Genomic DNA, 56680 nt, shown 5'->3' on the forward strand with positions numbered 1-56680 from the left:
GTCCCAACTAAGTAGCGCTAAGTGTCGTTATGAGGGCTCAAAACGACACTTGGCGCTACCCAGTTGGGTGGGGGCTAGGTGGTAACGGAGGTCTTGCGGGGGCTGTTGGGGGTGGTGGTTCCGTAATCAGCGGTTTTGAAGTGCGACGGCGCGAACGGGCTCACGCGCACCACGTCACCGATGACTATGACTGCCGGGTTGGCCACACCGGCGGCTTCCGCCTGGTCCGCAATGGAACCGAGGGTGCCGATGGTGACGCGCTGGTTGGGCAGGTAACCGTTCTCAACGATACCAACCGGGGTGTCCGCCGGCATGCCGGCTTTGCCCAGGGCGGACGCTGATTCGCGCAGCTGGCCCACACCCATCAGCAGCACCACGGTGTGGTCGGGTCGGGCGGGAACCTCGGAGAGTTCCTCGTGGCCGGTCACCACGCTGAAGCCCTTGGCGAGGCCGCGGTGCGTCACGGGGATGCCGGCTGCGGCGGGGACGGAGATCGCGGACGTGACGCCGGAAACCACTTCAACGTCGACGCTGTGCTGGCGGCAGTATTCGGCTTCCTCGCCGCCGCGGCCCAGGACGTAGGGGTCCCCGCCTTTGAGCCGGACCACGCGGTGGCCCTTCAAGGCTTCCTCCACAAGGATCCGGTTGATCTCGGACTGGGGCACTGGGTGGTGGCCGGGGGTCTTGCCAACCTCGATGACGTGGACGTCCGGTGCCAGTTCGTTAAGCAGTTCGCGGGGGCCCAGGCGGTCTGCCACCACAACGTCGGCCTGGCCGAGGAGCCGGCGGCCGCGGACTGTGATGAGGCCGGTGTCACCTGGACCGCCGCCCACCAGGGCAACGGAACCATTACGGGCGGCCCGGCGGCGGCGCAGCGGAAGGTCGCCGGTTTCCAGCGCAGTGGCCACGGCGTCGCGCACGGCCATGGCGCGGCGCGGGTCTCCCCCGGCGTTCACGGCGATCTTGACGTCGTCCACTTCTGCGACGGCGGGGGTCCAGGCGGCTGAGGCTTCGTGGTCGGAGGCGTTGACGCACCAGATGCGCTGCGCCTCGGCGTCGGCGGAAACCTGGGCGTCCACGGCGGAATCACCGGTGGCGGTCTGGACGAACCAGACGCCGTCGACATCGGAGGAAGAGTAGGTGCGCGCCTCCCAGGTGAGGAGGCCGGCGCCGGCCAGTTCCTGGAGTGCGGCGGAGGCAACCGGAGCCACGACGGTGACCCGGGCACCGGCGTCGAGCAGCCCCTTGGCGCGGCGTGCAGCAACGGGGCCGCCGCCCACCACCAGCACGGGGCGGCCAAGGAGGCGCAGTGCTGTGGGGTAGATATCCTGAATTGCCATGAATCAACGGTAGGGCCGCGTCACAATCGCCCACAAAGGCCGAGCAACACCAGTTCACGTAAGGTAACGCTGCGTCACATAGTGGTTCGCCGCCGTCGTCGGCCGTCCTGGGGCACATTGGCGGCAATTCCGGCGGGCGCAGGCTTGATCCGCGGCGTGTCCGTGTCAAAGTGCCCCGGTTCGGCCGCTGGAGGCCGTGAAGTCGCCAAGAAACAGCAAAGCCCGACGGCGGGAGTCGCCGTCGGGCTTTGCTGGAGGCTTGGAACGGGGCTGGCTTAGCGGGTGCTGCCGGAGAGGAGGCCGCGGCTGCGCAGGAGCCTTTTTTCGATCGGTGCGAACACCAGCAGCTCGATCAGGATGCCAACGGCGAGGATCAGCAGGATTGCGGCCATCACCACCGACATGTCGGACAGCTGCCGGCCCTGGTCCAGGAGCGAGCCCAGGCCAAAGCCGATGGTGCCGCCCACGGCGATGATTTCCGCGGCCATCAGTGAGCGCCACGAGAACGCCCAGCCCTGCTTGAGGCCGCTCAGGTATCCCGGAAGCGCGGCGGGAAGGATGATCTGCAGCGCCATCTGGAGCCGGGACGCACCCAGGACGGTACCCACGCGGCGGTACTGCGGCGGGATCTGGTCCACGCCCGAAATGAGCCCGTTGATGATGGACGGGATGGCGCCCATAAAGATCACGAAGTACACGGTGGCGTCGGTCAGCCCGAACCAGATGATGGCTGCCGGCACCCAGGCCACCGAAGGCAGCACCTGCAGGCCGGAAATCAGCGGCCCGAAAGCCCTGCGGAGCGGAGCCACCTGGGCCAGCAGCAGGCCCACGGGGGTGGCAATGACAACGCTGATCACAAACCCGATGATGCCGCGCTGCATGGAAGTCCAGACGGATTCCTGGAGCTTGCCCTCGTTCCAGAGCACGCCCATCTGGGTCACCACGTCCAGCGGACCCGGCACCAGGTCGCGGCGCTTCACCCCGAGCGAGACGTAGAACTGCCAGATGAGCACCAGGACCACCAGCGCGGCGATGGGCAGGAGTACCCGGCTCCAGTCCACCCGGTGTTTACGGTCGGCGTCGGACTGCAGGGAGTCCAGCCCGGACTCAAGTTCCCGCAGGTCCTCGTGGCCGGTGGAAGTCCGCGTCAAAGCAGCATGCACGTGGGGGGTTTCGACAGGCTCAACCAACGGATCAGACACGGAGTTACTTGGCATGGCGGCGAATCTCCTCACGCAGCCGGGCGGTGATGACCCCGGTCAGCTGGCCGGCAAGCCCGGCATCGGTTCGGTGTTCCTCCGTGACGGCCCATTCCTGGACAACGCGGCCGGGGCGGGAGGACAGCAGCAGCACGCGCTGGCCCAGCCGGACGGCTTCGCGGACGTTGTGGGTCACGAAGACGATGGTGCGGCCAGTTTCCTTCCAGATGCGTTCAAGTTCGTCGTGCAGCAGGTCGCGGGTGATCGCGTCCAGAGCAGCGAACGGCTCGTCCATCAGCAGCAGCTGCCGGTCCTGCGCCAGGGAACGGGCCAGGGACACGCGCTGCCGCATGCCGCCGGAGAGCTCATGCGGGCGCTTGTCCCCTGCGGTGCCAAGGTGCACCAGCTCCAGGAGCTCCTGCGCCTTCGCCTTGCGCTCCGCTTTGCCCATGCCGCGCAGCTTGAGCGCCAGTTCGATGTTCTCCCGGGCTGTGAGCCAGGGGAACAGCGCGGCGTCCTGGAACATAAATGCGGCACCGTCGCTGGGCACTTCGAGGGCGCCCGACGTCGGCGCCTCGAGTCCGGCGATGATGTTCAGCAGGGTGGATTTGCCGCAGCCGGAGGCACCGAGGAGGGCGACGAACTCGCCCTGGCCGATGTTGGCGTTGACGTCGTCCAGCACCGGGGCGCCATCGCCGAAGCGCTTGCCCAGGTTTTCCAGTACGACTGGCATGGTGCCGTCCTTAGGTAGGTGGTGTGGATCAGTTCTGGCCGAGGCCGGCGGCGGAAATCTTGGCGGTGCTGCCTGTGGCGGCAGCGACCTCGTTCAGGGGGCGGAGGTCGAAGAGTCCGCTGAGGTCCGCCTGCTTGGTGGTGCCGGCCTCCACGCCGTCCTGCAGCAGCCGGGGGTAGCTTCCGGCCAGCGGGTCCAGGGTGAAGGTGATGTTGGCCAAGGACCGCGCAAGGACGTCATCCGCCAGTGCCGCGCCTGCTGATTCCTGCAGGGCCGAGTTGATGACGGCGGCCTTCTGCGCCGCAGGCGCTTCGTTCAGCCACGCAACCGACTTCGCATGACCAGCGAGGAGCGCCTTGACGGTGTCCGGATGGTCGGCCGCGAATTTCTGGTTCACGATCAGGACCGTGGTGGGGAATTCGCCGGGCTTGCCGGTGCCTGTGCCGTCCCACAGGTCCTTTTCGTCCACCAGCACCTTCGCTCCGGCCTGGAGCACCAGGCGGGACGCCCAAGGCTCAGGCAACCAGGCGCCGTCGAGCTTTCCGTCCTGGAAAAGCTTCAGGGTTTGCGCGTTTTCGGTGGGGTTGATGGCGACGTCGCCGCTGCCGTCCACGTTCGTTTTGTATCCCTGGTCCGCGAGCCAGGCGCGCAGGGCGACATCCTGCGTGCCGCCCAGTTGTGGGGAAGCCAAAGTCTTGCCTCTGAGGTCCGCAGCCGAACTAATCTCCGGTTTGACCACCAGTTGGGCGCCACCGGCAGCAGCCCCGGCAATGATCCTGACGGACTCCCCCTTGCTCTTGACGAAGGAGTTGATGGCCGGGTTGGGGCCGATGTAGGCGGCATCGATGGCGCCGGCATTGAGCGCTTCAATGGCCGCAGGACCGGCGTTGAACGTCTCGGTGCTGAGCGTGGTACCGCCCAGGGCTTCGGCCAGGAAACCCTGCTTGATGCCGACCAGTGCGGGAGCGTGCGTGACGTTGCCGAAGTACCCCAGCTTCAGTTCTGCGGCCGGAGCGGGTTCAACTGCCTGGGCCTCGCTATTGCGGGAAACGGTGGACCCCACCACGGCGCCGAGGGCGATCAGCAGTACCAGCCCGATGGCGAGGGCAGCCTCGATGGCACGCTTGCGCTGGGGAACAGCGCTTTCGCCTGCCACGATGCGGGTCATCCCGGGCTTGGAACTAGTCATTGTTTCACCATAGGGAGTGACCCAAACCCGTTCAACGAAGCGGAAACGGGGGGTCACGAAGGTTCATCTAGCGTCATATTCCACCGCACCACTTGGGGCCTGCGCTGCTGCCTGGCCGCAGATTCGAGTACTCGCTACTCGTGCTTCGCGGCGCCCTGCCACGTAGCGTCCATAAAAGTCCTGCTGGGGAGGCTCATAAGCGAATTGACTTATAGGGGCAGGTCATGGGTAACGAGCTGTGCAGGCATGAGTGTTACGTGGTTGGGCCCGCTGCCGGGACTGGCCTCGAGGCGTTGCTGTGACCGAGGGCGACGCCTATGCCCCGCTCCTGGACCCCTCAGTGCTGGAGAGGCTGCGCGATGAACTTGAGGACGATGAGGGCGTCTGGAAGGTGTTCGTGCAGAACTTTATCGAGCAGCTGCCCGAACGGAATGAGAAGCTGCGGCAGGCGTTGACCACCGGTGACGTCACCGGCGCCATGGATGCCGTGCTCAGTCTCAAAACCTCCAGTCAGATGGTGGGCGCGGAACGGCTGGCGGGCCTGGTTATGGACCTCGAGCAGGCCCTGCGCCATGACATTCTTGGCAGCGATCCGGCCGTGGCGCTGCCCCAACTGGCCGCCGCCCATCTCCGGCGCATCAAGCAGTGCAGCCGGCAGACCACCTACCTCCTCCAGGCCACGCTGAAGCGGAAGCCGGATGGGGGCTGAGCGGCTTCAGTTGCCTTTGACATTGATCAGTTGCCGCAGCTTGTGCCGGACCTTGACCAGGTCTGCGGCGTCCTGCATCACCTGGTCGATGGGTTTGTAGGCGGCCGGAATCTCGTCGATGAAGGCTTCCGAAGCCCGGAACTCGATCCCGCGCATGGCCTTCTTCAGCTCGTCCAGGCTGAAGGTCCTGCGCGCTGCGTTGCGTGAGTACTCCCGGCCGGCCCCGTGCGGTGAGGAGTTCAGGGAGGCGGGGTTGCCCAGGCCTTCCACCACATACGACGCCGTCCCCATGGATCCGGGAATCAGTCCGGGATCGCCGGGGCCGGCTTGGATCGCGCCTTTCCGGGACACCCACACGGACCTGCCGTAGTGGGTTTCCTGCTGGGTGAAGTTGTGGTGGCAGTTGATCCGTTCGCGTTCCTGCACCCGGCCGCCCACCCAGTGGCCGAACCGGGCGCTGAGGCGGTCCATCATCTCCTCCCGGTTCAGGAGCGCGAAGTGCTGGGCCCAGCGCAGCTCTGCCATGTAGCGGTCGAACTGCGGTGTGCCCTCGTCCAGGTAGGCGAGGTCCGGGTGGGGTAAGCGGATCTGGTGTTTCCGCGACACATGCTGGGCGACGCCGATGTGATGCTGGGCGATCTTGTTGCCGATGCCGCGTGAACCGGAATGCAGGAACAGCCAGACGGCGTCAGCCTCATCGGCGCAGACTTCGATGAAGTGGTTGCCCGAGCCCAGGGACCCGAGCTGCAGCTCCCATTTGGCTGCATACTGCGCGGGGTTGAACCCGGATTTGGCAGCGAGCTGCTTCAGTTCGGCGATCCGCGGCTCGGCGCTGGGCAGCACGGTCCTGTTGTTGTGCCCCGCGGAGAGCGGAATGACGCGTTCGATGTCTTCACGGAGCTTCTTGCGGTCCTTCGGGAGGTCCGCCAGCGAGTACTGGGTCCGGACGGCAATCATGCCGCAGCCTATGTCCACGCCTACGGCCGCTGGGATGATCGCGTGCAGCGTGGGAATCACCGAGCCCACGGTGGCACCCTTGCCCAGGTGGGCATCGGGCATGAGTGCCAGATGGGGATAAATGAAGGGCAGCTCGGCCGTCATCACGGCCTGCTCCCGGGTCTGGTCATCCAGGATTGATGCCCAGTTGAGCAGCTTGCTGTTGATGGTTTCCATGTGCCGCCTCCCACTGCCGGATGAGGACTAACGTGAGTCTTAGGCTACCGCCCGGCCCCCCAGACCGCCCTGAACCGGTTCCCCCGGAAGGAGAGGCAAAACCGCGGCTTGTTCGCAAAACCTGGCCTTGACGGCGGGGTTTCGCGAACAAGCCGCGGTTTAGTGTCGGAACTTAGATGCTGTAGCGCTCGTCCTCGTGGTCGCCCGGGTGGTCCTTGACCAGGCCGGCAGCCAGCGTATTGCCGTCCAGCGGGTCGATCACCAGGAACGCGCCGGTGCGGCGGTGGTGCAGGTAGTTCTCGAGCGGCAGCGGCGCGGCGAGCCGGAGCTGCGCGTGACCGATGTCGTTCAGCTCCAGGGTGGACGCCGGCTCCAGCTTGAAGGTGGACAGGTCCAGCTTGCCGTTGACATTGCGGACCAGGGCCTGCACGGTGCGGGTTCCGTGTTTTACCAGCACTTTCTGTCCTTCCCGGAGCGGCTTCGGGGACAGCCAGCACAGCGACGCGTACAAATCCGCCGACGCTTCACGGACGGTGCCGGCAGCGGCGATGGTGTCGCCGCGGGCCACGTCGAACTCCTCAGCAAGGCGGATGGCCACTGACTGCGGCGCGGCGGCTTCCTCCAGGGAAGCCCCGGCGAAGTCGATGCCCACGACCGTAGTGGTGCGCGGCGACTGGCCCGGGGTCAGCACGGACACCTGGTCCCCCACCTTGACCGAACCTTCGGTGATCTGGCCGGCGTACGCGCGGTAGTCGCGGTAGGCCTCAACGTCCAGCCCGGCGGCAACGGCATCAGGAGCCAGTGCACCTTGCGGCCGGATGACCAGCTGCACCGGGAAGCGGAAGCTCTCCAGGTGGCTTTCGAGTTCGTCGGCGGCCGGAAGGGTCTCGAGCACTTCGAGCAGCGCCGGGCCCGTGTACCAGGGGGTGCGTTCCGAGCCCTCCACCACGTTGTCGCCGTCGAGCGCGGAAACCGGAACCACCAGCAGGTCCGCAATACCGTCCGAGCCGAGGCCCAGCTCGCGGCCCACCTGCTGCACGTCGGCTTCGATCTCGCGGAACACGGACTCGCTGAAGTCCACCAGGTCGATCTTGTTGACCGCCACAATCACGTGGGCCACGCGCAGCAGCTGCAGCACGGACAGGTGCCGGCGGGTCTGCTCCAGCACACCCTTGCGGGCGTCAATGAGTACGACGACGGCATCCGCCGTGGACGCGCCGGTCACCGTGTTCTTGGTGTACTGAACGTGCCCGGGGCAGTCGGCCAGGATGAAGCTGCGCCGGTCCGTGGCGAAGTAGCGGTAGGCGACGTCGATGGTGATGCCCTGTTCGCGCTCGGCGCGCAGGCCATCCGTCAGCAGGGCGAGGTCGATGCCGCCCTTCTCGCCGCCGAAGCCGCGGTCCGCTGAGGTGCGGGCAACGGCGTCGAGCGTGTCAGCCAGAATGGCCTTGGAATCGTGAAGGAGGCGGCCCACCAAAGTGGACTTGCCGTCGTCGACCGATCCTGCGGTGGCGAACCGGAAAAGTGTGGTGGGCAGGCCTTCGTTGATTGAGCCTGTCGAAATCTCGGAAATCGTGCTCATTAGAAATAGCCGTCCTTCTTGCGGTCTTCCATGGCGGCCTCGGAGATGCGGTCATCTGCCCGGGTGGCGCCACGTTCGGTGAGGGTGGAGGCAGCAACTTCGACCACGACGTCGGACACGGTGTAAGCGTCGGACTCTACGGCTCCGGTGCAGGACATGTCCCCCACGGTGCGGTAGCGGACGGTCTTGGTGATGACGTCCTCGTGCGGCAGCGGCTGGGACACCTCGCCCACCGCCCGCCACATGCCGTCGCGGGCGAAGACCTCGCGCTCGTGAGCGTAGTACAGGCCGGGCAGCTCGATGTTCTCGCGCTCGATGTAGCGCCAGATGTCCAGCTCGGTCCAGTTGCTGATGGGGAAGGCACGGACGTGCTGGCCCACGGTGTGGCGGCCGTTGTACAGGTTCCACAGCTCGGGGCGCTGGTTGCGCGGATCCCACTGGCCGAACTCGTCGCGCAGGCTCAGGATGCGCTCCTTGGCGCGGGCCTTGTCCTCGTCGCGGCGGCCGCCGCCGAAGACGGCGTCGAACTTGTTGGACTGGATGGCGTCCAGCAGCGGGACGGTCTGCAGCGGGTTGCGGGTGCCGTCGGCACGCTCGGCGAGCTCGCCGCGGTCGATGAACTCCTGCACGGAGCCCACCACGAGCTTCAGTCCCAGCCGCTCCACAGTGCGGTCGCGGAAGTCGATGACCTCGGGGAAGTTGTGGCCGGTGTCCACGTGCAGCACGGGGAACGGGACCTTGCCGGGCCAGAACGCCTTGGTGGCCAGATGCAGCATCACCACGGAGTCCTTGCCGCCGGAGAACAGCAGGGCCGGCTTCTCGAACTCGGCAACAACCTCGCGGATGATGTGGATGGCCTCGGACTCGAGGGTGTCCAGGCTGGAGAGGCGCGTGGATACGGCAGCTTCAGTCACCTGGGTGGTCTCCTCGGATAGGTAAGTGCTCATACGTGTAGTCCGCATTCTGTCTTGTCGGTACCTGCCCAGCGGCCGGCGCGGGGGTCGTCGCCGGGCGCCACCTTCCGGGTGCAGGGCTGGCAGCCAATCGAGGGGTACCCCTGGGAAAGCAGCGGGTTGACGGGCAGGAGGTTGTCGTCCGAGTACTGGACCAGCTGGTCGAACGTCCACGCGGCCACCGGGTTGACCTTGACCAGGCCGTTGGCCTCGTCCCAGGTGACCAGCGGGGTGTTGGTCCGGGTGGGGGCCTCGTCCCGGCGAACGCCGGTGAACCAGACTTCGTAGCCGGACAGGGTGCGGCGCAGCGGGGCCACCTTGCGGAGGGCGCAGCACTGGGCGGCGTCGCGGGCGAAGAGGTCCTTGCCCAGGAGCCGGTCCTGCTGCTCCACGGTGTTCTCCGGGAGCACGTCCACCACGTTGACGCGGAGGTTTGCGGCCACCTCGTCACGCGTGGCGTAGGTTTCCGGGAAGTGGTAGCCGGTCTCCAGGAACAGGACGTCGACGCCGGGCAGCTGGTCCGCGACCAACGCCGGCAGGACGGCGTCGGCCATGGAGCAGGCGACGGCCACTGCGGGCAGGTCAAAGTTGCGCTCCACCCAGGCGATCACGTCACGGGCCGGGGCATCCCAGCCGAGCTCGGCGGCGCCGGCTTCGGCCAAGGCCCTCAGTTCGTCCTTGCTGCGGAGCTTGGGGGTTTCGGCAGCCTTGGTTTCGGCGAGCGCAACCACCGTCGCTTCTGCCTCGGCAGGTGCAACTACCGGGTCCAGTCCGAGTGCATGTTTGCTCATTACTGGAGTGCCTCCTCGTCTGCTGCGTGCGCCCACTCGGCGAAGGTCTGGCCTTCGGCGCGCTGGGCCACGAAGGTGCGGACTACGCGCTCCACGTAGTCGGGCAGGTCGTCAACGTACACCTTGAGGCCGCGGACGGTGCGTCCCAGCCCGGCCTCCTCGCGGTCGTTGGAAGCCAACCCGCCGCCCAGGTGGACCTGGAAACCCGGGGAGGGGTCGCCGTCGGGCGTGGGAAGCATCATGCCCTTGAGGCCGATGTCCGCCGTCTGGATGCGGGCGCAGGAGTTGGGGCAGCCGTTGATGTGCAGGGACAGCGCGTGCGGCAGCTCGCCGGACCCGGCGAGGTCGGCCAGGCGGCGTTCGAGCTCGGCCACGGCGGTGGCGGCCGTGTGCTTGGTCTCCACGATGGCCAGCTTGCAGTACTCGATACCGGTGCAGGCGATGGTCCCGCGGCGGAACACGGACGGGCGGGCGGACAGGCCCAGTGCGTCCAGCTCGGCCACGAGGGGCTCCACCTGGTCCTTCTCGACGTCCAGGACCACGAGCTTCTGGTGCGGGGTAGTGCGCAGCCGGTACGAGCCGCGGGCCTCCAGGGTGTCCGCCAGCTTCACCAATCCGGAGCCGGACAGGCGGCCGGCCAGCGGGGTGGCGCCGATGAAGAACTTGCCGTCCTTCTGCTCGTGCACGCCGATGTGGTCGCCGGGGGTGGTGGGCTTGGGCGCGGCCGGACCGTCGGCCAGCTTGTAGCCCAGGTATTCGTCCTCGAGGATCTGGCGGAACTTCTCCGGACCCCAGTCGGCCATCAGGAACTTCAGGCGTGCCTTGGTGCGCATGCGGCGGTAGCCGTAGTCACGGAAGATGCTGGTGACGCCGAGCCACACATCCGCGGCCTGCTCAGGCTTGACGAATGCACCCAGGCGCTTGCCGAGCATCGGGTTGGTGGACAGCGCGCCGCCGGCCCAGAGATCGTAGCCAATGCCGAGCTCAGGGTGGCGCACGCCTACGAGGGCGAAGTCGTTAATCTCGTGGACCACGTCCTGGCTGGGGTGGCCGGTAATTGCGGTTTTGTACTTGCGGGGCAGGTTGGACAGCAGCGGGTTGCCGATGAACCGCTCGCCCAGCTCCTCAATCAGCGGGGTGGGATCGATGATCTCGTCCTTGGCGATGCCGGCCACGGGCGAGCCCAGGATGACACGCGGGACGTCGCCGCAGGCTTCGGTGGTGGACAGGCCAACACCTTCCAGGCGGGTCCAGATCTCGGGGATGTCCTCCACGCGGATCCAGTGCAGCTGGATGTTCTGGCGGTCCGTGAGGTCGGCCGAGTCACGGGCGAAGTCCACGGAGATCTGGCCGATGACGCGCAGCTGCTCGGTGGTGAGCGCACCGCCGTCGATCCTCACCCGGAGCATAAAGTACTTGTCCTCGAGCTCGTGCGGCTCAAGGGTTGCGGTCTTGCCGCCGTCGATCCCGGGCTTGCGCTGGGTGTAGAGGCCCCACCAGCGGAACCGGCCGTGCAGGTCCTGGCCGGGGATGGCGTCGAAGCCCTCTTTGGAGTAGATGGTCTCGATACGCTCGCGCACGTTAAGGCCATCGTCTTCCTGTTTCCAGGTTTCGTTGGCGTTCAGGGGCGTTTTGCCGTCCACTTTCCACTGCCCGTGCGGTTTCGCGGCGGGTCGGGACGGGCGGGCCGGGCGCTTCGGGGCGGCGGTGTCCGCGGACGCTCCGGCTAGAGCTGTATCAGTCATGCATCGACTGTAGGTCCCGTCCGAAGAGCGTCACAAAGGCCCGGAAACGTTGAGTCACCTAGGGAAATATTTCGTCACGAAACGCCGGACGGCCTTGAAGAAGCCACCCTCCTGTGCATCTGAAGGTGCTGCTTCAGGGGCATTGGCCGGTGCTGTGGAGGGCACTTCGGAGGGTGCCGCCGCGGCAGCTTCCCGGGCCTTCGCGACGGCGGCGTCGTAACGTTCCAGCGCGATCTCCGCCAGCACGGGTGACGGCAGCAGGGGTTCGGTGACGACGTCGGCCCCGGCCTTTGCGAGCTGGTCATGGAAGAAGCCCGGCGCCAGGAGGTAGGAGGCAATCACCACGCGCCCGCCGACGTCGACAGCCCCTGCGGACTCCCCCGCGCCGGCACCTCCCTCCAGTTCCTCGCGAAGCATTGCGACGGCGTCGGGCACGGACGGCTTGGCGGAGGCACCATAGGCGGCCACCATCCGGTTGGACCGCAGCTCCTGAAGCTGGCCCAGCAGTTCCTCCACGCTCACGGCAGCCTTGGGGTTGGACGAACCGGCGGCGGCGAGGACAATCACGTCGTTATCCGTAACGCCCGCTTCACGCAGCCGCTGGTCCAGGAGGGCGGCGAGGCGCGGATCCGGCCCCAGCGGAGCGGCCGCGGCGCTCCCCGGCCGGCTCTTGACCGCCCGCGCGATATCCACCTTCACGTGGTAGCCCACGCTGAGCAACAATGGCACCACGACGGCGGACTCCCCCGCCGGCAGGCCAGCCACCACGTCCACCAGATCGGGCTGCTGAACATCCACGTAGGCTTCCCGGACGTCGAGTCCCGGGCGGAGCGCTGCAATGGCATCGCGCAGGGCGTTGACCTCCGCGGCGCCTTGTGTGTTGGACGTCCCATGGGCGCAGGCGATCATAATGGGGCTGTTCATAGGGGCTAGCGTAACGTTGGAGCCGCCCTGTCCGCCCTCTTTGTAACCGCCGGGACGCTCCATGACATTCGCCTTTGACAACGCGCCCGTGTGGCTGGATCTGCTGGGCGTCTTCTTCTTCGCCGTCTCGGGTTCGCTGCTCGCGGCGCGCAAGCAGATCGACATTGTGGGATCCCTGTTGCTGGCTTCCCTGGTGGGCCTTGGCGGCGGCGTGATCCGCGACATCATCCTGGGCGTGGTCCCGGCAGCCTTCACCAACCCCGCCTACCTGGTGCCGCCGCTGCTGGCCACGGTCCTGGTGTATTTCCTGTTCTCCAGCGTCCAGCGCTACACGTCACTGCTCACCCTGTTCGACGCCGGCGGGCTCGCTTTGTTCTGTATGACGGGAACCCTCAAGGCGCTGGCCACCGGCCTCAATCCGGTGGCATCGGTGCTCCTGGGAGTGACGTCGGCGGTGGGCGGGGGCCTGCTGCGGGACGTGGTTGCCAACGAGGTTCCGGAGCTTTTTAATCCCAAGGACATCTACGCGCTGCCGGCCTTCCTGGGAGCTGCCATGACCTCTGTCCTCTGGGTCCTGGGCGTGTTCAATGTTTCGACTGCAGCCGTGATCGCGGCCCTGGTGTTCACGTTCCGGGTCCTGGCCTGGCGGCGGTCCTGGCAGGCCCCGCTCGCCGTTCGCGGGTGGCACCGGGCAGGGGCCGGCAGCGGCGAATCACAGGGCCGCGATTAGCTAGGATATGAGCATGACTGACATGTTCCTCGAGAAATTCCGTGCGCTGGTTCCGAAGTATCTCGAGGATGAATGGCAGGAAGAGGACGGCCTGTCCCCCGAGGAGCTGGACAAGGCCCTCGCCGACCACCAATTCCAGATTCCCCTGGTCCTGCGCGAGTTCTACCTGGCCATCGGCGGCTGCGAGGACCTGATGGAGGCATACCACTACTTCTGGGATCCGGACGAGCTCGAAGTTGATGACGAGGGCTTCCTGATGTTCCTCGAGGATGAGGAAGAGGAATACACCTGGGGCTTCCGGGTAGGCGACCTCGGCGTCCCGGACCCCATCGTGTACCGGCGCAACAACGCCCGGGGTCAGTGGAAGTCTGAAGAGGGCACGTTCTCGGAGTTCGTGTTCGACATGTTCGAGTGGGCCTTCGAGGACGACGAAGACTAGGTTCCGCTTTAGGTCATCCGGTGGCGGTCCTGGGGCACTTTGACACGGACACGCCGGGCGTTGAGGCCAGTTCAAGTGTTGTTCGGCCCAAAGAGCCCCACGACGGCGGCGGTCACCTTCCGCCGAAGGCTCCCTGCCGGCTAAGCTCCAGCACCGCCAACACCTGGGCCACCATTCGCTCGGGATAGTGGACTACGTCCGCGTAGCCGAATCTAAGGCAGAGACGTCCGCCAACCACTGTGGCGTTGTTACGTACGCGGTCCTTTTTGACGTGTTTTGCCTCCAGGTGGGTGGCCCCGTCGGTTTCCAGCACCAGGCAATCCTCAATCAGGAAGTCCACCTCGCCCACGCCCTGGAGCTCCACGTGCCGGCGAACATACAGGCCGGCCCTCCGGAAGTGGTAGTTGGCCAATACCTCAAGAACCGAATCGGCCCGGGGAATCACGTAATCCAGGACTGAACGGGCACGTGCGTTGCGATTTCCGGGAAGTTTGCGCCGCAGGAAATCCACTGCCACATCTCCGCGCTGCGCAGCACATTGAACCATGACCAAGGCTTCCAGGGCGGGAAGGCAATGCAGAGCATGGATGAGGACGTCCGCCAGGCCCGCCACCGGCAGCCAGGGGTGGACAGGATGAAGGATCCGGCCGTGGGTCAGGGTGCCCGGCACTGTCTTCTTGTGTCCAGGGCTCAAGTGGACCATTCCGGCCTTCTCCAAGGTCCACAGCTGATAAGCAGGGGCAGCGGACAGGCAGGTCACGAGCGCATTGTGCTGCAGGGCCAAACCGAGAACGCCGTCTTCCGTTGGCAGGCCGTAGACACCTCGCCGGACCCGGACGACCTGGCCTGCTGCGAGGGCCTGGTCCACACGCGTTCTCGCGAATCCGGCACTGTGGAGTGCAGCAGTTCGGGCAACGCCTCCGCGATGGCGGAGAAAGGCTTCGATATCCATGGAATCAAATTCGCTCGAACCCCGCGGCAGGCGACAGTTCCAGGCAGGGCCATGTGGACAACTTGCCGTCGCAGGGCACTTCGACACGGACTCGCCGCGGCTTCAGCCCTGACAGCAGGGAGCGGACGTCAATGCGCCCCAACACGGCGGGAAAGCCGGGGCTGAAAATTCTTTGACACAGGCAGTAACAAGGGGCTTGCGTCTTATGACAAATCTGTCATAGACTATTCATGGATCCGCTAAACGCCTCCGGCGGGTCTGATGCGAACGGAGAGATAGCCTCGGTTCACGGCAACATATGACTCGTATTGTTGCTGTGGACCGGGGCTATCCCGTTTAAGCGGGCGCAGCAAAAACAGATTCACGGCAGCAAAGAAGAAGCCCGGCGCCGTCCACGGAGCCGGGCTTCCACAGAAGCAGAACTAGCTGGCGCGGTCCACCACAGCCACAGCGAAGTTGGACAGGGATTCCTTGACCACGCCGTCGGGCAGCGGAGCCAGGGCCGCAATGGCCTCATTGGCCCACTGCCGCGCCACAATCCAGGACTCGGCCGTAACCGGGTGCTCGCGCAGACCCGCCACCGCCTCGGCGAGGGCTTCGTCGGAGGTGAGGTCGCCGTCAATCAGTTTCAGGAGTTCGACGGCGGATTGGTCGCCATCCGCGGCCGCCTTCCGGAGGAGCAGCACCGGAAGGGTGGGGACGCCTTCGCGAAGGTCAGTTCCCGGGGACTTGCCGGACTTGACCTTAATACCGGTCACGTCGATCACGTCGTCGGCAAGCTGGAAGGCCACGCCCACCTTCTCGCCGTACTCCACCAGCACGGATTCGTAGGCGGGATCTGCCTCGGCGAAGATGGCACCGAGCTGCCCGGAAGCAGCAACCAGGGAACCGGTCTTGTCTGCGATGACCGAGAGGTAGTGCTCCACCGGGTCCTCGTCCGGACGCGGCCCCACGGTCTCGTGAAGCTGGCCCAGGCAGAGCCGCTCGAAGGTGCGGGCCTGGATGCCCAGGGCACGGGAGCCGAGCTCGGACACCAGGATCGAAGCACGCGCGAAGATGAGGTCGCCGGTGAGGACAGCCACGGAGTTGCCCCAGACCTCGTGGGCCGTCGGAGCGCCGCGGCGGAACGGAGCCGAGTCCATCACGTCGTCGTGGTAGAGCGTGGCGAGGTGGGTCAGTTCAACCACGACGGCGGCCTGCACCACGGCGGGAAGCGAGGCGTCACCGAGGTGTGCACAAAGCAGCGTCAGCAGCGGCCGGATGCGCTTGCCGCCGGCCTCCACCAGGTGGCGCGACGTTGCGTCAGCCAGCGGATCGGAGTTGGCAATGGCCTCGCGGAGCTTCTTCTCCACCCGGGCCAGGTTGTTGGTGATGGCCGGCCCAAGCTCGGCATCCCCGGCGATGGCAGCGAACCCCGCGGGCAACTGCAGGCCGGTGGCGATGGCGGTGGTGTTCAGGCTGGGTTCGGAGTCCGGCAGGCCGTGTCCGGCGTGCGTCCAGCTGTGGTCTGCGGGGTTGGTCACGGGTTAACCCTAACTTTTTGTTGCGGATACCGCTGGTTCGAAGCCGACGGGGTGGCGGATGTATTCGATGTGGCCGGAACCAGCGACTCCAGGACCCGGATCACCCGGTCCTCGAAGCCCTTTGCGGACGGGTCCGTGAGGTTGGCCAGGAGCCGGACCACGAACCGCATCAGCACCGGGATGGGCATGCCGGTCCGCAGCGCCAGCTTCATGACCGCCGGCTTGCCGATCAGCGCGGCGAACGCCCGGCCCAGCGTGAAGTGCGACCCCCATTGCCCGCGCACGTAGTCCGCGTACCGCGAGAGGTGTGCGTCGGCGTCGTACGTTCCGGCCGAGGAGGAACTGCGCGAGGAGGCGTCGATGATGAACTCCGCGGCGAAGCGGGCGGATTCCATGGCGTAGGAGATGCCCTCGCCGTTGAACGGGGAGACCATGCCGCCGGCGTCGCCCAGGAGCAGCAGGCCGGGTGAGTAGTGCGGGGTGCGGTTGAAGCCCATGGGCAGTGCGGCGCCGCGGATGTCGCCCACCTGGTTCTCCGGGGTGAAGCCCCATTCGGCGGGCATCCCTGCGGTCCATTCGCGCAGGACCTGCTTGTAGTCGAGCTTGCCGAATTCCTTGGACGAGTTCAGGATGCCCAGGCCCACGTTGGAAGTTCCGTCTCCCACGCCGAACACCCAGCCGTAGCCCGGCAGCAGCTTGCCGTCGCGGCCGGGGAGCTCCAGCCAGCCTTCCATCCAGTCGTCGTCAGTGCGGGGGCTGGTGAAGTAGGTGCGGACGGCCACGCCGAGGGGGCGGTCGTCGCGTTTCTGGATGCCAAGGGACACGGCCGTGCGGGTGGAGTTGCCGTCAGCGGCGAGGACGACGTCGGCACTGAACTCGTGCGTCTCCCCCGTCTTGCGTCCGGACTCGTCCAGGATGGCGGCGCGGACGCCGGTGACCCGGCCGTCGTCGTTGCGGATGGCGTCGGTGACACTGTGCCGCTCCAGGATGGTGGCGCCGGCAGCCTGGGCGTGCCGCGCCAGTTCCTCGTCAAAGCCCAGGCGTGTGCGGATCAGTCCGTACTGCGGGAAGTCGGACACCTCGGGCCATGGGAGTTCGATGGTGCGGCCGCCCGCGATCAGGCGCAGTCCCTTATTGCGGCGCCAGCCCTCGTTTTCCGGGTGGGCGAGGCCGAGCTTCTGGATTTCGCGGACGGCCCGGGGGGTCAGGCCGTCGCCGCAAACCTTCTCGCGTGGAAAGCTCGTCTTTTCCAGAACCGTGACCTCGAGGCCGGCCTTGGCAAGGTAGTACGCGGCAGTGGATCCGGCCGGACCCGCGCCGACAATCAGTACCTTCACAGGTCAGCGCGTGATGTTGCGGCGCAGCTTGGCCACCGGGCCCTTGTGCGCGGCGATAGCGGCGGCGCCGCCGTCCGGCGACGAATCAGCAGGCTTGAAGGCGCGGTGGACCGCCACGATGCCGCCCGTGAGGTTGCGGTAGGTGACGTTGTCCCAGCCGGCGTCCTGCAGCCAGGCCGCGAGGTGGTCCTGGTCCGGCCAGGCGCGGATGGATTCGGCGAGATACACGTAGGCGTCCGGGTTGGAGGCGACCTTTACGGCGATGGCCGGCAGGGCGCGCATCAGGTATTCGGTGTACATGGTGCGCCAGAGCGGCACCACGGGCTGCGAGAACTCGGCGATGACCAGCCGGCCGCCGGGCTTGGTCACGCGCAGCATCTCCTGCAGGGCCTTCTTTGGCTCGTTAACGTTGCGCAGTCCGAAGGAGATGGTGGAGGCGTCGAACGTGTTGTCCGCGAACGGCAGGTTGGTGGCGTCACCGGCGATGAAGTCGATGTCCGGGCGGCGGCGCTTGCCTACCTTGAGCATTCCGAGGGAAAAGTCGCACGCCACTACATCTATGCCTGCGTCGGCATATGGCTCGCTGGAGGTGCCGGTGCCGGCCGCCAGGTCCAGGACCCGCTGCCCCTTGGACACTTCCATGGCTTCCACCACAACCTTGCGCCAGCGGCGGGTCTGCCCCATGGACAGAACATCGTTGACGACGTCGTACTTCGGTGCGACGTCGTCAAACATCGTGGCTACTTCGTCCGGACGCTTATCCAAGGATGCTCGGTTCACCATGACATTGTCTCAAATGTTCAGGCGGGTCCGGACCAAGCCTGATTCCGCCGCACCGGGGCCTGGCCTGCGGCGCTACTGGGGAAGGTTCAGCGGCGCCTGCTGCCCGGCTGCTTCCTTGTAACCGGCCCCGGCAGCAAAAAGGAGTACCGTGGTGCAATCATGACGAGCACGTTCCGCACCTTGACAGTCCCCCTCGATGGCCAACAATTCGCCGGGGGGCTGCCGTCGTTTTTGGTCCGGGACGATGTCCTGTGCTGGACCCGGCGGGAGGCAGGGCTGGTGGGGTTCGGCGAGATCGCGCGCTTCACCGCCACGGGCCCTGAGCGCTTCCTTGAGGCGGATATCTGGTGGCGCCACCTGGTCCTCGAAGCCGAGATCGCCGACTCAGTAGAGCTCCCGGGCACAGGTCCGGTCGCCTTCGGTTCCTTCGCTTTTTCCAAGACCTCGGCCCACGAGTCCCGGCTGATTGTGCCCGAGATTGTGGTGGGCGTCCGCGACGGCCAGGCGTGGCTCACCCAGTTAACGTTCGACGACGGCCCGCTCACCCCAGAGGGCGCCCTCACCGCCCTGGACCGCTGGCTCGGCAGCAGCTCCACTGCCGAAACCACGACGGCGGCAGCGGACTCAGGCGGGGACGGCACCCCCGGCAAGGTGCCCGGCAAGGCGGGCGGCGCCGTCGTACGTCCCCTGCCGCTGGCCGCCGGGGCAACGCTGCACACGGGCTCGCTGAGCGAGGAGGACTGGAAGGCCGCCGTCGCCGCTGGCGTGGCCGAGATCCGGACCGGGGCGCTGGAGAAGCTGGTGCTCGCGCGCGACATCGTGGCCACGGTGCCTACCGGTGTGAACGCTGCGAAGGTGCTGCGGGAGCTTGCCGGGCGGTACCGCGAGTGCTGGACGTACGGCGTGGACGGACTGGTGGGCGCGACACCGGAGATGCTGATCCAGGTGGAAGGGCGGACCGCCCAGGCGCGCGTGCTCGCCGGAACCCTGGACCGCCGCGATGCCCATGGCGAGGACGGACTTCCCCTGGACTACGCCACGCGGGTGCTGGCAGGTTCAGAGAAGCAGCGGCACGAACACGAGATCGCCATCCAGTCGCTGACCACCCAGCTGGCGCCGTTCTCCGAAGCCATGAACGCCCACGACGAGCCGTTCATCCTGGAGCTGCCCAATGTGTGGCACCTGGCCTCGGACGTAAAAGCCGAACTGGCTGAGGTGGAAGGCCACGTGCCCACATGCCTGGCTCTGATCAACGCGCTGCATCCCACTGCGGCCGTCTGCGGGACTCCGACACAGGTGGCCGGCGCCCTGATCCGTAAGCTGGAGCACCTGGACCGCGGGCCGTACGCCGGCCCGGTCGGCTGGCTGGACGCGGCAGGAAACGGTGAATGGGGCATCGCGTTGCGCGGCGCGGTCATCGAGGGTCCGGACACTGTCCGGCTTTATGCCGGCTGCGGAATAGTTGACGGGTCCCAGCCCGAGGCCGAACTCGCCGAGACCTGGGCGAAGTTCCGGCCGATGCTGGAATCCCTGGGAATCCAGAACTAGGCCAGCGAGTCCGGTATCTGAGACATCACTGCTTCGCCTAGGCTTGAAAACAGGGGTAATTTAGTTATCCAATAGTGAAACTAAGTTTCCTGTGATGCACATCTCTTATTCGGCGCTACACTATGAACCGATTTAGTACCGCATACTCCTGCAACAAAAGGTAAGAAACATGCAGCTCAAGTCCCTGGCCACGGCCAAAATGACCGCCAAGGCAGCAGCACTCTTCGCCGTCGGCGCCCTCACCCTCACGGCCTGCGGCGGCGGAAGCTCAACCCCGGCAGCGTCCGAAGGCGGAGTCCAGCTCATCAACGCCGGCAAGCTCACGGTCTGCTCGGATGTCCCCTACGAGCCGTTCGAATTCCAGAAGGACGGCGAGACGGTGGGCTTCGACGTCGATATCGCCAAGGAAGTTGCCAAGGACCTCAAGGCCGAACTGAGCATCGTGGACAGCTCGTTCGAGGCCATCGAGACCGGCACCGCGCTGACCCAGTGCGACCTGTCCATCTCGTCGATCTCCATCACGGACACCCGCAAGGCCGTCATGGACTTCTCCACCCCGTACCTGGATGACGACCTCACCCTCCTGGCAACCACGGCCTCCGGCATCGAGGACATTGACAGCGCCAAGGGCAAGAAGGTTGGCGTCCAGCAGGCCACCACCGGCGCAAAGTACGCGGCGGACAAGGGGATCGATGCCCAGCAGTTCGAGGACACCGGCCTCCTGGTCCAGGCCATCCAGGCCGGCACCATCGACGCCGCCCTGGGCAACCAGTCCGTTCTCGCTTACGCCATCAAGGACAACTCCGCCTGGAAGCGCGTGGAGAACTACGCGAGCGGCGAGAAGCTCGGAATCGCCTACAAGAAGGGCAACACCGCCATGGGGGACAAGGTCAACGCCACCCTCAAGCGCCTCACGGACGACGGCAGCCTGAAGAAATTCGAAACCACCTGGTTCGGCGAGACCGCCAAATAGCGAGCGCTTCGGCATTCCACCGAGGCCTTCGCCGCCCTGAGAATAACGCAGCCGGGGCCCCGGACACGCTGTACAACAGTACGTCCGGGGCCTCAGCCACGCACTACGAATGTGAGCACCCATGGCAATGACCGCACGTCAACGCGCCAGAGTAAGCCTGTACGTCCAGGCAGGAATCTTTATTGTGGCCGTCGCCGCCCTGATCCTGGCCACGGACTGGAAGACCATCGGCAACAGCGTCTTCAACTTCGGCAAAATCGGCCCGATGTTCCCGGGCATCTTCACCACCGGCCTGGTGAACACCCTGATTTACACGGTGCTCGGCTTTATCGTTGGCCTGTCCGGCGGCCTCCTGCTGGCACTGATGAAGCTTTCCAGCTTTCCGCTGTACCGCTGGATCGCCACCGGCTACATCGAGTTCTTCCGCGGTGTCCCGGCACTGCTGGTATTCATCGCCTTCGGTTACGGCGTTCCCCTGGCGTTTGGCGTTCAGTGGAACGTCACCATCATCGTCATGGTTTCGCTGGGCATCGTGGCCTCCGCCTACATCGCCGAAACGCTCCGCGCCGGCCTGCAGGCTGTGCCGAAGGGCCAGCTCGAAGCAGCCCGCTCCCTGGGCATGCCGCAGTGGCGGGCCATGGTGACCATTGTGATTCCGCAGGCCTTCAAGATCGTCCTGCCGCCGCTGACCAACGAGGTCATCCTGCTCACCAAGGACTCCTCGCTGATCTACGTGCTGGGCCTGACCGCATCGCAGTATGAGCTGACCAAATTCGGACGCGACGGCATCTCCAGCCTCGGCGCCGGCCTCACGCCGCTCCTGGTCGCCGGCGCCTTCTACCTGATCATCACCATCCCGCTGAGCCTCCTGGCCCGGAAGTTCGAAAGCCGCTCCGCGCGGACCAAGCGATAGGCAGGGAAGCCATGAACGACGTCGTAAATTCCTCCGCCGGCCACCCCGGCACCGTCAATGCGGCAGGTGTGTCCATCAAGGACCTGCGCAAGTCCTACGGCACCAACGAAGTGCTCAAGGGCATCAGCCTGGACGTGAAGCCGGGCGAAGTGGTGTGCCTGATCGGCCCCTCCGGGTCGGGCAAATCAACCCTCCTGCGCTGCGTGAACCTGCTGGAGCAGCCCAACAAGGGTGCCATCCACGTGGGCGGCTTTGAAGCCACCGACGCCGATGTGGACATCGACAAGATGCGCCGCAAGGTGGGCATGGTGTTCCAGCAGTTCAACCTTTTCCCGCACCTGGATGCCAAGCGCAACTGTTCCATCGCCCAGCTCAAGGTCCTCAAGCGTTCGCAGGCCGAGGCGGACAAGGTATCCATGCACAACCTTGAACGCGTGGGGCTGGGACACCTGGCGGACCGCTTCCCCGACCAACTTTCCGGCGGCCAGCAGCAGCGGGTGGCCATTGCGCGCGCGCTGAGCATGGACCCGGAGCTGATGCTCTTTGACGAGCCCACGTCCGCCCTGGACCCCGAAACCGTGGGCGATGTCCTCTCCGTGATGCGCAACCTCGCCAAGGAGGGCATGACCATGCTGGTGGTGACCCACGAGATGGGCTTTGCCCGCGAAGTGGCAGACCGTGTGGTGTTTATGGACGGCGGCGTTGTGGTGGAGGAAGGCGTGGCTGAGCAGGTCATCTCCGCGCCCACCCAGGCTCGCACCAAGGAGTTCCTGCGCCGGGTCCTGGATCCGACGCACATCGAGATCGAGGAATAGGCGCACCCGCTTTAGCCATGACGATGCCCTGCCGCTACCGGAATTCTCCGGCAGCGGCGGGGCATTTGCATGTCCCGGGAACTTCGATACGTGCCCGGACGCCTTTACTTCGCGCCCGCGAGGAGTCGAGAATGGGTGGCACTGCAACTCTGACCCTTCAAGGGCCCTGCCGGCGCCGCAGGCCCATCACGTGCAGGAGCGATACATGACCGGACGGACCTACCCGCACGGCGTCCCGTGTTGGATCGACACGGAGCAGCCCGACGTTGATGCCGCCGCAGGGTTCTACGCCGGACTCTTTGGCTGGACATTCGAGGACGTTATGCCGGCGGACGCGCCGGGCCGGTACCTGATCGCAAAGCTCGGGGGCCAGGACGTCGCAGGCATAGGCAGCGGCGGGGACGGAACCACTGCGTGGAACACCTATATATCAGTCGACGACGCCGACGCTGCCGTTCCGCGCCTCGTCGCAGCGGGTGCCAGCCTCCTCTCAGGTCCGGCGGACGCCGGAGAAGGTGGCCGCAGTGCGGCCCTGGTCGACGCAGAAGGCGCCGCGTTCCGCCTCTGGGAAGCCAACCGCCGGTTAGGGGCACAAGTGGCAAACCAGCCGGGCGCGTGGAATTTCAGCGATCTCCATACTCCAGATCCGGATGCAGCCAGAGCCTTCTATGGACAGGCATTCGGCTGGCAAGTGGACGATATCGGCTATGGACTGATGGTGCGCAGCCCCGGGTACGGCGACCATCTTGCGGCAACAATCGACCCGGGGATCCGGACGCGGCAGGCGGGGATTTCTGCTCCACCCGGCTTCGAGGACGCGATCGCATGGATCGTGGCCAGCGCCCCGGACAAACCACCGCACTGGCACGTCACGTTCACCGTCGCGGACCGGGACCAGACCGTGGCGGATGCCGAGCGGCTCGGCGCCCAGGTCCTGGGGCAGGCCGACACCGGCTGGACGCGGGAAGCATTGATCCGGGACCCGCAAGGCGGGGAATTCAGCGCCAGCCAGTTCACGCCCCCAAGCACCTAGCAGTCTCCCTGTTGCGGCCTTTCGCGCGTGGCCGAACTAGCGCGCCAGGACTCCCCCGACGGCGGCCGCAACCGCTTCCTTGATCCGGGCATGCAGGGCACGGAGGCCGCTGCGGTCAGTACGGACTTCGATAAGGCTGCGGCCCTCCACAGGCCGGCCCAGCGCTTCGGCGAGTGCCGCCGTCGTGCTTACCGCGCTATGGCCGACGCCGTACGCCGCAGCAAGTGCCGCAAGGTCCACGGAGTGCGGGGTGGCGAAGAGGCGCTCGACGGCGTCGCCGTACGTTCCAGCCTCACGCACCGCGCCGTGTTCCAGCAGGTCGAAGATGGCGCCGCCGGAGTCGTTCAGGACCACGATCCGAAGCTGCGGCTGCTCCTCCCCTGGTCCCACCAGCAAGCCCCCGGCATCGTGCAGGAACGTGACATCGCCCAGGAGGACAGTGGTTTCCTGCCGGCTGCCCAGTGCGATGCCGGTGGCGGTGGAGATGGTGCCGTCGATCCCCGCCAGGCCCCGATTGGCATAGACGGTAGCGGCCGGTTCAGGGGCGGGCAGGCCGGCCAGGTCCGCGTCCCGGATGCCGTTGGAGGAGCCGAGCATCAGCTGGCCCCGGGCATGCTTCCAAACGAGGGACGCCACGGACGGGCCGGTGGCGGGCGCGTTCTCGGCCAGGACGAGATCCAGCGCGTGCTGGGCGGCGGAACCGGCGAGCAGCCAGGTGTCCAGCCAGTCGGCCGGGCCGCGGCCGGCGAATTCCGCGAGGTCGGCGAGGCTTTCGAGGGGCACTTCGGTGCGCCGGCCGGGTTCGTACCAGGCCACGGGAACCGGCTGGTACAAAGCCGACGGCACGTCGGCGCGGGCAAGGAGCGCAGCGACCGGCCGGGACAGCGTGGGCCGGCCAAACAGCACCACCCGTTCGATGGGCTGTGCCGCGCCAGGGCCGAAGTGCTCCAGCAGCAGCCGGTATGGGCCCACGGCATTCGGCCCGAACCGGGCATTCGAGGACGGTTCCGCCAGCAGCGGCAGTCCGTGGGCGCGGGCAAAGGCCTCGGCCACCGGACCGGCGTCGTGTCCGGCCAGAACCACCGTCCGGTGCTCGGGCATGTCCGTGGCGGCGGGCGGAAGATTCATGATGAGCGGCTCGGTGCCGATGCGGTAGCGCGGCCGTTCGGTAGCCGCGGGCAGTTGGTCGGCGGGCTCCGGCACCAGGGGGTCGCGGAAGGCAAGGTTGAGCTGGACCGGCCCGGGGGCGAGATCCGGGAACGCCCCGGTTGCGGCGGAGAGGCCCGTCCGGACGGCCCGCTCCGGATCGGAGCCGGCCGGGATGTCGACGGCGAAACGTACCTGTTCACCGAAAATATCGGGCTGGATGGTGGTCTGGTTGGCACCGGTGCCGCGAAGTTCGTCCGGCCGGTCCGCGGAGAGGACGATCAGCGGAACCGCCGCGTGGTTGGCTTCCATCACGGCGGGCAGCAGGTTTCCGACGGCGGTGCCGGATGTCGTGAGGACGGCCGCGGGCGAGCCGGTGGACAGGGCAAGGCCCAAGGCTGTGAATCCGGCGGAACGTTCGTCGATGCGGACCAGCAGTTCCACCCGGCCCTGCGCGGAAGCCTCGGCAAGCGCGTAGGCCATGGGGGCGGACCGGGAACCGGGCGAAACCACCACGTGCTGCACGCCGCCGTCGAGCAGTACCCCGACGGCGATCCGCGCGGCCGCCAGGGCTGTCAAGGAATCAGCAGCACGGGATGAATCAGGCGAGGCGTCGGGGACAGGTTCGTTCAGCGAAGTCACCAAACCAGTCTGCCACCCCCGACGCCCCATCACCTTTCGCACTAATACGCCCCACGCCCCATCACCTCCTGCACGAACGCCCCGACGCTCTATCACTTGATGCGCCATAAATTGGAACGCTCTATCACTCTCCTGAAGAGAGTGATAGAGCGTTCCGGTTATTCCTGCGGTAGGTGAGAGAGCGTCCTGGATTTTCCCGCGTTAAGTGAGAGAGCGTTCGATGTCGCAATAGGCGCGGAGGAACCTAGCCGGGGAACACCTGGACCACGGCGGGACGGGGCGCGCGCACCTGGCCGGCTGCCGGCGTCGTACCTGCCGGGACGTAGTCCGGGAAATAGGAGTTGGGCGCTTCGAAGGTGCCGTCCTCGCCCGGGTGCTGCACGGAGACGAACACCATGCGCTCGTCGTCGTGGATGACCGGGCCGCAGGTTTCGGCGTCGCGGGGAACGGAGAGGAACTGCTCCACCTTTCCGCGCTCGGCGCCGTCCAGGGTGACTTTGAAGAGGCCGTCGTTGTAGCCGATGCCGGAGGGGGCGCCGTCGGTGGAGATCCAGAGGTTGCCCACGGAGTCGAAGGCCACGTTGTCCGGGCAGGAGATGGGCGAAACCTTGTCCACAGGGTAGCCGGAGAAGTAGGTGACGTCGCCCTGCGCAGGATCGCCACAGACCATCAAGAGGGTCCAGTTGAACGTCGTGGACGTCTGGTCGCCGGTTTCGGTGATTTCCACGATGTGCCCGTCGCGGTTCTGCGTGCGCGGGTTGACCTCCGTGGCGCCTTCCTTGGTGCCGGTGCCGCGGTCCGAGTTGTTGGTGCAGACCACGTAGACCTTGCCGGTGTGCAGGCTGGGCTGGACGTCCTCGCAGCGGTCCATCTTGGTGGGCCCAACCTTGTCCGCGGCCAGGCGGGTGTACACCAGGACCTCCTCGACGGACATGCCCGGGACGGCGGACTTTCCGGCCACCACCAGGGGCAGCCATTCGCCCGTGCCGTCGAACGCGCCGTCGGAAGGAAGCGCCCCGGTGCCGGTGATTTCGGCAGAGGGTGAGTTGCCGGTGAACTTGGCAACGTAGAGGTCGCCCTCGGACAGCAGGTTCATGTTGTGCCGGCGGTCGCCTTCACGGTACTTCTCTGCGGAGACGAACTTGTAGAGGTAGTCGAACTTCTCGTCATCGCCCATGTAAGCCACCACGTGACCGGATTCGGCCACGATCACGTTGGCGCCCTCGTGCTTGAAGCGGCCCATGGCGGAGCGCTTCTTGGGGGTGGAGGTGGGGTCGAACGGGTCAACCTCGACGATCCAGCCGAACCGGTTGGTTTCGTTCTCGTAGCCGGCGTTGCGGGTATCGAAGCGGGGGTCGTCCAGCTCCCACTTGCGGTTGGTGGGCTTGGCGGTGAGGCCGTAGCGCTTGTCGCTGGCTGAGGTGCCGGCGGCGACGAAGTAGCCGTTGAAGTTCTCCTCGCCGGAAAGGATGGTGCCCCAGGGGGTGGTGCCGCCGGAGCAGTTGCCGAACGTGCCCTTGATGGCGCGGCCGGAGGGGTCCGCGACGGTCTTGACGAGTGCGGAACCGGCAACGGGGCCGGTCAGTTCATAGGTGGTGTCGGAGAGGTAGCGGCGGTTCAGCGGTGCGCCCTTGACGTAGCTCCACGGTTTGGTGGTGTTCTTGCGCTCCAGCTCCACGACGGCCAGGCCATGGGCGGCGCGGCCGATCGCGCGGGTTTCCTTGGCGTCGTATCCGGCCGGGACCATGATGTTCTCGTTGGTGTATTCGTGGTTGGTGAACAGCACGGCGCGGCGGCCCTTGCTGTCCGGGATTTCCACGATGTCCGTGTAGTCGTTGTTGTAGCCGAACTGGCGGGCCTGTGCTGCCGCGGTCTGGTTGTTCAGGTCGAAGTCCGGCGAGTCGGCGAACAGCGGGTCGCCCCAGCGGATGATCGGCTGCCACGTGAATCCCTCGGGAACGGTAAGGGCGTCAACGGCCTTGTCCACCGGCTTGATGGCCGTGAACTGCAGCTTGGACGTGCCGAAGCCTTCCTTGGCGGCCTTGGAAAGGCCTGCGGCACTCGCGGGTTCGGCGGACGTCACGGCGCTTCCAAGTACGACGGCGAGGGCACCGGCGGCGCCGAAGCCCAGGGCGGCGCGGCGGGACATGGTGGCGGAGGCGATGTCGCGGAAGTAGCTGTTGGAGCTGGTGTTGCAGACGTCGCCTGCGCAGGCGTTGTCACACTTGAGCGCGCAGGTGACGGGGCTCCGCTTGCCCTTGGTGTGGCCAAGCATGGGCAGCAGGTTGAACTTGCGGGCAGTCGTTTCAGACATGGGTGCCTTCCAAAAAATCGATGCGGTCCGCCCACCCTGCCAGCCAGTTCCTACGCTCAGTAGTCAGTGAGGTGAAGTTCCGGTGAACCGCCGGTGACCTGCAGGAACGTGATGGAGCGTCCGCAGGAAAGGCACACCAAGTGAGAGAGCGTCCCGGGAAACCCCGCGTTAAGTGAGAGAGCGTCGCTACGGGGTGAGGAGGGCGTGGACGCGGGCCAGCCGGGTGAGCCACCAGTCGCGCCGTTCCGCGGAAGCCGCATACTGCTCAAGCAGCCCGGGGTCGGCGGCCACGTCGCGGAGGCGGATGGCGCCGTCGTCGGCCACCAACGGATCCGTGGTGACGTCCGATTCAAACAGGGACACCGTCCCCAGCCCGCACGCGTAGGGCAGCTCGGGCAGCGCTGCCGCGAGCGCAAGGCCCGCCCGGATTCCCACCGACGTGTCCAGCGCAGAACTGACGACGGCGGGCAGCCCGGCCTGTGCCACGATGTCCAGGGCGCGCCGCACTCCCCCAAGCGGCGCCACCTTGACCACGATCAGGTCCGCCGCGCCGGCCCGCGCCACTTTCAGGGGATCGGATTCCTTGCGGACGCTTTCATCCGCCGCGATCAGCACTGGAGTGCCCGCGGACCGCAGAGCGCGCCGCACCTCGGCCAGGCCGTCGATGGTGGGAACGGGCTGCTCAGCGTATTCGAGTCCGACGCCGGCCAGCCTGGTGAGTGCCTTGATGGCAGTGGGCACGTCCCAGCCGCCGTTCGCATCCACGCGGATGGCGGCGTCCGGCAAGACGGAGCGGACGGCGGCGAGGCGGGCTGAATCGTCGTCGAGCGTCTGGCCCTGCTCGGCCACCTTGACCTTGACCGCGTCCACCCGGCCAAAGCGCGCAAGTATCTCGGGCACACGCTCCGCTGGAACGGCGGGGACGGTGGCGTTGACCGGGATCATGGGCCGCAGCGGAGCAGGAAACCCTTGCCAGCCGGCCTCGATCGCGGCGGCCAGCCAGTTGGAGGCCTCCCCGTCGGCATATTCGGGAAAGGGGCAGAATTCACCCCAGCCGGCCGGGCCGTGCAGCAGCAGCGACTCGCGCTCCATGATGCCCCGGAACTTCACGCGCATCGGCAGGCTCACCACCCGTGCACCTGCCAGCAGTTCATCAAGGGCGGGGATTGTGGGCATGGACCCACTGTACAAGCGGGCGTTTGCCGCTAGATCCACTTGTTGTGGCGGAACGTCCAGTAGAGCACCAGCCCCATGGCCACCATCAACCCCAGCGCGAAGGGGTAGCCGAACACCCAGTCCAGCTCGGGCATGGAGCGGAAGTTCATGCCATAGATGGTTCCCACGAGCGTCGGGGCGAACAGGATAGCCGCCCAGGACGAGATCCGCTTGACCTGCTCACTCTGCGCAAAACTGGATTCAGTGAGCCGGCGCATCTCGTCGTTCTGCCGTTGGGCCACGAGGGCGGCGTTGACCGCCAGGGCGTTCTGCAGCAGCGCCCGGAAGGAGGCTACGCGTTCGTTAAGCCGCAGCACGTGGTCCAGCACATCACGGAAATGGTCCTGGAGTTCGGGGTGGGGCACCCGCTCCGGAGTACCGGCGGTGAGGGCCTGCAGGATGCCCGCCAGGGGGCTGGTGGCGCGCTGGAAGGTGATCACCTGGCGGGACAGTTCATAGATCCGGCGGGAAACGTCGGGGTCGGCTCCGAAGAGGTCGTCCTCGATCTCGTCGATGTCGTTCTCGAGGCCCGCCGCAACCGGCTCGTACTCGTCCACCACCTGGTCCAGGATGCCGTACAGCACAGCGTTTGGGCCCAGCGCGAGGAACTCCGGCATGGATTCCATCCGCCGGCGGACCTTGGCGAGGTCCGGGGATTCGGCGTGCCGGACGGTCACTACGTAGTCCTGGCCCACAAAAACGTGGATCTCACCGAAGTCCACCTTTTCGACGTCGTCCAGGTAGCGGGCGGGCCGCAAGACCAGGAATACGCATTCGCCGTAATGCTCCAGCTTGGCGCGCTGGTGCCCGGCGAGGGCGTCCTCCACGGCCAGGGGGCTGAGGTCGAACTCCTCGGCCACGGACTGCAGTTCCTCGGCGTCCGGCCGGTACAGCCCGATCCAGGCCATCCCCTCCCGCTGCCGCAGCACAAAGTAGGTTTCGTCCAGGCTCCCGGGGTCCTGCGTGCGCAACCCGTCAACATACACAGCGTTGTCGATGATGGTCACAGCCGTCCTCCTTTGTTGAACACGGCATCTCCTCCGGCGGGAGGAAGCGGTGCCCCTCGAAGCCCCGCGTGAGCCCATGGTTTCCTTGATCCGCACACTACTCAGCTTCACGGTTTTGGGAAGACTGAACACCGCAAGCGCTGAAACGCGCGCTCCAACAGATCTTCCACTCATACCCATATGGATATATAATGTGTCCATGGCACGGGCGGCAACAACGGCAGATGCATTCAACGCGGTGGCCGAGCCCCGCCGCCGGGAGATCCTGGACGCCCTCAGCGAAGGCGAGCGGCCCGTCAACGAGCTGGTGGACCTGCTCGGCCTGGCCCAACCGCACGTGTCACGCCACTTGCGGGTCCTGCGTGAGGTGGGGGCCGTCGTCGTACGTGATGAAGGCCGGCAGCGCGTCTACCGGCTGAACCCGCAGGCCCTCAAGCCCATTCACGACTGGGTGGCCGGCTACCGGCATCTCTGGGAGGAGCGTTTCGAGCTCCTGGAGGATGTGCTGGAGGACCTCAAAGAGTCAGACACGCAAGAGTAGGAGCAGGGCAATGCCACACACCGGAATCCTGGACGTCAGCTTCCCCAGCGATGAGGAAGTCCTGATCACCCGCACCGTCAACGCGCCCCGGCACCTCATCTACAAAGCCTGGACCACGCCGGACCTCGTGAAGAGATGGTGGCCCGGCAGGCGCGGCGAAATGACTGTGGCAGAGATGGACTTCCGGGTAGGAGGTGCCTGGCGGTACGTGATGGTGGCGCACGGTGAATTCGAGGTGGCCTTCCACGGGACGTACCGGGAGATCGTGCCCAATGAGCGGATCGTCCACACCGAAATCATGGAGACGCCAGGCACCGCTCCGGACAGCGAGGAGGGCGCCGTGCTGAACACTGTCACCTTTGAAGAGGCCGACGGCGGCGCCACCCTGGTCAGCATCCGCACCGATGCGGGCAGCAAGGAAGTGCGCGACATAATCGCCCAGTCCGGCATGGAGGATGGAGTCCGCGAGCAGTTCGAGATCATCGAGGAGCTGGCGGCCTCGCTCTCCTGACCCTTCCAGCCGATAAACTCGCGGGTGTGACCGCTTCCGGCCTTGCCACCCGCTCATCCTCCGCCCCGCTGTACGCCGCCGGATTCGTCACGGCGTTCGGCGCGCACAGCATTGCTGCGGGCCTGGGCGCGCAGAGCGGCAACATCGGCCTGACGCTGCTGAACCTGGGCATCCTCCTGGCGCTGTACGACATCTCGGAGGTGTTCCTCAAACCCGTTTTCGGCGCCCTCAGTGACCGGGTTGGCCCCAAGCCGGTGATTGTCGGCGGGCTCTTCGCCTTTGCGGCGCTGTCCCTGATCGGCCTGTGGGCGGCGGATCCGCTCATGCTGGCGCTGGCCCGGCTGGGCCAGGGCGCGGCGGCGTCCGCGTTTTCCCCGGCGTCGTCCTCCATGGTGGCCAGGCTGGCACGCGGCGGAAAAGCCGGCACGTACTTCGGCAGGTACGGGTCCTGGAAGAGCCTGGGCTACATCATCGGCCCGCTGCTCGGCGCCGGCCTCATCTTCGCCGGCGGCTTCCCCCTGCTGTTCGGGGCCCTTTCCGTGCTGGCTGTGGTGACGGCGGTCTGGGTCCTGGCTGCGGTGCCTCACCTTGAGCCGCTCCCCCGCCAGCGGTACACGGTGATGGACCTGGCCCGGCAGGTGGGCGAACGCCGCTTCCTGGCGCCCACGCTGGTGCTGGCCGCGTCCACTGCTGCCCTTGGCGCAGCCGTCGGCTTCCTTCCCGCGCTGGCCACCCGGCACGGGCTCGGCGCCCTGGCCGGCACTGCAGCCGTCAGCGTCCTTGCCGCCGGCTCGGTACTGGTCCAGCCGTGGATGGGCCGGATGCGGGACAGCCACCGCATCACGGACAACCGGGGCACGACGGCGGGCCTGCTGCTGATCGCTGCGGGTGTCGGCCTGGTGGCGCTTGCCCCGGGCGTGGTCACCATTTTCGTCGCCGCGGCAGTAATCGGCGCGGGCATCGGTGCTGTTACCCCGCTCGGGTTCGCCCACCTCGCGGACACCACACCGCCGGAGCGGATGGGACGGACTATGGGGTCCGCCGAACTCGGGCGGGAACTGGGCGACGCCGGCGGGCCGCTGCTGGTGGGCGGTATCGCTACCCTCACGGCCCTGCCTTTCGGCCTGGGCGCCCTGGCGGTTCTCGTTGCGGCGGCCAGCATCCCGCGGCTGGGCGCTGTCCCGCCCCGCCTGCCCAACTAGGTAGCGCCAAGTGTCGTTTTGGAGCTCGAAAACGACAGTTAGCGCTACCTAGTTGGGGTGCGGCCAGCTCCCAGCTTTCTGTGACACCCTTAACCGGTGACAATCCCGCGGCAGACCTCCACCAGGATACCCAGCCGGCCCGCTCCGGGTTCGGGTTTCCTGTTCGTTCTTGCCACGCTGGCGTGCATCGCCGGTTTGATCGCGACGTACCACTACTTTGTCCAGACCACCACAGGCCAGTTCATCGACGAGTCGGCGCTGGTGGAGGCTGTGCAGATCCACGGGCCGGCCGGCAAGGCGAGCACCAAGTTCCTGGACCTGCTGCCCACCATCTCACTGGTGATGGCCGCCGTCGTGGTCCTGTTTGTCACCGTGATCCGCAAGCACTGGACCGAAGCCGGCATCGCAGTGGCCGCCTGCATCGGCGCGAACATCGCCACACAGGTGCTCAAGGACCTGCTGCCGGCACGGCCGGACAAGGGCGTGGTGACGCTGGAACTGAACTCGCTGCCGTCCGGCCACACCACGCTCGCGGCGTCCGCTGCCGCTGCCGTATTCCTGATGGCGTCGCCGCGGTGGCGGCCGATGGCCGGCTTCGTGGGAGGCACGTTCGCCATCGCCTCCGGCGTGTCCACGCTGATCAACCAGTGGCACCGGCCGGCCGACGTGGTGGCCGCATTCCTGTTGGTGGGCGCGTTTATGATTCCCGCGGGCTGGCTGATCATCCGGCGGGGAATGTGGAACGCCTGGGACGGTTTCGGCGCGCACGTGGGTTCAGCCAGGATCTGGCTGTCGCTGCCGGTGGTGATCGGGCTGGCGTCGGCGGCCGTGGCGATGTATTCGCTGGCCCGGATTGCGCCGAGCCCCTGGCAGGAGACCAGCACCACCAACTACTTCTGGGCCGGGATCTCCCTGATTGTGATCGCCGGGTACCTGGCCACCGTCGCCACCACGGCCCTCTTCGCCTTCTCCGCACGACGGCGGGACTCACCTCAGCGCTGATGCCGCGCCGCAGGGTCAGTCCGGGGAATTAAGCCGGGCAATCAGAAGAGCCTCGGCGACGATGGCGTTTTCGAAATCGCCCAGGTGGATTGATTCGTTCGCCCCGTGGGCCCGGGAATCGGGGTCCTCCGCCCCGGTGATGAGAACCTCCGCCCGCGGGTACAGCTTGGTCAGGATGTCGACCGCCGGAATCGAGCCGCCCACCCCCATACAGACGGCCGGGACGCCCCACGTGTCCTCCATCGCCGCGAGCATGGTCCGGGCGGCCTGTGAGGTTGCGTCGCCGGCAAACCCCTCGGTCCGGCCGGCGGGCGTAAAGGTCACGTCGGCGCCAAAGGGAGTGTGTGACTCCACATGGCGGCGGACTGCCTCCATCGCGGCAGCCGTGTCAGTCGCCGGCGCCAGGCTGAGGCTCAATTTAGCCCGGGCCACCGGCAGCAGCGTGTCCGAGGAAAGGGCCACCGAAGGAACGTCCATCCCGATAACCGCCAGCGCCGGCTTGGTCCACAGCCTCGACGTCAAGGACCCCGAGCCGGCCAGCGGAACCCCGGGGCGCACGCCGGAATCCGCCCGGAATTCCTCCTCGGACAGCAAAGGCCCCGGTGCATCAGAGAAAAGGAGCCCCTCTACCGCGACGCTGCCGTCGTCGTGATGCAGCGTGGCAACCAGCCGGGACAGCACGGTGACCGCATCCAGCAACGGCCCGCCGTACGTGCCCGAATGCAGCGCATGGTCCAGCACCCGCACCTCGATGGTGCCCAGGATCAAACCACGCAGGCTGGTGGTCAGCGCCGGTACCCCCACCTTCCAGTTTCCGGAGTCGGCCACCACCAGGACGTCGGCGTGAAGCAGGTCCGCGTGCTGTTGAAGCAGCAGGGGAAGCGACGGCGAACCGGCTTCCTCCTCGCCGTCGATGAACACCGTCACCCCGAGCTCCAGATCATCGCCGAGCACGTGCAGCGCGTTCCGGAAAGCGGCCAGGTGCAGCATCACGCCCGCCTTGTTGTCTGCCACTCCCCTGCCCCAGAGCCGGCCGTCCCGCTCCACCGCTTCAAAGGGGGGACTCTCCCACAGGGCGATGTCACCGGCCGGCTGGACATCGTAATGCGCGTACAGCAGGAGCGTCGGCTTGCCGTTCCGGGCCGGCCTGCGACCCACCACCGCAGGTGCCCCGGGGGTACCGTCCGGCCGGGGCGCCTGCAGGATGTCGACGTCGGTGATCCCGGCCTCGTGAAGCAGCGCAGCCACGTGCTTGGCGGCTGTGTCCAGTTCGGCCGGGTCGAAGGAGTCCCACGCCATCGCCGGGATCCGGACCAGCCCGGACAACTGGCCGACGGCGGCCGCAAAGTCCGCCGCGACCGCTTGGCGGAGCGAGGGCAACAAGGAGGTGTGTGTGCCTTCCAGGGTCAACGATCAGCCCACCCCGTGGTGCTGGAGCCACATTTCCAGCAGTGCCAGTTGCCAGAGCACGTTGCTGTTCACCGGGGTCCGCTGCATGTTGGGGTTGGCCAGGAGGCCGTCGATGTACGCGGGCTGGAAGAGCCCGCGCTGCTTGGCCTCGGGCGCGTGCAGCGCTTCGCGGACCATGCTGATGAAGGGTTCTTCCAGGTGCCGGAGGGCCGGGACGGGGAAGTAGCCCTTGGGCCGGTCCACCACAGCCGCCGGGAGCAGCTGCCGGCCCAGGTCCTTCAGGATTCCTTTCCCGCCTTGGGAGGCCTTGAATTCGGGCGGGCAGGCGGCGGCGAGTTCCACCAGTTCGTGGTCCAGGAACGGGACACGGGCTTCGATGCCCCAGGCCATGCTCATGTTGTCCAGCCGCTTAACCGGGTCATCCACCATCAGCAGGTGCGTGTCCAGCCGCAGCACTGCATCCAAGGCAGTCTCCGCCCCGGGAGCGCGCAGGTTGTCGGCCAGGACCTCGCGGCTTACATCCGTACCGCAGTACCACTCGGGCTCCAGGATGTTCAGGAGCTCCTCATGGCTGTGGTCCACAAAGCTTGCTGAAAAAGCCGATAAAGCCCCCGACCGGCCCGCAGAAGCAAGCGGTTGGTGGTACCCGTACCCGCCGAATACCTCGTCGGCGCCCTGGCCGCACTGCACCACCTTCACGTGCTCCGTCACCGTCCGGCACAGCAGGTGGAAGGCCGTCACGTCATGGCTGGCCATCGGCTCGGACATCGCCCCCACTGCCCCGGCAATGGACGGGGCGAACTCGGAGGTGCTCACGTGCAGCTGCTCATGCCGCGTGCCGAACTCCCGGGCCACCAGGTCCGAGTAGGCGAACTCATTCCCGGAATCGCCGCCCGCGCCGTCGAACCCGATGCTGAACGTCGAGAGGCCGTGCTGGCCCTCCTCCGCCAGCAACGCAACCAGGAGGCTCGAATCCAGTCCCCCGGAGAGCAGGACGCCTACCGGCACGTCCGCCACCATCCGCCGTCGTACTGCTGTTTTGAGCGACTCGCGGACCGCGTCCTGCCAGTCGGCAGCGGACCAGCCCGAGTGCTCCGCCTTCCGCGTGTAGGAAGGCTTCCAGTACTCGCGGTCGTGCCAGGTCCCGTCCGGGCGGATGGTGCGGATGGTGGCCGCGGGCAGCTTCTGGACGCCGTTCAGGATGGTCCGCGGGGCCGGAACGATCGAGTGCCAGCTCAGGTAATGGTGCAGGGCAGCCTCGTCGATGGACGTGTCGATCCCGCCGGAAGCCACCAGCGCAGGCAGGCTGGATGCGAAGCGCAGCCGGCCGTGCAGGTGGGAAACGTACACCGGCTTGATACCCAGCCGGTCCCGGACCAGCAGGACTTCCTGCCGCCGGGGGTCATACAGCGCGATGGCGAACATCCCCACCAGGTGGTGGACGAAGTCGTCGCCCCACTTCCGGTAGGCCTTCAGGATCACCTCGGTGTCGCTGGTGGACCGGAAGGTGAATTCGGGTTCGAGTTCGCGGCGCAGCTCCTTGTAGTTGTAGATGCAGCCGTTGAAGGTGATGGCCAGGCCGCCGTCGTCCACCATGGGCTGGGCGCCCGCCGTGGAAAGGTCGATGATGCTGAGCCGCTGATGCCCCAGTGCAACCCAGCCCGCCTCCCAGGTTCCCCGTCCGTCCGGTCCCCTCGACGTCATTGCCCCCATGATGTCCAGAACTGCCTCCTGCGAGGCCCGTCTACCGTTGAAGGCGATTTCGCCGGCTATACCGCACATGCTGCTGTCCTCGTTCCTTGCGATCTACTGCGATCGGTGTGGTTCTTCACGGACCACCCTGATGGTCTTGAGCGTTGGATCGGCGGGATCAGGCAGGACCATCCCTGCCTCCACCCCGCTCCTGAGATAGTCGATGGCGGCTTCGTTGATCCGCTCGCCGGGCAGCAGGAGCGGCACACCCGGCGGGTACGGGGTGGCCATTTCAGCGGCAATACGCCCCGGCGCTTCCTCGCACGGAATGACTTCCACCGGCCCGAAGAACGCATCCCGGGGCAGCATCACCGTTTCCAGGAAGAGGTCCTCCTCGCTGGGGATGACGACGGCGGGCGGCCGGGGCAGGTCCGGGGCGGCTTCGGTGAGTGCGCGGAGCCCGCCCAGGAGACGGTCCGCAGTTTCCTGGTCATCTGACACCGAGATCACGGCCTCGGTCCGGCGGTGGTCTGTTGTGCCCATGTCGATGCGGCAGTTTTCGCGCAACCAGTCGGTGGCCTGGAACCCGCTGATGCCGAGGCTGGAAACGTCGATCAGGATGTGCTGGATGTCCAAATCGTGGGAGGCCTCGGCGTGGACGAGTTCATCTTCAAGGACGTGCAGGCCGGGGACCGCCTCAATGTCCCGGCGGAGTCCCCTGGTGAGCTCCAGGGCCTTGTCGATCATGGCTTTGCCCTCCTGCACCATCTGCCGGCGCCAGCCGTCCATCGCCGCGTACAGCAGCGTGTTGGCGCTGGTGGTGGAGAGGACGTCGGCGCACTGGTTGAGGCGGACGGGGTCCACCAGGTTGCCCTGGAGGTGGAAAATGGAGCCCTGCTCGAACCCGAGTCCCATCTTGTGCACGCTGACTACGCAGATATCAGCGCCGGCGGACATGGCCCAGGTGGGTGTGTCCGGGTGGAAGGGCAGCTGGGCGCCCCAGGCCTCGTCGACAATCAGCGGTTTGCCCCGCTTGTGGCAGATCTCGGCGATGGCCTTGAGGTCCGCGCACGTGCCGTAGGGGGTGGGGCTGACGATCAATGCGGCGGATGCGTCCGGGTACCGTTGCCACATCTCCTCAACAGTTTCCGGTGACGGCGGGTGGCTCAGCTTGAGCTCGTTGTCCCAGCGCGGCTTGATCCACCGGGGCTGCAGCCCGGACAGGACAAGCCCGGAGACCACTGATTTGTGGGCGTCGCGGCTGATGAGGAGCTCCCCTTCGCCGCGTGTGACGGCCAGGATGGCGGCCTTGATGGACAGGGAGCTGCCGCAGGTGGTGAAGAAGGCCTTGTCCGCTCCCACGGCTTCGGCAAGGAGCTGCTCTGCTTTGGACAGGTAGCCGTTGGAGGACTGCCGGTCGTCCAGGCCTGAGGAGGCAACGACGTCGGACTTGAAGCTTTGTTCGCCCAGCACTTCCAGCACCCGCGGCTCGACGCCGCGGCCCTGGCGGTGGGCAGGCGGTGTGAAGCCGTACCTGTCCAGTTTCTGGTGTTCGGCCAGTGCATCAAGCACCGGTGTTTCGTTCTGGTCCATGTGTCCTCCCGGATGGTTGTCTAGGAACTCTGGTCGGTGGCCAGCAGCGGCAATCCCCTTAGCGTCTGAAGCGGTGTGGCCGGCAGGCTGGTGATGTGGACGGCGTCGGCGATGACATCGCACAGGCTGCCCGCCTCCGCGAACGCGGCACGCTGGCGTGCAGCGCCTGTACCCCTGGTCAGCACCTGGAACAGCAGGGACTCCACAACATCGAACTCGTCCTGGCTCTTCAACGCTGCCTGCACGTGGTCCAGCAGCGCCATGGCCACCTCGAACGCGGGCCGGGGCCGGCCGGTGAGAGGGTCCAGCAAGTCGCCGTCGAGCCCGAAGCGGCCCGCCTGCCAGGAGGCAAGCCGCAATTGTGTGGCGGAGACAGGGGCGGGAGGCACGCCCTCCCGCCATTGCCTGGCTGCAGTCTCCACCAGGCCCCGGACCAGCCCGGCCAGGAGGACGGCGTCGTCGGCAAAAAGGCACACATCCCCCACCCGTACTTCAACGGTGGGATGCCGGTGGCTGAGCCGGGCATCAAAGTAGATTTGCCCCCTGTCCAGCAGGACTCCGGAACCCAGGATCTCGTCGACCTGGCGGTGGTAGGCCTCGGCTGATCCGAAAATCTCGCAGGGCCCCGCGGTGGGCCACCGGTTCCACGCCTGGGAGCGGTAGCTTGCATACCCCGAGTCCGTGGCGTTCCAGAAAGGGGAATTGGCGGTGATGGCCATGAGCACCGGGAGCCAGATCCGGATCCGGTCCAGGACTGCGACGCCTTCCTCGTCCGACTCGATTTCCACATGCACATGGCAGCCGCAGGTCAGCTGCTCCACCGCCGTCAGGCCGAACCGCTCGATCATCCGCTCGTACCGCAGGCCGGGGCTCGTTGTGGTTTTGACATGTAGGGGTGACGTTGCCAGGGCCACTGACCGTGCCCCCGCTGCGCGGGCGGTTGAATCGGCGCTCAGCCGCCGCACTGTGATGTCCCGGGCGAGCTCGTCCAGGCTGATCCTCGGCAGCGTGCAGGTTTCGATCTGCTCCTGCTTCATCTCCCGGCTCAGCCCGTCGTCATTGTTAAGGCGTTCCAGGAGGTCACCGAGCGGCACGGCGTGGCCGTCCCCGGTATCAACGATGAGGAACTCTTCCTCCACACCTACCCGGCGCATCACAGCTGCCCCTTAGGACCGTCAGCTCCCCTGCGAGAGGCTGGTCGATGGGCAGGAGGAAAAACGATAAGGAAATCAGCCATCATTCGCTCCTGGATCAAACCCATGAAGCTTTGGCTTAACTTCAGTGTCTAAAACATACTAAGCATGCTTATTTATCCCGGGCAAGCTGCAACGCAGGAAACCGCCCCGAAAGGCGCACTTTGACGTGCTGCTTCGGGGCGGTTCCGCTGCTCTTGGAAGGAAGCTTCCGGGTCAGGCCAGCGTGGGTGCGGCCATGTTCGCATTGATCTCGGCGGAGACGGACGACGGCGGCGTGGCCGGCACCAGCCGGGACAGGAACTTTCCGCGGGCTGCTTCGACAAACCCGCGGAACAGGTTGAAGTCCTCCGGCAACTCCTCCGGGTGCCACTGGATGCCCAGGGCGAACGTGCTGGCAGGGCGTTCGATGGCTTCCACTACCTGGTCCTCGCTCCATGCGGCGGCGGTGAGGCCCTCGCCCAGTTTGTCCACGGCCTGGTGGTGGGAGACCGGCACGGGCCCGGGGTTGGTTCCGATCAGCTGCTCCAGGTGGGAACCGGGTTTGATCTGCACCGGGATGCGGTTGAAGGTGTAGCCGCCGGGCTGGTAGTTGCCGCTGCCGATGACATCGGGCAGGTGCTGGTGGAGGCTGCCGCCGAGCGTCACGTTCAGCAGCTGCTCGCCGCGGCAGATGCACAGCAGTGGAACGTCCTGCCGGATGGCTTCCTGGATGAGGGCCTGCTCCCAGGCGTCCCGCTCGGGATGGGGCGCATCGGTTGCGGGGTGGGCTTCCTGGCCGTACAGGGCCGGGTTGACGTCCCAGCCGCCGGGTACCACCAGGCCGTCGAGCCTGCTGACCAGCAGTTCCACCATGCCTGCCATCACGGGCTGCGGCGGCAGGAGGATGGGCATGCCGCCAGCGGCGATGATCGGTTTCAGGTACGTCTCGGGAAGGAAAGCTGCCCTGACCGTGCCGCAACCATCAGTACCCGCCTGCTCAAGGTAGGTGGTGAGTCCGATGACAGGTTTCATCGCGGCGTCGGTGGTGTGCACTGAGGTCCCTCCCGGAAGATTTAGTGACTCCAATTTTATGGCCCATGCAGGTCCGGAATGTTTCGCCAGTGTCAATTCCAAGTGTCAAGACGATCACACTTTTGCGGCTCATTCCTCGTCTGCCGGGACCACCCGGAAACGGCGGTTCCGCAGGGAGGGCACGCGGGTCCGGACGGCCGCGATCCGTTCGGGTTCAAGCTCCGCAAAGACCAAGCCTGGCGCCTCGCCGGCATTGGCGATCACCACCCCGAAGGGATCCACCACCATGGAATAGGCAGTGGCCAGGGGCCCGCACTGGTTTGCCGCCACCACATACGAGGTGTTTTCGATGGCACGGGCGCGCAGCAGGGTATAAAAGTGGTCTTCTTTGCCCGGCCCGGCGATCCACATGGCAGGCAGCAGCAGGACGTTGGCTCCGGCGTCCACCAGGTAGCGGGCGCTCTCGGGAAACCGCAGGTCGTAGCAGGTGAGCATGCCCAGGCGCAGCTGGCCGTAGGAGAGCAGGGCGGGCACCCCGATGGATCCCTGGCTGGTGCCGTCACTTTCCCGGTAGCCGAAGGCGTCGTATAGATGGATTTTGCGGTACGTGCCCTGGATGGCGCCGGCGGCGTCGAGTGCCACCAGGGTGTTGAACGGCAGGCCGTCGGGATTGGCCTCGGTGGTGCCCACGACGACGGGCAGCCGCAGGTTCTTGGCGAGCGCAGCGATACCGCTGATAAAAGGGCCGTCCAGGGGCTCCGCCACAACGGCCAGGACAGTGGCTGGTTCCGCGCTGGCGTAGAGGCTGGACTCCGGAAGCACCAGGAGATCCGCGTTTCCCAGGGCGGCAGCTTCCATCAGCTGCGCGATCTGCTGCAGGTTGTTCCTGGGTACCCGGCCGGCACTGAACTGCCCTGAGGCGATCCTCATGTCCGTCCTCCTGCCACCGGGAAAGGGCCCCCTCAACACAGACTGGCACACGCGGGTCTGCGGGAACAGTCCCTTCCTGTTTCCCCAGCCCAACCAGGTAGCGCGAAGTGCCGTTTTGACGCTCCATAACGGCACTTAGCGGTACCTGGTTGGGAAGGATGCCGTTGACCTGCGGAAACGTCGATGAACTATTGACAGAACCTTGAGTGATTACCCGTGTGTAATTTGAGGCAGCTCCGCGAAGCTATTCCTATCGGAGCCGCTAAGGCTCACAAGGTCTCAGCGGAACACCGCACAAAATTTTTAGGGGCACATCATGGGCAAGGTTGCAGGACGTAAAAAGCGCATCATCGGTACCACAGTTGCACTGGTAGCCATCGGCGGCGGAGCCGCCTTTGCCTACTGGAGCGCTACCGGCACGCACGACACCACCACCGCCGCCGGCACCGCCACCAACTTCACCATTTCCAGCACGATTACGGGGAACCCGCTCTCCCCCAACGGCCCCACCAAGACGGCCACCTTCACGGTGACCAACCCGGGCACCGGCGTCCAGAAACTCAGCAACGTTGTTGTGACGGTCGCCGGCACGGACGGTGCGGCCTGGACCGCTGTAACCGGATGCTCGGCAGCTGACTTCGTAGTCGGCACGCCGGCCTTCACTCCCACCGAGATCGCGGCCAATGGCGCCGTGACCGGCACCGTTACCCTTCAGATGGTCGACCGCCCCGGCATCAACCAGGACGGCTGCAAGGGTGCCGCGGTGCCCCTGCACTTCTCGGCCAGCTGAAGAGGGCAGGGATTAACCTTCCTGGAACAGTCCATCAGCTTCATAGCCCGATGGTGATGAAGCCCGCCTAACTGCTACAAGCTCGACTTTTTGGAAGGTTCCCGTGCCCACAGTCGCCAGCTCCCCCGAAGCCACCCCCCGGCTTCGGCGGGAGCTGGTTTTGTTTTTTCCGATGGTTCGTTCAGCGGCCTTGGCCGTTATCGTTCTCATCGCTGCGACCCTCGTGGGCGCCGTTCCGGCATCCGCCTATTGGCGCGCCGGCGGAACGGGGAGTACGACGGCGTCAGTCGCCACGCTGCTGCCGCCCACCAACGTGTCGGTGCCGGCCACCAGCAACTCCAGCGTTGCCGTCAGCTGGACTGCTTCCACCGGTGCGATCGTCCCCACGGGCTACTACGTCACGCGGCTTACCGGCACCACGGCCATTGCTGCGTGCGGTTCGAGCCCTTCGGCACCTATCGCTGCCACCTCCTGCACGGACACCTCTGTACCGGAGGGGACCCACCGATACCTGGTCACGGCGGTTTACCGCTCATGGACTGCCGCCAGCACCGCGAGCGGAAGCGTAACCGTCAGCAGTGTGAGCGTTCTGGCGTTCACGTCGCAGCCGGCTGCGACCGTCACAGCCGGCACGGCCACCATCTCTGTCAGCGTGCAGGCCCAGACCCTGCTGGGCCTTCCCGTGGCAGGCGTTCCGGTGACCATCGGCTGCGCCAACAATGCCGGCGGCGGAACACTGTCCGGCACGGTGACAGCCATAACCAACCTGTCCGGCACCGCCACCTTCACCGGCATGTCCATTAACAAGTCTGGAAGCGGCTACACCCTTGCCGCTTCCAGCACCGGATATTCCGGAGCGGTCAGCAGCAGTTTCGAGGTCACCCCAGCGGCCGCGAACAAGCTGGTCCTCATCCCCGGAAGCACTCTTACCGGCCCTGCATCCTCCGCGGCACTACTGGGTCCGGTAACCCTGCAGCGCCAGGACGCCTACGGGAACCCGGTGACGGCGGGGACCACCACCGTCTCCATGACCACCTCCGCAGCGACGGGATTCTTCGCGGCAACGGCCAACGGGGCAAAGGTCACTGCAGTGACCATCCCGGCCGGGTCCTCGTCCGCATCGTACTTTTACGGCGATACCAAAGTTGGCACGGCAACCATCACGGCAACGGCGCCGGGCCTGACCGCTCCTGCTGCAGTCACCGCGACCATCACAGCAGCCCCGGCCGGCAAGCTGAAGTTTGATGCCGTTCCCGCCATAGTCTTGAAAAACACGGCGATAACACCCACCGTGACGGTCCGCTTCCTGGATGCCTTTGGCAATCCGGCTGATGGTTCGGCCCAGGTCACGCTCACGTCCACCTGTACCGTCAAGGGCACCCTCACCGTATCCGCTTCTGCGGGAGCTGCGTCCTTCCCGGACCTCCAGATTGCCGGAAAAGCCACGGCCTGCACGCTGAGCGCAAGCAGCGGCTCCCTGGCCGGGGACACCAGCAACTCGTTCAACGCGGAGTAAGCACCATCCGGTGGTTCCGCCGCCTATGGGGATTTACGCAGCCGCTCCGGCGGGTGCAGGTCGATAATCGGCAGGTGCCCGTCGGTGCGGATGGCGTCACCGCCGCCGTTGCGGTGGTGGTAGCCGCTGGAGTAGTTGAGGATGATGTGGATAGACTCCACGGCGTTGGCCGAGCGGAGCGTCTCGATGATGAAGTCCCGTTCCTCATCCGTGCGGTCGGCGATCTTGTGGGTGATCTGGAAGGTGAACAGTGACAGCCCCACGCTCCGGTCGTAGGTGCCGGCGCCCACCCAGTCCACGGCGAGTCCGCCCGGGAGCCGCCATCCGGGCGGGCATTTCCAGAACCGGACGTGGTGCCTCTTCCGCGGGTTTCCCTCGATTTCGCGCTGGAAGGCGAGGTCCTGCTTGTTGCCGAATACGTAGAGCGAACTGACCGGTGCGGCCGGATAGCTGCGCCCGAGGACCGTGGATGTGAGTGTGCGCCAGGCGGTGCCGGGTGTGATCGGATCAGCCTCCACCCAGCCTGCTGTCATCATGGCCTGGCGCAATTCCTCCCTGGGACCCACCACGGCGAGGTTCACGGGGTCGCCCAGGACGCCGTCGCCCGTCCTGGTCCGCCCGATGAAGTAGTCCGGAATGTACAGGCTGCTGAGGATCTTGTGCACGCGCGGCAACAGGGCGTAGGCCAGGATCAGCCAGACCGGCAGGAACACCCACGCCTGTTCCGGGCCGCGCGACAGGCGGGCGAGCAGGAAATAGTAGACCGCCCAGCCCACGGCGATGGTCACCACCAGGTACAGAAGCCGCTGCAGGACGGCCAGGACGGTGGCCCATCTGCTTTGCCGGCGGACCACGGGGCTGCTGGAACGTGAGTGGTCCGGCTCATCTGGAACAGCCCGCTGGGAGCCAGTGGACGTCACGACGCTTCTCCTTTCGGTCGCTCACCAACAGCCTAAAAGGTCCGGTGGGAAAGCCGGACGCCCGCGGACTAGGCCGGAAGGTTCAGCTGCTCCACGATGATCCGGGCCGTCTCCGGCTCGCCCAGAATCCGGAAGTGCCCGGCGGCGGGCAGCTCGATGTTGGTGGCGCCCGGCAGGACACTGCCCTCGGGGATGTGCGGGTCGAAGGGGCCGTAGATGGAGGTGATCCGGCTGTTTATGGTCTCCTCCCGTGCCAGCTGAAGCGTCAAGGCGTTGCGCGGGGAGAAGATCCGCAGGCTGGGCAGCAGCATGTAGCGGGCATAGCGGGAGCCGGAAAACGGCGTGCAGACGGCAATCATCCGCTCAATCCGGTGCTCGGGGTCCAGGTTCAGCATGGCGTACTTTCCGATCAGCCCGCCCTTGCTGTGCGCCACTATGGCAACATCACGCAGGCCCGCTTCCTCCAGGTGCTGGGCCACCATGCGTGCGGCGGCGGGAACATCCAGCTTGTTCCGCTGCAGCACCGTCACCACGTGGACCGGGTGGCCGGCATCATGGATGGACCGGATGAGCGGCATCATGAACTGCCAGTTTTCGTACACGCCCGGAATAATCAGCACGGGACTGAGGTGGCCTTTATGGAAGGAACCCGGCTGCACCCGGGACACCGCGCCCTGGACCTGGCAGATGGCGGCATAGACGTAGTCCTGCAGCCACCACACGGCCTTCTGCAGGCCACTGCCACGGACGGGCATCCCCGTTTCACTCATCTGTCGAGGATAGCGCCCGTACCCCGTTGCCCTATCACTTTTGGTCCCCAACCGGGCGGTTTGGGCACCAAAAGTGATGGCGCAACTGGGGGTCAGTAGTTCCGGCGGTGCTTCAGGCGGGGAATCACGACGGCGAACACGGCCGCCGCCGCGAAGCCCAGGATGCCGGTGGCTGAGATCCCCGCGCCCAGGGAGGCGAGGGCCGTCACCCCGGAGAGGAGCACCGGGCCGCCCGTGGACCCGGCGTCCGCCATGAACCGCCACAGCCCCAGGAACTGCCCGCGCCCGCGGTCCGGCGAGAAATCAGCCCCCAACGTCATCACCAGTCCGGAGCTGATCCCGTTCCCGAACCCGATCAGCAGCGCCGCGAGCAGCAGCCCGGTAAAGGACCCGGTCAGCGGAATCAGCAGCAGGGCCAGCCCCATCAGCAGCGTGGACGGAACGGCCACAAACTGCCGGCCCTTCCGGTCCATCAGCTTCCCGGCCGGATAAAACACCAGCATGTCGATGGCTCCGGACAGACCGTAGATCAGCGATGCGGAACTGGCATCCATGCCCAGGTGGTCCGCCCACAGCGGGATCACCACCTGGCGTGAGGAGCGCAGCGCACTCAGCAGCAGGATGCCCGCACCCACGCTCAGGAACACCTTCGCGTGGGACACAGCGACGTTACGGAGGGTGGGCTCCGGACCCTTGTGCCCGCCGTCGGACGTTCCAGCCGGCTCCAGGTCGGGGATGGTGAGGGACAGCAAGGCAGCCGCAGCCATCGCCACCACCCCTACCCAGTACGCACCGCCGATGCCCGAGAACTGCATCACCGCGGCGCCCAGGAACGGCCCGATGAACACACCGATCCGGTTCACTCCGCCCAGTGTGGACAACGCCCGCGCCCGGAACTCCACTGGCACGGCCTCGGTGAGGTACTTCTGCCGTGCAAGCCCGAACACGGCGCCGGACATCCCGACGACGGCCATCGCCACCGCAAGCAGCCACAGTCCGTTGGGGATCAGCGAGGACAGCCCCGCGGCGGCCAGGGCCAGGCCGGCAGCCACTGCGGCGCCCACAATGGCCCAGCGTTCGCCGAACTTCAGCGTCACCAAGGAGGCGGGCAGGTTGAAGAACCACGAGCCCAGTCCGATCAGCGTGACGATCAGCGCCGCGAGGGCCACCGAAGCGCCAAGCCCGCGGGCGGTCAGCGCCACCACCGGAAGGATGGCGCCCTGCCCGATCCCAAAAAGCAGCGTGGGGCCGAAAGCGGCCACGGCGATACCGCGCAAGGTAAATGGCTGTGGGTCATCCGGGGAAGTCATCAGATTTATCCTAGGGCGGGCTGCAGCAGGGGCCAGAAAGACGCCGGTTTGGGGGTCACAAAACCCTTGCAAAGGACTAGCGTTTGCCTTATGGGTGCTGATCCGCGCCCACAACCAAAGGGGAGGTTCATTTCATGGGTGAAGTGTGGATCCGTACGCTCGGCAACGGGTTGGTCCGGGCAGACTATGTCACCGAAATTTCATCCACCCGCGGGTCCCTTCATGAGGACCAGGGTTTTTCGCTGAAGGTCATCGTGGACGGCAAAGGCCATGTCCTGATTGATGACAGCGACCTGCAGGGCGGCCTGGCCGAGCGGCTCGAATACGCCCGGCACGTTGAAGACGCCCTGCTGCTCGCCATGGACGAAGCGCGGGAAATCGACGCCGCGGTGGTGATTTCCTACGAGCCGGAGCGCGAGCGCTGGTCATCGGCCCCGGTGTCAGTAATAACGGGAAGGCTTCCGGAGGTGGTCTGACCTTCTGCTTGGCAGCATCTGGCGGAGAAGTACGACGTCGGCCGGCGGCACGGGTGCCGCCGGCTGCTGTTCAGGAAAAGGCGAGCGTGCTTGTTTTTGCGGCCGCTGGCGTCACAACATCAGCATCCACATTCGGTGTAATAAATACGTAACTGTTGCGTGGATCACATTCACCCCCTACTCTGATTGAGGCTTAAGAAACAGGCCAATGCAAGAAGCTGCAGCGTCGCAGCCAATGCCGGGGAAGGCTTTACATTTTGAACTCCAAGCTCAACATCGTTGTCCGTGTAGATCTCGACCACGCGAAAGCACTGGTGATTGCAAAGGGGCACATCACCGTGCACAGCGTGAATGCGCTTTATGTTGTGGCCAAGCGCGCCAATTCCATCAAACAGGGTTTGTACCTGGAGTTGGATGTCTCCCATGCCGTGGTGGATGACGAGGCACTGGAGCAGCTGCAGGCGTGCTCCCAGACCCATCACCTGCCGGCACTTATTGATCCGTACCAGAAGCCGTGCGATATCAGTGTCCTGGCACCGCGACGGCAACATACCACCCCGCGGCCGGAACTGCTCGCCGCATAAGGCTTATGGCCAAGGCACCCGCAGCGCCCCCTGATCGGGCCAGTGGTGCCGGCCGCACACTTTGTTCTCTCCTTAGACTTTCCACCGACTGGAAGTGCAGCCGTATCCGAAAAGACGGGTAGCCGCACTCCCAGTCCGGTGGAAACCTTTTATGCGATGGCGGGTTCGCCGTCACCGTGGGCGTCCAGCCACTCCTTCAGGGCCGGGGCAGGCAGCGGGCGGGCAAAGTGGTAGCCCTGCGCAAGGTCGCAGCCCATCGCCCTCAGCGTCTGCACCTGCCCTGACGTCTCCACGCCTTCGGCAACGGCCCGGATGCCCACCGCATGGGCCAGGTCAATGCAGCTGCCCACGATCGCCGAGTCTCCGGAGTCCGAACCAAGCCCGTTGATAAAGGACCTGTCGATCTTCAGCTCGTCGATGGGGAACTTCTTCAGGTACGTCAGGCTTGAGTAGCCCGTACCAAAATCGTCCACGGCGAGGTTGACACCGAGATTCCTGAGGGCTGTCAGCGACTCAAGTGCCGCGTCAGGGTCCGCCATCAGGGCCGTTTCGGTGATTTCCAGCAGCAGGTGTGACGGATCAATGTCCCGTAGCTGCAGTGCGCCTTCCACCATCGTCACCAGCTCCGGGTCGCTGAGCTGCCGGGCGGAGAGGTTGACGGCGAACTCAAGGCCCGCGCCGCGGCGGCCTTCCCGGCGCCAGCTGTCCGCCTGCCGGAGGGTTTCGCCCAGGACCCAGGCTCCCAGCGGGCGCACCAGCCCGGATTCTTCAGCCATGGTGATGAATTCCGACGGCGGCAACAGTCCGCGGGTTGGGTGTTGCCACCGGACCAGCGCCTCCACTCCAATGGTCCGCCCGGTGCGCAGGTCCACGCGCGGCTGGTAATGGACGCGGAGCGCACCCTCGTTGATTCCCCGGCGGAGTTCGCCCAGCGCGCGGAGCCGGTCCACGGTGGGATCAGACGCCGCGGGTTCATGCAGTTCCCAGCGGCTGCGCCCCAGTTCCTTGGCCCGGTACATCGCGATATCCGCTCGGCGAACCAGCTCTTCAAGGCCTTCCTCCTCCCCCTGGGCGGCAGCTACTCCAATGCTGGCGGAGGTGACTATTTCCAGGTCCTCGATCTGGATCGGCGTCTTGAGGATCTCCAGCAGTTCCGCCGCGAGGGCAGTGGCTTCCCCGGGGCCGGTGAAGGGGCCCACCACCACGAACTCGTCCCCGGAAAGCCGGGCCACAGCACTTGCATCCGGAGCTGCTTTTGCCAGGCGCTCCGCAACGGAGACCAGCAGCTCATCCCCCGCCGAATGGCCCAGGCTGTCATTAACGGCCTTGAAGTGGTCGAGGTCGATGAACAGGACGGCCAGCCGGCCGCTGCCCTTGGCGCCAGTTCCTGGAACCGCGTCCAGCTTGGCCTTTAGTCCCGCCCGGTTGGGTAGGCCGGTCAGCGCGTCATGCAGGGCGAGCCGCTGCAGTTCCTTTTCAGCCTCCGCCCGGCGGGCTTCGGATTCCTCGGCAGCCCGCACTGCCGATACCAGTTCCTTTTCATACATCCGTCGTTCGTGGGCGCTGAAAACGATCACGCGGACGATGGCGGGCTGCCCTCCGGAGCCCGGAGACCGTGACGCCGAGAGCAACGCAGCCCGGCGGCCGCCATCGGCGTGGATGATTTCAACAGCTATTTCGGACACAGAGCCGTTGATGCCAAGTTGCGGGATGCAGTGCGTGGAATAGAGGATCTGGTCCCCCACGGGCATCAGGGACTGCAACGTGGATCCGACCAGACTGTGGCGGGTGTAACCCGACCAGCGCACGAAGGTGTCGTTGACCGCGGTGATGTGTCCGGCGTCGTCAGTGATCAGGTATCCGCAGGGCGCCTGGTGGAACAGCGCTTCAAAATCGGCCCGGTCCGGCTCGTCGGAACCTGTCACGTACTGGCCGATAGATAGTCCAGGATGGCCCGGGCGGTGTCTTCCGGTGCACTGACGTGCGGGCAGTGGCCGGTGGCCTGGAGCTGCACCAGCGTGCTTCGTTCCAGATGCTCGTGTACATAGGAACCCACCTCCGGCGGCGCAAGCAGGTCATCGGAGCATTGCAGGATCAGGCTGTCAGTCCCCACCTGCTCCAGCATGGGCCTGGTGTCCGAGAGGAAGGTGACCCGCGCGAAATGCCGGGCTATGGAAGGATTGGTCCGGCAGAAACTGCTCCGGAGTTCCTCCGAAAGCTCCGGCGCCTCCGGGTGGCCCATGGCCATCGGTGCCAGCGCCTCAGCCCAGGCGAAGTAGTTGCTGTCCAGCGAAGCAAGCAGGCCTTCAATGTCCTCCTGCGAGAACCCGCCCACGTAACCATCGGCTAAGTCATTGATGTAGCGCGGGGAAGGTGCCACCAGGACCAGCCGGGAGAACCGCTGCGGCTCCCGCGCGGCAGCGATCACCGCAACCATCGCGCTGACGCTGTGCGCCACCAGGATGACGTCTTCCAGCTCCAGGGCATCGCAGATTTCCAGGAGGTCCGCCGCGTAACCGTCCAGCGACGCGTACTTTTCGCGGTCGTAGGCGTCCACGTCCGAGCGGCCCGCGCCCACGTTGTCAAAGAGCACCAGCCGATAGGTGTCGCTGAAGTAGGGCAGGAGCCGGCGCCACATGTCCTGGTCGCAGCCGTAGCCGTGGGCAAACAGCATCACCGGCCCGTCCGCCTGCCCGGATATGGTGACGTTGTTCCGCCGGATAACGGGCGAAACTGCTGAAGTGACTGTTTCGACCATGCCGCACCGGCTTCCAGAGGTAATAAGTAGGGTTACTTCGTGTTGCCTCAGATACTAATCGCGGCAGGGCGGGGAATCCTAGGACTGGCTCCGGCTTGATGGAATCTTTCCCTCAGCCGATGATGGGGCGTTCCTCGGGGAGGCGGTACAGGCGCGGCCGTGCCGAGAGGGCCAGGGCGGACGCCAACGTCACGGTGCCGATGCGGCCCGTGAACATCAGCGCCATCAGCACCCATTCCGCGGACGGGGGAAGGTTGTAGGTGATACCAGTGCTCATTCCCACGGTGCCGAACGCCGAGATGGACTCGAACAGCACCTTCTCCAGGCTGTAGTCGGTGAAGATGAGCAGCAGCATGGTTCCGATCACCACGGCGGCGACCCCCAGCAGTGCCACGGACAAGGCCTGGCGCTGGGAAGAGGAACTAACGGACCGGTGGGCGATAGTCACCTGGTCACGGCCCCGGACCTCATTCCAGATGGCGAAGCCCAGCACCAAAAAGGTGGTGATCTTGATGCCGCCGGCGGTGCCGGCGCTGCCGCCGCCGATGAACATCAGGATGTTGGTGACCATCAGCGTTTCCGGGGCTGCGGCGCCGTAGTCGATGCTGTTGAAGCCGGCAGTACGGGGAAAGACGCTGCCGGCGAAGGAACCGAGGATCTTGCCGGTGAGGGAGAGCGGGCCGAGGGTTTCGTTCCGGTTCCACTCAAACGCCGCGAACAGCGCCATGCCGGCGATCAGGAGGAACAGCGTTCCATAGATGGTCAGGCGCAGGTGGACAGTCCAGTTCCGGGGTTTGGTCTCGCCGCGGGTGAGCTGGATGATCACCGGGAACCCCAGCCCGCCGGCAATGATGGCCAGGCAGATGGGGGTGATGATCCACGGGTCCTCGGCGAAGCCGATGAGGTTGTTGCTGTAGACCGAGAAGCCGGCGTTATTGAAGGCGGAGATGGCGTGGAAGATCCCGTGCCAGAGGGCAGTTCCGGGGTTCTGGTCGTAGGCGATCCAGAACCGCGCTGTGAGGATCGCGGCCGTTGCGGCCTCGAAGGTCAACATGATTTTCGCTACCCGCAGCAGCACTGCCCGGACGTCGCCAAGGTTCAGGGTGTGGGTTTCCGTCTGGGCCACGAGCTGGCCGCGCAGGCCGATGCTCTTGCGGACCAGCAGCGCCAGGAGGGTGGCCAGCGTCATGATGCCAAAGCCGCCCACCTGGATGAGCGCCAGGATGACCACGTGCCCGAACGGGGTCCAGAATGTTGCCGTATCCACGGTGACCAGGCCCGTGACGCACACGGCCGATACCGAGGTGAACAGGGAGTCCATAAACGCATCAGCGTCGGGATCGGTTCGTGAGGCCGGAAGCATCAGCAGTGCCGCGCCGATGAGGATGACCATCAGGAAGGCAACGGGAACAGCCCTGACCGGGTGGGTCATGATCCTGCGAACGACGTTTGCCTTCCGGCCCTCCCTTTCGTTTTTGGCGTCCCGCAGCATCTTTTGGACGGCGGCCACGCTGGCGGGGTCGGGACCCGGTTTGGCAGGTTCCGACGGCGGGAGGCTCCTTCGGAGGCTCATCCCACGTGGATGCCCGGCCGCCGGGCCGGGTCCGGTTCGTTCTCGCGGATGATTTCCCGGACCACAGGCGCAGTGTCGCCGCGGCCCAGGAGCAGGTAGCGCATGAGGTGGGCCAAGGGGTTCCCTTCAGACCATTCAAAGTAGGCGTGCGGCTTGACGCCCGTGCCGTCGCGCAGGGCCAGGAGGATGGCTGCGATGGCGTTGGGGGCGGCAGGGCTCTGGGCGCGCAGGACCCGGTGGCCGGCCACTTCAACCCCGTGGACCTGCAACGTGTCGCTGAACTCGGACGGATCCGTGATGTCGATTTCCAGGAATATGACATCGGCCGTCCCGGGCACGGGGTTGTTCTCCCGCTGCACTGCTTCCTTGTCCGCGTACTCAGCGGCGTCACGCCCCTGCGGCCGGTTGGCAATGAGGTTGATCCGGCCGTCGTAATCCAGGGTGTCGCTGATGAACCGGCGCGCATCGTCGTCGAACTCGATCCTGTCCACCCGCAGCTCGGTGGTGCGGCTGATGCGGGAGACAAGGGAGACGGCCACAATGCCCAGGATGAAGAACCCGGAGATGGCCAGGCCGTCCGGTTTTTCAATGACGTTGGCCGCCAGTGCGTAGAGCATCACCAGGGTGAGCAGGGTGAAGCCTACGGCGGCGGCCCGCTGTTTGCGGCGGATGGCGGAGATGGTGACGGCGATGGCGCCGGAGACCATCATGGCCAGGATGCCGGTGGCGTAGGCGCCGGCCTGGGCGTTCACGTCGGCATTGAAGCCGATGGTGATCAGGATGCTGATGGCGGTGTAGACGAGCACCACGGGACGGACGGCGCGGGACCAGTCCGGGGCCATGCCGTAGGAGGGCAGGTAGCGGGGGACGATGTTGATCAGGCCGGCCATCGCGGAGGCGCCGGCGAACCACAGGATGAGGATGCTGCTCACGTCATAGACGGACCCGAATCCGTTGCCGAGATGCTCGTGGGCCAGGTACGCCAGGGCGCGGCCGTTGGCCTGTCCCCCGGCCTGGAACTCCTCGGCCGGGATCAGGACGGTGGTGACGAAGCTGCTTCCCAGCAGGTAGACGCTCATGATGAGTGCCGCCGTCGTGAGCAGCCTGCGCGTGTTGCGCACCCGGCTGGCCAGCTTTTCCTCAGGGGTGGCGCCTTTGGAGGACACCAGGGGCATCATGCTGACGCCGGTCTCGAAGCCGGAGAGTCCCAGGACCAGCAGCGGGAAGGCCATCAGGGCCGGACCCACGATTCCGCCCGGTCCGCCGCCGGAGGAGGCCAGGGCGTCGGTCCACGTTCCAAGCGCGCCCGGAGTTGCGAGAACCTCGGTAATGCCGGCCCCGATGATGATCGCGTTCATCACCAGGAACACGGCCACCAATGGAATTGCGACGGCGACGGCTTCGGAAAAGCCCATCAGGAAAACGGCGCCGAGCACCAGGAGGAAGAAGACGGTAATGCCTACCGCCTGGCCTTCCAGGAAGGGCGGCAGGTACGGGTTCTCGAGCAGGTGCACGGTGGCGTCGGCCGCCGAGAGGGTGATGGTGATGATCCACGAGGTGGCAACGAAGCCCAGCAGGACCAGCACAAAAACTTTGCCGCGCCAGAAGGGCAGGAGCCGTTCGAGCATGGCCACCGATCCCTGCCCGTGCGGGCTTTCCCTGGCCACCCGCCGGTACATGGGAAGCATGCCCAGGAGCGTCAGGGCCACGATGAGCATGGTGGCCAGCGGCGAAAGGGCGCCGGCGGCGAGCGCTGCGATGCCCGGCAGGTAGGACAGGGTGGAGAAGTAGTCCACGCCGGTGAGGCACATGACCTTCCACCAGCTCTGCTGTGCGGCGTGGGCTTCATCGGCCTCGGGGCCGACGGGCTGGCTGACCCGGTGTTCCAGCAGCCACTTGGCTAATGCGCTCCGCGGTTCGGTTTCAAGCTCCGGGTTGGGAACGATGGCGGGAAGGGAAGACCGGGCGGAAGCCGTCAAGGACGTGTCTTTCTTTGGTGCCCGTTACGGGCGCAAGTTCCCCGGTTCCAGGCGCGACGCTGTGCTGATAACTAACGGAGCCTAGCACCGGGCCTCGCGCCTCCCGCCCGGAATTCCGGGGATCTTAACGCTTTCTTAACGCCTGCCGTAGCCGGACGTCCGTCAGTCCTCCACGAACTCCAGCAGGTCGCCCGGTTGGCAGTTCAGGACGCGGCACATGGCCTCCAGCGTGCTGAAGCGGACGGCCTTCGCGCGTCCGTTTTTGAGCACCGCCACGTTGGCGGGCGTCAGGCCCACGCGCTCGGCGAACTCCCCCACGCTCATCTTCTGCCGGGCCAGTTCGACGTCGATGCGCACCACGATGGGCATCAGATCACCGCTTCCATATCCGAGCGGAGGTCCGCGGCCTGCCGGAGCAGGGCGCGGAGCACCACCACCACCAGCCCGACGGCGGCCCCGGCCGCCAGCATCAGGATCAGCAGGAGCGGCACGCCCGGGTCATCGGCATTGAGGACCACAATGGCGGAGAACACCGCCAGCATGGTCCAGGCCGCCGCGATGGCCCACATAATTGCATCCACCCAGACAAAAGCCCGCGAACTGAAGATCTGGTCGCGCTTGACCATGGTGAGCAGCTTCCAGGTGCTGACGATCACCACCTGGACGCACGCCACCTCAAGGATGGCGAAGATCGTGAGCGGCCACTGCAGGTAGGCCCGCTCCGGGTTTTCCGCTGCCATGTGGGCGAACTGGCCCGGCAGGGACATCACTTGGAACAGGGCCAGGAGGAGGAAAGCCCCCACAAGGACGATCCGGAGGGCAATGACTGCCAGGTGATTGATCTTCATGCATCGAGTTTCGGCTACTACCTATCGAAAGTCAATCGAACAGGTTGACCACCGCTTGCGAGGGGGATGAATCTCTGATCATTCTGCCCGTTTTTGAAAAAACGATTTGTCCGAGACGAAGGTGACTCTTGACACGTCCCCGAAACGCGTCTTATGGTGTTGCCAAGTCGTTTTAGCAAAACGATTTTTCACCCCAAGCATTGTCTCGCCATTTCCGTTCGAGAGAAAGTGAGTCGACAGCGATGTCCACTCGAAAGACCATCAACAGGTTCGTCACCATCGGCGGCGTCTGCACCGCCGTGGCACTGGCAGCCACCGGGTGCGGCGCGGGGGGCCCGTCCACCACGGGTAGCGCCGGCACCAGCACCGTCAACGTCCTGGTGGAGGCAGGCGGCCACGCCGAGCTGACCGGCGTCGCCGAACAGTGCAAAAAGGACGCCGGAGTCAACGTCAACTTCGTCGAGCTGCCCTACGACGGCATGTTCAACCGCCTCTCCAGCGAGTTCTCCTCCGGCAACGTTTCCTTCGACGTCGCAGCACTGGACTCGGTCTGGCTGCCCAGCTTCAAGGACGCCGTCCAGCCCATCGACGAGATTTTCACCGATGAAGCCAAGAAGGACATCTTCCCGGCCCTGGTCAAGGAAGCGAATGTGGACGGGCACTTCATCGGCCTGCCTGCCTGGACCAACGCCGAGATCATCCTGTACCGCAAGGACCTCTTCGAGGACGCCAAGAACAAGGCGGATTTCCAGGCCAAGTACGGCTATGAGCTCGCCGCCCCCACCACCTGGAAGCAGTACCAGGACATCGCCGAATTCTTCACCAAGGACGGTATGTACGGCACCGACGTCAAGGGCGGCGTGGAAACCGAATGGCTCGCCCACGTCCTGCAGGCAGGCTCCCCCATGGTCCTGGACGGGGACAAGGTGGTCATCGACAACGCCGCCCACAAGGAAGCCCTGGACTTCTACGTCAGCCTGGTCAAGTCCGCTCCGTCAGGCGCCGCCCAGGTGGACTGGGCTGCCGCGCAGAACCTGTTCAACCAGGGCAAGACCGCGATGACGCGCTTCTGGGCCCATGCCTACCGGCAGATCCCCAAGGATTCACCGGTGGCCGGCAAAGTGGGCACCGCTCCGATGATCGCCGGGTCCGCCGGCATTGGCGGAGTCCCGGGGCCCTGGTACCTCACTGTCCCCAAGGCCACCAAGAACACGGACGCCGCCAAGAAGTTCATCAAGTGCGCCTATGACAACAACAGCATGGGCATCGAGTCCAGCCTCGGCCTGGCGTCCCGCATCTCAGCCTTTGAGAAGTACCAGGACAAGGCAGGCTACGAGAGCTTTGGTCCGCTGATCGAAACCCTCAACGGCAAGGCCACGGCCACCCGCCCGGCCACCGAAAAGTGGCAGCAGATCGTGGACACAGTGCTGGTCCCCATGCTGCAGAAAGCCGTGGCCGGCGGTGACTCCGCCACCCTCCTCGCAGACGCCAAGAAGCAGATCGAGGACCTCGTCAAGTAAGACCCCCGCGGCCGGCACCTGGGTAGCCGGTGCCGGCCGCGGCCCCCAACCAGCGGAAGAGAAAACCGTGCGCATCTCCGATCGCCGCTTCGCATTGTTCCTGATGACACCAGCGGCGCTGTTCCTGGCAGTGTTTGTCGCGTTCCCGCTGTTCCGCCTCGTTGCGGACAGCTTCTTCAAGATCTCACCGATTGCCGGCGGTCCCCGCGACTTCGTGGGCCTGGACAACTACTTCCGGGCTTTCGCCTCCGAAGCCTTCACCGGCGCGGGCTGGCGGACCCTGGGCTACACCGTCATCGTGGTCACCCTCGAATTCGCCCTCGGCCTGGGCATGGCCCTGCTGTTCACCACCCTTGGGCGCAGCTCCCAAATCTGGCGGACAGTGTTCATGTACCCGCTGATGATCGCCCCGATCGTGGCAGGGCTCCTCTGGAAGTTCCTGATGATCGATAACTTCGGCCTCATCGGAACCCTCCTGCACCAGGCCGGCATCCTGTCCAACCCCAACCAGATCGGCTGGCTCTCGGACCCGAACATCGTGCTCTACTCCGTGGCCATTCCGGATATCTGGCTGACCACGTCCTTTATGTGCCTGGTGCTCTTCGCCGGCCTGCAGAACATCCCGGGTGACCTGATCGAGGCGGCCCGCCTCGACGGTGCCCGCGCACCGGCCCTGCTGTTCCGCATCATCCTGCCCCTCCTGCGCCCGGTCATCGCCGTCGCGCTGGTGGTCCGCGGCATTGATGCGGCCCGGGCCTTCGACACCATCCTCATCCAGACCAACGGCGGCCCGCAGTCCGCCTCCGAAACCATGAGCCTGCTGATCTACCGGACCATGAT

At 66.0% G+C, this 56680-nt stretch carries 51 protein-coding genes (1 of these 51 cut by a window edge); 18 read left to right on the top strand and 33 right to left on the bottom strand.

Features of this window, described 5'->3' with window-relative positions; all coding sequences use genetic code 11:
• Positions 1 to 74 precede the first annotated feature (74 nt).
• The 4 genes from cobA to FNL14_RS20290 form a co-directional block, all read right to left on the bottom strand.
• Positions 75 to 1340, bottom strand: coding sequence for a uroporphyrinogen-III C-methyltransferase (gene cobA, locus FNL14_RS20275; RefSeq protein WP_142063865.1), 1266 nt, complete (start codon positions 1338 to 1340; stop codon positions 75 to 77).
• 275 nt (positions 1341 to 1615) lie between these two features.
• On the bottom strand, positions 1616 to 2557 hold the full coding sequence (locus FNL14_RS20280) for an ABC transporter permease (RefSeq protein ID WP_091416234.1): 942 nt from the start codon (positions 2555 to 2557) through the stop codon (positions 1616 to 1618).
• The gene (locus tag FNL14_RS20285; protein WP_050054183.1) at positions 2547 to 3272 is read right to left on the bottom strand and encodes an ABC transporter ATP-binding protein; all 726 of its coding nucleotides are present in this window, start codon (positions 3270 to 3272) and stop codon (positions 2547 to 2549) included. The genes FNL14_RS20280 and FNL14_RS20285 overlap by 11 nt, the downstream gene beginning before the upstream one ends.
• Before the next feature lie 28 nt (positions 3273 to 3300).
• Positions 3301 to 4440, bottom strand: a complete 1140-nt coding sequence (locus tag FNL14_RS20290) for an ABC transporter substrate-binding protein (protein WP_142064110.1) — start codon at positions 4438 to 4440, stop codon at positions 3301 to 3303.
• 319 nt (positions 4441 to 4759) lie between these two features.
• Here FNL14_RS20290 and FNL14_RS20295 point away from each other — a divergent pair, with 319 nt between their 5' ends.
• Positions 4760 to 5170 carry an Hpt domain-containing protein gene (locus tag FNL14_RS20295; RefSeq protein ID WP_142063868.1) on the top strand — a complete coding sequence of 137 codons (411 nt, stop codon included), beginning with the start codon at positions 4760 to 4762 and terminating at the stop codon, positions 5168 to 5170.
• Between the two features lie 6 nt (positions 5171 to 5176).
• On the opposite strand, the gene FNL14_RS20300 is transcribed toward FNL14_RS20295, so the two are convergent.
• The 6 genes from FNL14_RS20300 to FNL14_RS20325 form a co-directional block, all read right to left on the bottom strand.
• Positions 5177 to 6343 (bottom strand): RtcB family protein, encoded by a 1167-nt coding sequence (locus FNL14_RS20300; RefSeq protein ID WP_142063871.1) that lies wholly within the window; start codon positions 6341 to 6343, stop codon positions 5177 to 5179.
• Between the two features lie 172 nt (positions 6344 to 6515).
• Positions 6516 to 7925: a sulfate adenylyltransferase subunit 1 gene (locus tag FNL14_RS20305; RefSeq protein WP_142063874.1), complete on the bottom strand. Its 1410-nt coding sequence runs from the start codon at positions 7923 to 7925 to the stop codon at positions 6516 to 6518.
• Positions 7925 to 8872: a sulfate adenylyltransferase subunit CysD gene (gene cysD / locus FNL14_RS20310; RefSeq protein WP_142063877.1), complete on the bottom strand. Its 948-nt coding sequence runs from the start codon at positions 8870 to 8872 to the stop codon at positions 7925 to 7927. Before cysD ends, FNL14_RS20305 begins: the two co-directional genes overlap by 1 nt.
• Positions 8869 to 9669, bottom strand: coding sequence for a phosphoadenylyl-sulfate reductase (locus tag FNL14_RS20315; protein ID WP_255470940.1), 801 nt, complete (start codon positions 9667 to 9669; stop codon positions 8869 to 8871). The genes cysD and FNL14_RS20315 overlap by 4 nt, the downstream gene beginning before the upstream one ends.
• On the bottom strand, positions 9669 to 11414 hold the full coding sequence (locus FNL14_RS20320; protein ID WP_142063880.1) for a nitrite/sulfite reductase: 1746 nt from the start codon (positions 11412 to 11414) through the stop codon (positions 9669 to 9671). The genes FNL14_RS20315 and FNL14_RS20320 overlap by 1 nt, the downstream gene beginning before the upstream one ends.
• 54 nt (positions 11415 to 11468) lie before the next feature.
• The gene (locus FNL14_RS20325; RefSeq protein WP_142063881.1) at positions 11469 to 12338 is read right to left on the bottom strand and encodes a sirohydrochlorin chelatase; all 870 of its coding nucleotides are present in this window, start codon (positions 12336 to 12338) and stop codon (positions 11469 to 11471) included.
• A gap of 61 nt (positions 12339 to 12399) precedes the next feature.
• Between FNL14_RS20325 and FNL14_RS20330 the strand changes: the two genes are divergently transcribed.
• A complete protein-coding gene (locus FNL14_RS20330; protein WP_142063884.1) occupies positions 12400 to 13068 on the top strand; it encodes a trimeric intracellular cation channel family protein in 669 nt (222 codons plus the stop codon).
• Positions 13069 to 13081: 13 nt separating this feature from the next.
• A complete protein-coding gene (locus FNL14_RS20335) occupies positions 13082 to 13507 on the top strand; it encodes a hypothetical protein (RefSeq protein ID WP_091416258.1) in 426 nt (141 codons plus the stop codon).
• Between the two features lie 112 nt (positions 13508 to 13619).
• On the opposite strand, the gene FNL14_RS20340 is transcribed toward FNL14_RS20335, so the two are convergent.
• From FNL14_RS20340 to FNL14_RS20355, 4 genes are all read right to left on the bottom strand, one after another.
• Positions 13620 to 14459 (bottom strand): type IV toxin-antitoxin system AbiEi family antitoxin domain-containing protein, encoded by an 840-nt coding sequence (locus FNL14_RS20340; protein WP_142063887.1) that lies wholly within the window; start codon positions 14457 to 14459, stop codon positions 13620 to 13622.
• Between the two features lie 422 nt (positions 14460 to 14881).
• Complete coding sequence (locus FNL14_RS20345; RefSeq protein ID WP_142063890.1) at positions 14882 to 15982, bottom strand: polyprenyl synthetase family protein; 1101 nt, start codon at positions 15980 to 15982, stop codon at positions 14882 to 14884.
• Positions 15979 to 17319: a geranylgeranyl reductase family protein gene (locus FNL14_RS20350; RefSeq protein WP_142063893.1), complete on the bottom strand. Its 1341-nt coding sequence runs from the start codon at positions 17317 to 17319 to the stop codon at positions 15979 to 15981. The genes FNL14_RS20345 and FNL14_RS20350 overlap by 4 nt, the downstream gene beginning before the upstream one ends.
• A gap of 3 nt (positions 17320 to 17322) precedes the next feature.
• Positions 17323 to 18099 (bottom strand): demethylmenaquinone methyltransferase, encoded by a 777-nt coding sequence (locus FNL14_RS20355; RefSeq protein WP_255470947.1) that lies wholly within the window; start codon positions 18097 to 18099, stop codon positions 17323 to 17325.
• Positions 18100 to 18261: 162 nt separating this feature from the next.
• On the opposite strand from FNL14_RS20355, the gene FNL14_RS20360 reads away from it, so the two are divergent.
• From FNL14_RS20360 to FNL14_RS20380, 5 genes are all read left to right on the top strand, one after another.
• Positions 18262 to 19650, top strand: a complete 1389-nt coding sequence (locus tag FNL14_RS20360) for an isochorismate synthase MenF (protein WP_142063896.1) — start codon at positions 18262 to 18264, stop codon at positions 19648 to 19650.
• Positions 19651 to 19819: 169 nt separating this feature from the next.
• Complete coding sequence (locus FNL14_RS20365) at positions 19820 to 20623, top strand: ABC transporter substrate-binding protein (RefSeq protein ID WP_142063899.1); 804 nt, start codon at positions 19820 to 19822, stop codon at positions 20621 to 20623.
• 121 nt (positions 20624 to 20744) lie between these two features.
• A complete protein-coding gene (locus FNL14_RS20370) occupies positions 20745 to 21536 on the top strand; it encodes an amino acid ABC transporter permease (protein ID WP_091416272.1) in 792 nt (263 codons plus the stop codon).
• A gap of 11 nt (positions 21537 to 21547) precedes the next feature.
• On the top strand, positions 21548 to 22351 hold the full coding sequence (locus FNL14_RS20375) for an amino acid ABC transporter ATP-binding protein (RefSeq protein ID WP_142063902.1): 804 nt from the start codon (positions 21548 to 21550) through the stop codon (positions 22349 to 22351).
• Between the two features lie 205 nt (positions 22352 to 22556).
• Entirely contained in the window at positions 22557 to 23384 is an 828-nt protein-coding gene (locus tag FNL14_RS20380; protein ID WP_142063905.1) for a VOC family protein, read from the top strand.
• Between the two features lie 36 nt (positions 23385 to 23420).
• On the opposite strand, the gene menD is transcribed toward FNL14_RS20380, so the two are convergent.
• The 4 genes from menD to FNL14_RS20400 form a co-directional block, all read right to left on the bottom strand.
• Positions 23421 to 25202, bottom strand: a complete 1782-nt coding sequence (gene menD, locus FNL14_RS20385; RefSeq protein WP_142063908.1) for a 2-succinyl-5-enolpyruvyl-6-hydroxy-3-cyclohexene-1-carboxylic-acid synthase — start codon at positions 25200 to 25202, stop codon at positions 23421 to 23423.
• A 214-nt stretch (positions 25203 to 25416) separates the two neighbouring features.
• Entirely contained in the window at positions 25417 to 27486 is a 2070-nt protein-coding gene (locus tag FNL14_RS20390; protein ID WP_142063911.1) for a PhoX family phosphatase, read from the bottom strand.
• A 186-nt stretch (positions 27487 to 27672) separates the two neighbouring features.
• Positions 27673 to 28662 (bottom strand): o-succinylbenzoate synthase, encoded by a 990-nt coding sequence (locus FNL14_RS20395; protein WP_142063914.1) that lies wholly within the window; start codon positions 28660 to 28662, stop codon positions 27673 to 27675.
• Between the two features lie 29 nt (positions 28663 to 28691).
• Complete coding sequence (locus FNL14_RS20400) at positions 28692 to 29708, bottom strand: magnesium and cobalt transport protein CorA (protein ID WP_142063917.1); 1017 nt, start codon at positions 29706 to 29708, stop codon at positions 28692 to 28694.
• A 199-nt stretch (positions 29709 to 29907) separates the two neighbouring features.
• On the opposite strand from FNL14_RS20400, the gene FNL14_RS20405 reads away from it, so the two are divergent.
• The 4 genes from FNL14_RS20405 (at position 29908) to FNL14_RS20420 (ending at position 32964) form a co-directional block, all read left to right on the top strand.
• The gene (locus FNL14_RS20405; protein ID WP_142063920.1) at positions 29908 to 30249 is read left to right on the top strand and encodes a helix-turn-helix transcriptional regulator; all 342 of its coding nucleotides are present in this window, start codon (positions 29908 to 29910) and stop codon (positions 30247 to 30249) included.
• A 10-nt stretch (positions 30250 to 30259) separates the two neighbouring features.
• Positions 30260 to 30760, top strand: coding sequence for an SRPBCC family protein (locus FNL14_RS20410; RefSeq protein WP_142063923.1), 501 nt, complete (start codon positions 30260 to 30262; stop codon positions 30758 to 30760).
• 26 nt (positions 30761 to 30786) lie between these two features.
• The gene (locus FNL14_RS20415) at positions 30787 to 31962 is read left to right on the top strand and encodes an MFS transporter (RefSeq protein ID WP_142063926.1); all 1176 of its coding nucleotides are present in this window, start codon (positions 30787 to 30789) and stop codon (positions 31960 to 31962) included.
• Between the two features lie 96 nt (positions 31963 to 32058).
• Entirely contained in the window at positions 32059 to 32964 is a 906-nt protein-coding gene (locus tag FNL14_RS20420) for a phosphatase PAP2 family protein (protein WP_142063929.1), read from the top strand.
• 15 nt (positions 32965 to 32979) lie between these two features.
• On the opposite strand, the gene FNL14_RS20425 is transcribed toward FNL14_RS20420, so the two are convergent.
• The 6 genes from FNL14_RS20425 to FNL14_RS20450 form a co-directional block, all read right to left on the bottom strand.
• On the bottom strand, positions 32980 to 34347 hold the full coding sequence (locus FNL14_RS20425; protein ID WP_255470942.1) for a M20/M25/M40 family metallo-hydrolase: 1368 nt from the start codon (positions 34345 to 34347) through the stop codon (positions 32980 to 32982).
• A 30-nt stretch (positions 34348 to 34377) separates the two neighbouring features.
• Complete coding sequence (locus tag FNL14_RS20430; RefSeq protein WP_142063935.1) at positions 34378 to 36156, bottom strand: N-acetylglutaminylglutamine amidotransferase; 1779 nt, start codon at positions 36154 to 36156, stop codon at positions 34378 to 34380.
• Positions 36157 to 36180: 24 nt separating this feature from the next.
• Entirely contained in the window at positions 36181 to 37659 is a 1479-nt protein-coding gene (locus FNL14_RS23765) for an aminotransferase class I/II-fold pyridoxal phosphate-dependent enzyme (RefSeq protein WP_142063938.1), read from the bottom strand.
• Positions 37660 to 37679: 20 nt separating this feature from the next.
• The gene (locus FNL14_RS20440) at positions 37680 to 38813 is read right to left on the bottom strand and encodes a glutamate--cysteine ligase (RefSeq protein ID WP_142063941.1); all 1134 of its coding nucleotides are present in this window, start codon (positions 38811 to 38813) and stop codon (positions 37680 to 37682) included.
• Between the two features lie 255 nt (positions 38814 to 39068).
• Entirely contained in the window at positions 39069 to 39887 is an 819-nt protein-coding gene (locus tag FNL14_RS20445) for a gamma-glutamyl-gamma-aminobutyrate hydrolase family protein (RefSeq protein ID WP_142063944.1), read from the bottom strand.
• A gap of 108 nt (positions 39888 to 39995) precedes the next feature.
• On the bottom strand, positions 39996 to 40796 hold the full coding sequence (locus FNL14_RS20450; protein WP_091416311.1) for a carbon-nitrogen hydrolase family protein: 801 nt from the start codon (positions 40794 to 40796) through the stop codon (positions 39996 to 39998).
• Between the two features lie 316 nt (positions 40797 to 41112).
• Between FNL14_RS20450 and FNL14_RS20455 the strand changes: the two genes are divergently transcribed.
• Together FNL14_RS20455 and FNL14_RS20460 are read left to right on the top strand one after the other, a co-directional pair.
• Entirely contained in the window at positions 41113 to 41586 is a 474-nt protein-coding gene (locus FNL14_RS20455) for a hypothetical protein (protein WP_142063947.1), read from the top strand.
• Positions 41587 to 41758: 172 nt separating this feature from the next.
• A complete protein-coding gene (locus FNL14_RS20460; RefSeq protein WP_255470943.1) occupies positions 41759 to 43102 on the top strand; it encodes a hypothetical protein in 1344 nt (447 codons plus the stop codon).
• Between the two features lie 23 nt (positions 43103 to 43125).
• Here FNL14_RS20460 and FNL14_RS20465 read toward each other — a convergent pair whose 3' ends face one another.
• From FNL14_RS20465 to FNL14_RS20475, 3 genes are all read right to left on the bottom strand, one after another.
• Entirely contained in the window at positions 43126 to 44022 is an 897-nt protein-coding gene (locus FNL14_RS20465; RefSeq protein ID WP_142063954.1) for an LssY C-terminal domain-containing protein, read from the bottom strand.
• A 68-nt stretch (positions 44023 to 44090) separates the two neighbouring features.
• Positions 44091 to 44792 (bottom strand): triacylglycerol lipase, encoded by a 702-nt coding sequence (locus FNL14_RS20470; protein WP_091416320.1) that lies wholly within the window; start codon positions 44790 to 44792, stop codon positions 44091 to 44093.
• Between the two features lie 92 nt (positions 44793 to 44884).
• Positions 44885 to 46102 (bottom strand): MFS transporter, encoded by a 1218-nt coding sequence (locus FNL14_RS20475; protein WP_142063957.1) that lies wholly within the window; start codon positions 46100 to 46102, stop codon positions 44885 to 44887.
• 134 nt (positions 46103 to 46236) lie between these two features.
• Between FNL14_RS20475 and FNL14_RS20480 the strand changes: the two genes are divergently transcribed.
• Positions 46237 to 46578, top strand: a complete 342-nt coding sequence (locus FNL14_RS20480; protein ID WP_091416326.1) for a hypothetical protein — start codon at positions 46237 to 46239, stop codon at positions 46576 to 46578.
• Between the two features lie 257 nt (positions 46579 to 46835).
• Positions 46836 to 47162, top strand: coding sequence for a hypothetical protein (locus tag FNL14_RS20485; protein WP_142063960.1), 327 nt, complete (start codon positions 46836 to 46838; stop codon positions 47160 to 47162).
• 149 nt (positions 47163 to 47311) lie between these two features.
• Here the strand turns inward: FNL14_RS20485 and FNL14_RS20490 are convergent, their stop codons facing one another.
• From FNL14_RS20490 to FNL14_RS20515, 6 genes are all read right to left on the bottom strand, one after another.
• Positions 47312 to 49087 (bottom strand): EAL domain-containing protein, encoded by a 1776-nt coding sequence (locus FNL14_RS20490; RefSeq protein WP_142063963.1) that lies wholly within the window; start codon positions 49085 to 49087, stop codon positions 47312 to 47314.
• Positions 49084 to 49920, bottom strand: coding sequence for an alpha/beta fold hydrolase (locus FNL14_RS20495; protein WP_142063966.1), 837 nt, complete (start codon positions 49918 to 49920; stop codon positions 49084 to 49086). Before FNL14_RS20495 ends, FNL14_RS20490 begins: the two co-directional genes overlap by 4 nt.
• Before the next feature lie 112 nt (positions 49921 to 50032).
• Positions 50033 to 51493, bottom strand: coding sequence for a TrkH family potassium uptake protein (locus FNL14_RS20500; RefSeq protein WP_370455892.1), 1461 nt, complete (start codon positions 51491 to 51493; stop codon positions 50033 to 50035).
• Positions 51490 to 53472 carry an APC family permease gene (locus FNL14_RS20505; RefSeq protein ID WP_142063969.1) on the bottom strand — a complete coding sequence of 661 codons (1983 nt, stop codon included), beginning with the start codon at positions 53470 to 53472 and terminating at the stop codon, positions 51490 to 51492. Before FNL14_RS20505 ends, FNL14_RS20500 begins: the two co-directional genes overlap by 4 nt.
• 162 nt (positions 53473 to 53634) lie before the next feature.
• The gene (locus tag FNL14_RS20510) at positions 53635 to 53841 is read right to left on the bottom strand and encodes a helix-turn-helix transcriptional regulator (protein WP_091416340.1); all 207 of its coding nucleotides are present in this window, start codon (positions 53839 to 53841) and stop codon (positions 53635 to 53637) included.
• The gene (locus tag FNL14_RS20515; RefSeq protein WP_142063972.1) at positions 53841 to 54320 is read right to left on the bottom strand and encodes a DUF2975 domain-containing protein; all 480 of its coding nucleotides are present in this window, start codon (positions 54318 to 54320) and stop codon (positions 53841 to 53843) included. The genes FNL14_RS20510 and FNL14_RS20515 overlap by 1 nt, the downstream gene beginning before the upstream one ends.
• 242 nt (positions 54321 to 54562) lie before the next feature.
• On the opposite strand from FNL14_RS20515, the gene FNL14_RS20520 reads away from it, so the two are divergent.
• Positions 54563 to 55840: an ABC transporter substrate-binding protein gene (locus FNL14_RS20520; RefSeq protein WP_091416346.1), complete on the top strand. Its 1278-nt coding sequence runs from the start codon at positions 54563 to 54565 to the stop codon at positions 55838 to 55840.
• A 67-nt stretch (positions 55841 to 55907) separates the two neighbouring features.
• Positions 55908 to 56680, top strand: the 5' portion of a protein-coding gene (locus FNL14_RS20525; protein WP_091416348.1) for a carbohydrate ABC transporter permease. 115 nt of this gene lie beyond the right edge of the window; the window shows 773 of its 888 coding nt (coding positions 1-773); the start codon lies at positions 55908 to 55910; its stop codon lies beyond the right edge, outside the window.

Source organism: Pseudarthrobacter sp. B4EP4b (assembly GCF_006680095.1).
In the GTDB taxonomy this organism is placed as follows: Bacteria; Actinomycetota; Actinomycetes; order Actinomycetales; family Micrococcaceae; genus Arthrobacter.

Coding starts and splice junctions, on each gene's coding strand:
- FNL14_RS20515 (WP_142063972.1), bottom strand. CDS start 54,320: ATGAAGATCAATCACCTGGCAGTCATTGCCCTCCGGATCGTCCTTGTG.
- FNL14_RS20410 (WP_142063923.1), top strand. CDS start 30,260: ATGCCACACACCGGAATCCTGGACGTCAGCTTCCCCAGCGATGAGGAA.
- FNL14_RS20330 (WP_142063884.1), top strand. CDS start 12,400: ATGACATTCGCCTTTGACAACGCGCCCGTGTGGCTGGATCTGCTGGGC.
- FNL14_RS20340 (WP_142063887.1), bottom strand. CDS start 14,459: ATGGATATCGAAGCCTTTCTCCGCCATCGCGGAGGCGTTGCCCGAACT.
- menD (WP_142063908.1), bottom strand. CDS start 25,202: ATGGGGCGTCGGGGGTGGCAGACTGGTTTGGTGACTTCGCTGAACGAA.
- FNL14_RS20520 (WP_091416346.1), top strand. CDS start 54,563: ATGTCCACTCGAAAGACCATCAACAGGTTCGTCACCATCGGCGGCGTC.
- FNL14_RS20470 (WP_091416320.1), bottom strand. CDS start 44,792: ATGAGTGAAACGGGGATGCCCGTCCGTGGCAGTGGCCTGCAGAAGGCC.
- FNL14_RS20280 (WP_091416234.1), bottom strand. CDS start 2,557: ATGCCAAGTAACTCCGTGTCTGATCCGTTGGTTGAGCCTGTCGAAACC.
- FNL14_RS20510 (WP_091416340.1), bottom strand. CDS start 53,841: ATGCCCATCGTGGTGCGCATCGACGTCGAACTGGCCCGGCAGAAGATG.
- FNL14_RS20285 (WP_050054183.1), bottom strand. CDS start 3,272: ATGCCAGTCGTACTGGAAAACCTGGGCAAGCGCTTCGGCGATGGCGCC.
- FNL14_RS20370 (WP_091416272.1), top strand. CDS start 20,745: ATGGCAATGACCGCACGTCAACGCGCCAGAGTAAGCCTGTACGTCCAG.
- FNL14_RS20475 (WP_142063957.1), bottom strand. CDS start 46,102: ATGACTTCCCCGGATGACCCACAGCCATTTACCTTGCGCGGTATCGCC.
- FNL14_RS20335 (WP_091416258.1), top strand. CDS start 13,082: ATGACTGACATGTTCCTCGAGAAATTCCGTGCGCTGGTTCCGAAGTAT.
- FNL14_RS20480 (WP_091416326.1), top strand. CDS start 46,237: ATGGGTGAAGTGTGGATCCGTACGCTCGGCAACGGGTTGGTCCGGGCA.
- FNL14_RS20405 (WP_142063920.1), top strand. CDS start 29,908: ATGGCACGGGCGGCAACAACGGCAGATGCATTCAACGCGGTGGCCGAG.
- FNL14_RS20460 (WP_255470943.1), top strand. CDS start 41,759: ATGGTTCGTTCAGCGGCCTTGGCCGTTATCGTTCTCATCGCTGCGACC.
- FNL14_RS20360 (WP_142063896.1), top strand. CDS start 18,262: ATGACGAGCACGTTCCGCACCTTGACAGTCCCCCTCGATGGCCAACAA.
- cysD (WP_142063877.1), bottom strand. CDS start 8,872: ATGAGCACTTACCTATCCGAGGAGACCACCCAGGTGACTGAAGCTGCC.
- FNL14_RS20455 (WP_142063947.1), top strand. CDS start 41,113: ATGGGCAAGGTTGCAGGACGTAAAAAGCGCATCATCGGTACCACAGTT.
- FNL14_RS20305 (WP_142063874.1), bottom strand. CDS start 7,925: ATGAGCACGATTTCCGAGATTTCGACAGGCTCAATCAACGAAGGCCTG.
- FNL14_RS20325 (WP_142063881.1), bottom strand. CDS start 12,338: ATGAACAGCCCCATTATGATCGCCTGCGCCCATGGGACGTCCAACACA.
- FNL14_RS20495 (WP_142063966.1), bottom strand. CDS start 49,920: ATGGTCGAAACAGTCACTTCAGCAGTTTCGCCCGTTATCCGGCGGAAC.
- FNL14_RS20390 (WP_142063911.1), bottom strand. CDS start 27,486: ATGTCTGAAACGACTGCCCGCAAGTTCAACCTGCTGCCCATGCTTGGC.
- FNL14_RS20315 (WP_255470940.1), bottom strand. CDS start 9,669: ATGAGCAAACATGCACTCGGACTGGACCCGGTAGTTGCACCTGCCGAG.
- FNL14_RS20320 (WP_142063880.1), bottom strand. CDS start 11,414: ATGACTGATACAGCTCTAGCCGGAGCGTCCGCGGACACCGCCGCCCCG.
- FNL14_RS23765 (WP_142063938.1), bottom strand. CDS start 37,659: ATGGACCAGAACGAAACACCGGTGCTTGATGCACTGGCCGAACACCAG.
- FNL14_RS20395 (WP_142063914.1), bottom strand. CDS start 28,662: ATGCCCACAATCCCCGCCCTTGATGAACTGCTGGCAGGTGCACGGGTG.
- FNL14_RS20500 (WP_370455892.1), bottom strand. CDS start 51,493: ATGAGCCTCCGAAGGAGCCTCCCGCCGTCGGAACCTGCCAAACCGGGT.
- FNL14_RS20430 (WP_142063935.1), bottom strand. CDS start 36,156: ATGTGCGGTATAGCCGGCGAAATCGCCTTCAACGGTAGACGGGCCTCG.
- FNL14_RS20365 (WP_142063899.1), top strand. CDS start 19,820: ATGCAGCTCAAGTCCCTGGCCACGGCCAAAATGACCGCCAAGGCAGCA.
- cobA (WP_142063865.1), bottom strand. CDS start 1,340: ATGGCAATTCAGGATATCTACCCCACAGCACTGCGCCTCCTTGGCCGC.
- FNL14_RS20440 (WP_142063941.1), bottom strand. CDS start 38,813: ATGCGCCGGGTAGGTGTGGAGGAAGAGTTCCTCATCGTTGATACCGGG.
- FNL14_RS20300 (WP_142063871.1), bottom strand. CDS start 6,343: ATGGAAACCATCAACAGCAAGCTGCTCAACTGGGCATCAATCCTGGAT.
- FNL14_RS20375 (WP_142063902.1), top strand. CDS start 21,548: ATGAACGACGTCGTAAATTCCTCCGCCGGCCACCCCGGCACCGTCAAT.
- FNL14_RS20450 (WP_091416311.1), bottom strand. CDS start 40,796: ATGAGGATCGCCTCAGGGCAGTTCAGTGCCGGCCGGGTACCCAGGAAC.
- FNL14_RS20290 (WP_142064110.1), bottom strand. CDS start 4,440: ATGACCCGCATCGTGGCAGGCGAAAGCGCTGTTCCCCAGCGCAAGCGT.
- FNL14_RS20380 (WP_142063905.1), top strand. CDS start 22,557: ATGACCGGACGGACCTACCCGCACGGCGTCCCGTGTTGGATCGACACG.